General features: G+C 39.0%; 53 protein-coding genes and 1 tRNA gene (1 of these 54 running past the window's edge). 24 read left to right on the top strand and 30 right to left on the bottom strand.

Going from position 1 to position 57,671, the window contains the following annotated elements; all coding sequences use genetic code 11:
- Nucleotides 1-321 carry the beginning of an SDR family NAD(P)-dependent oxidoreductase gene (locus tag Q0791_RS06955; RefSeq protein WP_299004145.1) on the bottom strand. 513 nt of this gene lie to the left of the window's left edge, so only the first 321 of its 834 coding nucleotides appear in the window; the start codon lies at nucleotides 319-321; its stop codon lies beyond the left edge, outside the window.
- 155 nt (nucleotides 322-476) lie between these two features.
- Here Q0791_RS06955 and Q0791_RS06950 point away from each other — a divergent pair, with 155 nt between their 5' ends.
- From Q0791_RS06950 to Q0791_RS06940, 3 genes are all read left to right on the top strand, one after another.
- On the top strand, nucleotides 477-1,238 hold the full coding sequence (locus Q0791_RS06950) for an SDR family oxidoreductase (protein ID WP_299004143.1): 762 nt from the start codon (nucleotides 477-479) through the stop codon (nucleotides 1,236-1,238).
- Between the two features lie 146 nt (nucleotides 1,239-1,384).
- Nucleotides 1,385-1,606: a hypothetical protein gene (locus tag Q0791_RS06945; RefSeq protein WP_299004142.1), complete on the top strand. Its 222-nt coding sequence runs from the start codon at nucleotides 1,385-1,387 to the stop codon at nucleotides 1,604-1,606.
- A 293-nt stretch (nucleotides 1,607-1,899) separates the two neighbouring features.
- Complete coding sequence (locus Q0791_RS06940) at nucleotides 1,900-2,460, top strand: hypothetical protein (protein ID WP_299004140.1); 561 nt, start codon at nucleotides 1,900-1,902, stop codon at nucleotides 2,458-2,460.
- Nucleotides 2,461-2,572: 112 nt separating this feature from the next.
- On the opposite strand, the gene Q0791_RS06935 is transcribed toward Q0791_RS06940, so the two are convergent.
- The 3 genes from Q0791_RS06935 to Q0791_RS06925 all read right to left on the bottom strand — a co-directional run bounded on the left by Q0791_RS06935 (nucleotide 2,573) and on the right by Q0791_RS06925 (nucleotide 7,750).
- Nucleotides 2,573-4,816 carry a glycoside hydrolase family 18 protein gene (locus Q0791_RS06935; protein ID WP_299004138.1) on the bottom strand — a complete coding sequence of 748 codons (2,244 nt, stop codon included), beginning with the start codon at nucleotides 4,814-4,816 and terminating at the stop codon, nucleotides 2,573-2,575.
- Between the two features lie 1,005 nt (nucleotides 4,817-5,821).
- Nucleotides 5,822-6,712 (bottom strand): protein-glutamate O-methyltransferase CheR, encoded by an 891-nt coding sequence (locus Q0791_RS06930; protein WP_299004136.1) that lies wholly within the window; start codon nucleotides 6,710-6,712, stop codon nucleotides 5,822-5,824.
- Nucleotides 6,713-6,829: 117 nt separating this feature from the next.
- A complete protein-coding gene (locus Q0791_RS06925; protein WP_299004134.1) occupies nucleotides 6,830-7,750 on the bottom strand; it encodes a chemotaxis protein CheV in 921 nt (306 codons plus the stop codon).
- Nucleotides 7,751-7,974: 224 nt separating this feature from the next.
- Between Q0791_RS06925 and flgA the strand changes: the two genes are divergently transcribed.
- From flgA to flgN, 3 genes are all read left to right on the top strand, one after another.
- Nucleotides 7,975-8,682 (top strand): flagellar basal body P-ring formation chaperone FlgA, encoded by a 708-nt coding sequence (gene flgA, locus Q0791_RS06920; RefSeq protein ID WP_299004132.1) that lies wholly within the window; start codon nucleotides 7,975-7,977, stop codon nucleotides 8,680-8,682.
- A 75-nt stretch (nucleotides 8,683-8,757) separates the two neighbouring features.
- A complete protein-coding gene (gene flgM / locus Q0791_RS06915; protein WP_299004131.1) occupies nucleotides 8,758-9,060 on the top strand; it encodes a flagellar biosynthesis anti-sigma factor FlgM in 303 nt (100 codons plus the stop codon).
- 35 nt (nucleotides 9,061-9,095) lie between these two features.
- Nucleotides 9,096-9,521: a flagellar export chaperone FlgN gene (gene flgN, locus Q0791_RS06910; protein ID WP_299004129.1), complete on the top strand. Its 426-nt coding sequence runs from the start codon at nucleotides 9,096-9,098 to the stop codon at nucleotides 9,519-9,521.
- Between the two features lie 59 nt (nucleotides 9,522-9,580).
- On the opposite strand, the gene Q0791_RS06905 is transcribed toward flgN, so the two are convergent.
- A complete protein-coding gene (locus Q0791_RS06905) occupies nucleotides 9,581-10,381 on the bottom strand; it encodes a FlgO family outer membrane protein (RefSeq protein ID WP_299004127.1) in 801 nt (266 codons plus the stop codon).
- A gap of 199 nt (nucleotides 10,382-10,580) precedes the next feature.
- Here Q0791_RS06905 and Q0791_RS06900 point away from each other — a divergent pair, with 199 nt between their 5' ends.
- The 5 genes from Q0791_RS06900 to Q0791_RS06880 all read left to right on the top strand — a co-directional run bounded on the left by Q0791_RS06900 (nucleotide 10,581) and on the right by Q0791_RS06880 (nucleotide 15,521).
- Nucleotides 10,581-11,501: a flagella assembly protein FlgT middle domain-containing protein gene (locus Q0791_RS06900; protein WP_299004125.1), complete on the top strand. Its 921-nt coding sequence runs from the start codon at nucleotides 10,581-10,583 to the stop codon at nucleotides 11,499-11,501.
- A 92-nt stretch (nucleotides 11,502-11,593) separates the two neighbouring features.
- Nucleotides 11,594-11,669, top strand: a tRNA-Arg gene (locus tag Q0791_RS06895).
- A gap of 150 nt (nucleotides 11,670-11,819) precedes the next feature.
- Nucleotides 11,820-12,134, top strand: coding sequence for a hypothetical protein (locus tag Q0791_RS06890; RefSeq protein WP_299004123.1), 315 nt, complete (start codon nucleotides 11,820-11,822; stop codon nucleotides 12,132-12,134).
- A gap of 577 nt (nucleotides 12,135-12,711) precedes the next feature.
- Nucleotides 12,712-14,397 carry a carbohydrate porin gene (locus Q0791_RS06885; protein ID WP_299004121.1) on the top strand — a complete coding sequence of 562 codons (1,686 nt, stop codon included), beginning with the start codon at nucleotides 12,712-12,714 and terminating at the stop codon, nucleotides 14,395-14,397.
- A 68-nt stretch (nucleotides 14,398-14,465) separates the two neighbouring features.
- Nucleotides 14,466-15,521 (top strand): cellulase family glycosylhydrolase, encoded by a 1,056-nt coding sequence (locus Q0791_RS06880; protein ID WP_299004119.1) that lies wholly within the window; start codon nucleotides 14,466-14,468, stop codon nucleotides 15,519-15,521.
- On the opposite strand, the gene Q0791_RS06875 is transcribed toward Q0791_RS06880, so the two are convergent.
- From Q0791_RS06875 to Q0791_RS06865, 3 genes are read right to left on the bottom strand one after another with little or no spacing between them, the layout of a single operon-like run.
- Nucleotides 15,471-15,842, bottom strand: a complete 372-nt coding sequence (locus Q0791_RS06875) for a GNAT family protein (RefSeq protein WP_299004117.1) — start codon at nucleotides 15,840-15,842, stop codon at nucleotides 15,471-15,473. The genes Q0791_RS06880 and Q0791_RS06875 overlap by 51 nt on opposite strands.
- Nucleotides 15,843-15,854: 12 nt before the next feature.
- Nucleotides 15,855-16,079, bottom strand: a complete 225-nt coding sequence (locus tag Q0791_RS06870) for a hypothetical protein (protein ID WP_299004115.1) — start codon at nucleotides 16,077-16,079, stop codon at nucleotides 15,855-15,857.
- Nucleotides 16,080-16,083: 4 nt separating this feature from the next.
- On the bottom strand, nucleotides 16,084-16,596 hold the full coding sequence (locus Q0791_RS06865) for a GNAT family N-acetyltransferase (RefSeq protein WP_299004113.1): 513 nt from the start codon (nucleotides 16,594-16,596) through the stop codon (nucleotides 16,084-16,086).
- Nucleotides 16,597-16,746: 150 nt separating this feature from the next.
- Between Q0791_RS06865 and Q0791_RS06860 the strand changes: the two genes are divergently transcribed.
- Entirely contained in the window at nucleotides 16,747-18,171 is a 1,425-nt protein-coding gene (locus Q0791_RS06860; RefSeq protein ID WP_299004111.1) for a PLP-dependent aminotransferase family protein, read from the top strand.
- Between the two features lie 12 nt (nucleotides 18,172-18,183).
- Here the strand turns inward: Q0791_RS06860 and Q0791_RS06855 are convergent, their stop codons facing one another.
- The gene (locus tag Q0791_RS06855; RefSeq protein ID WP_299004109.1) at nucleotides 18,184-18,732 is read right to left on the bottom strand and encodes a TlpA disulfide reductase family protein; all 549 of its coding nucleotides are present in this window, start codon (nucleotides 18,730-18,732) and stop codon (nucleotides 18,184-18,186) included.
- A gap of 235 nt (nucleotides 18,733-18,967) precedes the next feature.
- Here Q0791_RS06855 and Q0791_RS06850 point away from each other — a divergent pair, with 235 nt between their 5' ends.
- Nucleotides 18,968-19,366, top strand: a complete 399-nt coding sequence (locus Q0791_RS06850) for a DUF4019 domain-containing protein (RefSeq protein ID WP_299004107.1) — start codon at nucleotides 18,968-18,970, stop codon at nucleotides 19,364-19,366.
- A 146-nt stretch (nucleotides 19,367-19,512) separates the two neighbouring features.
- Nucleotides 19,513-20,031, top strand: coding sequence for a DUF2726 domain-containing protein (locus tag Q0791_RS06845; protein WP_299004105.1), 519 nt, complete (start codon nucleotides 19,513-19,515; stop codon nucleotides 20,029-20,031).
- On the opposite strand, the gene Q0791_RS06840 is transcribed toward Q0791_RS06845, so the two are convergent.
- Both Q0791_RS06840 and Q0791_RS06835 read right to left on the bottom strand, forming a co-directional pair.
- Complete coding sequence (locus Q0791_RS06840; RefSeq protein ID WP_299004103.1) at nucleotides 20,028-20,537, bottom strand: hypothetical protein; 510 nt, start codon at nucleotides 20,535-20,537, stop codon at nucleotides 20,028-20,030. The genes Q0791_RS06845 and Q0791_RS06840 overlap by 4 nt on opposite strands.
- 260 nt (nucleotides 20,538-20,797) lie before the next feature.
- Nucleotides 20,798-21,145: a hypothetical protein gene (locus Q0791_RS06835; RefSeq protein WP_299004101.1), complete on the bottom strand. Its 348-nt coding sequence runs from the start codon at nucleotides 21,143-21,145 to the stop codon at nucleotides 20,798-20,800.
- 238 nt (nucleotides 21,146-21,383) lie between these two features.
- Between Q0791_RS06835 and Q0791_RS06830 the strand changes: the two genes are divergently transcribed.
- The 4 genes from Q0791_RS06830 to Q0791_RS06815 all read left to right on the top strand — a co-directional run bounded on the left by Q0791_RS06830 (nucleotide 21,384) and on the right by Q0791_RS06815 (nucleotide 25,345).
- Nucleotides 21,384-22,637, top strand: a complete 1,254-nt coding sequence (locus Q0791_RS06830) for an MFS transporter (protein ID WP_299004099.1) — start codon at nucleotides 21,384-21,386, stop codon at nucleotides 22,635-22,637.
- Between the two features lie 213 nt (nucleotides 22,638-22,850).
- Nucleotides 22,851-24,173 (top strand): GntP family permease, encoded by a 1,323-nt coding sequence (locus Q0791_RS06825; protein ID WP_299004098.1) that lies wholly within the window; start codon nucleotides 22,851-22,853, stop codon nucleotides 24,171-24,173.
- Nucleotides 24,174-24,278: 105 nt separating this feature from the next.
- Complete coding sequence (locus Q0791_RS06820) at nucleotides 24,279-24,758, top strand: DUF2947 domain-containing protein (protein ID WP_299004093.1); 480 nt, start codon at nucleotides 24,279-24,281, stop codon at nucleotides 24,756-24,758.
- A 29-nt stretch (nucleotides 24,759-24,787) separates the two neighbouring features.
- Entirely contained in the window at nucleotides 24,788-25,345 is a 558-nt protein-coding gene (locus Q0791_RS06815; protein ID WP_299004091.1) for a chalcone isomerase family protein, read from the top strand.
- Nucleotides 25,346-25,504: 159 nt separating this feature from the next.
- Here Q0791_RS06815 and Q0791_RS06810 read toward each other — a convergent pair whose 3' ends face one another.
- Together Q0791_RS06810 and Q0791_RS06805 are read right to left on the bottom strand one after the other, a co-directional pair.
- Nucleotides 25,505-26,389 carry a DUF6268 family outer membrane beta-barrel protein gene (locus Q0791_RS06810; protein ID WP_299004090.1) on the bottom strand — a complete coding sequence of 295 codons (885 nt, stop codon included), beginning with the start codon at nucleotides 26,387-26,389 and terminating at the stop codon, nucleotides 25,505-25,507.
- 138 nt (nucleotides 26,390-26,527) lie between these two features.
- Nucleotides 26,528-27,154 carry a TetR/AcrR family transcriptional regulator gene (locus Q0791_RS06805; RefSeq protein WP_299004089.1) on the bottom strand — a complete coding sequence of 209 codons (627 nt, stop codon included), beginning with the start codon at nucleotides 27,152-27,154 and terminating at the stop codon, nucleotides 26,528-26,530.
- A 160-nt stretch (nucleotides 27,155-27,314) separates the two neighbouring features.
- On the opposite strand from Q0791_RS06805, the gene Q0791_RS06800 reads away from it, so the two are divergent.
- Together Q0791_RS06800 and Q0791_RS06795 are read left to right on the top strand one after the other, a co-directional pair.
- Nucleotides 27,315-28,421: an efflux RND transporter periplasmic adaptor subunit gene (locus tag Q0791_RS06800; RefSeq protein ID WP_299004088.1), complete on the top strand. Its 1,107-nt coding sequence runs from the start codon at nucleotides 27,315-27,317 to the stop codon at nucleotides 28,419-28,421.
- On the top strand, nucleotides 28,421-31,492 hold the full coding sequence (locus Q0791_RS06795; RefSeq protein ID WP_299004086.1) for an efflux RND transporter permease subunit: 3,072 nt from the start codon (nucleotides 28,421-28,423) through the stop codon (nucleotides 31,490-31,492). The genes Q0791_RS06800 and Q0791_RS06795 overlap by 1 nt, the downstream gene beginning before the upstream one ends.
- Nucleotides 31,493-31,576: 84 nt before the next feature.
- Here the strand turns inward: Q0791_RS06795 and cydX are convergent, their stop codons facing one another.
- The 4 genes from cydX to purL form a co-directional block, all read right to left on the bottom strand.
- A complete protein-coding gene (gene cydX / locus Q0791_RS06790; protein ID WP_298768769.1) occupies nucleotides 31,577-31,699 on the bottom strand; it encodes a cytochrome bd-I oxidase subunit CydX in 123 nt (40 codons plus the stop codon).
- Between the two features lie 11 nt (nucleotides 31,700-31,710).
- Nucleotides 31,711-32,850 carry a cytochrome d ubiquinol oxidase subunit II gene (cydB, locus tag Q0791_RS06785; RefSeq protein ID WP_299004085.1) on the bottom strand — a complete coding sequence of 380 codons (1,140 nt, stop codon included), beginning with the start codon at nucleotides 32,848-32,850 and terminating at the stop codon, nucleotides 31,711-31,713.
- Nucleotides 32,851-32,863: 13 nt separating this feature from the next.
- Nucleotides 32,864-34,420, bottom strand: a complete 1,557-nt coding sequence (locus Q0791_RS06780) for a cytochrome ubiquinol oxidase subunit I (protein WP_299004083.1) — start codon at nucleotides 34,418-34,420, stop codon at nucleotides 32,864-32,866.
- 511 nt (nucleotides 34,421-34,931) lie between these two features.
- Nucleotides 34,932-38,813, bottom strand: coding sequence for a phosphoribosylformylglycinamidine synthase (gene purL / locus Q0791_RS06775; RefSeq protein WP_299004154.1), 3,882 nt, complete (start codon nucleotides 38,811-38,813; stop codon nucleotides 34,932-34,934).
- A 269-nt stretch (nucleotides 38,814-39,082) separates the two neighbouring features.
- Between purL and mltF the strand changes: the two genes are divergently transcribed.
- Together mltF and Q0791_RS06765 are read left to right on the top strand one after the other, a co-directional pair.
- Nucleotides 39,083-40,618 (top strand): membrane-bound lytic murein transglycosylase MltF, encoded by a 1,536-nt coding sequence (gene mltF / locus Q0791_RS06770; protein ID WP_299004081.1) that lies wholly within the window; start codon nucleotides 39,083-39,085, stop codon nucleotides 40,616-40,618.
- Nucleotides 40,619-40,717: 99 nt separating this feature from the next.
- A complete protein-coding gene (locus Q0791_RS06765) occupies nucleotides 40,718-40,867 on the top strand; it encodes a hypothetical protein (RefSeq protein ID WP_299004078.1) in 150 nt (49 codons plus the stop codon).
- 133 nt (nucleotides 40,868-41,000) lie between these two features.
- Here Q0791_RS06765 and tadA read toward each other — a convergent pair whose 3' ends face one another.
- The 10 genes from tadA to Q0791_RS06715 all read right to left on the bottom strand — a co-directional run bounded on the left by tadA (nucleotide 41,001) and on the right by Q0791_RS06715 (nucleotide 51,036).
- Nucleotides 41,001-41,516: a tRNA adenosine(34) deaminase TadA gene (tadA, locus tag Q0791_RS06760; RefSeq protein ID WP_299004076.1), complete on the bottom strand. Its 516-nt coding sequence runs from the start codon at nucleotides 41,514-41,516 to the stop codon at nucleotides 41,001-41,003.
- 22 nt (nucleotides 41,517-41,538) lie between these two features.
- Nucleotides 41,539-42,189: a trimeric intracellular cation channel family protein gene (locus Q0791_RS06755; protein WP_299004074.1), complete on the bottom strand. Its 651-nt coding sequence runs from the start codon at nucleotides 42,187-42,189 to the stop codon at nucleotides 41,539-41,541.
- A 264-nt stretch (nucleotides 42,190-42,453) separates the two neighbouring features.
- Nucleotides 42,454-43,104: an HAD-IA family hydrolase gene (locus Q0791_RS06750; RefSeq protein WP_299004072.1), complete on the bottom strand. Its 651-nt coding sequence runs from the start codon at nucleotides 43,102-43,104 to the stop codon at nucleotides 42,454-42,456.
- A gap of 54 nt (nucleotides 43,105-43,158) precedes the next feature.
- Nucleotides 43,159-43,293, bottom strand: a complete 135-nt coding sequence (locus tag Q0791_RS06745) for a hypothetical protein (RefSeq protein WP_299004071.1) — start codon at nucleotides 43,291-43,293, stop codon at nucleotides 43,159-43,161.
- A gap of 71 nt (nucleotides 43,294-43,364) precedes the next feature.
- Nucleotides 43,365-44,870, bottom strand: coding sequence for a hypothetical protein (locus Q0791_RS06740; RefSeq protein WP_299004069.1), 1,506 nt, complete (start codon nucleotides 44,868-44,870; stop codon nucleotides 43,365-43,367).
- A 263-nt stretch (nucleotides 44,871-45,133) separates the two neighbouring features.
- A complete protein-coding gene (locus Q0791_RS06735) occupies nucleotides 45,134-46,576 on the bottom strand; it encodes a hypothetical protein (protein WP_299004067.1) in 1,443 nt (480 codons plus the stop codon).
- A gap of 9 nt (nucleotides 46,577-46,585) precedes the next feature.
- Nucleotides 46,586-47,434 carry a hypothetical protein gene (locus Q0791_RS06730; RefSeq protein WP_299004065.1) on the bottom strand — a complete coding sequence of 283 codons (849 nt, stop codon included), beginning with the start codon at nucleotides 47,432-47,434 and terminating at the stop codon, nucleotides 46,586-46,588.
- 91 nt (nucleotides 47,435-47,525) lie between these two features.
- Nucleotides 47,526-48,410 (bottom strand): Hint domain-containing protein, encoded by an 885-nt coding sequence (locus Q0791_RS06725; protein WP_299004063.1) that lies wholly within the window; start codon nucleotides 48,408-48,410, stop codon nucleotides 47,526-47,528.
- 133 nt (nucleotides 48,411-48,543) lie between these two features.
- Complete coding sequence (locus Q0791_RS06720; protein WP_299004061.1) at nucleotides 48,544-49,323, bottom strand: hypothetical protein; 780 nt, start codon at nucleotides 49,321-49,323, stop codon at nucleotides 48,544-48,546.
- Between the two features lie 204 nt (nucleotides 49,324-49,527).
- The gene (locus tag Q0791_RS06715) at nucleotides 49,528-51,036 is read right to left on the bottom strand and encodes a S8 family serine peptidase (RefSeq protein WP_299004059.1); all 1,509 of its coding nucleotides are present in this window, start codon (nucleotides 51,034-51,036) and stop codon (nucleotides 49,528-49,530) included.
- A gap of 644 nt (nucleotides 51,037-51,680) precedes the next feature.
- Between Q0791_RS06715 and Q0791_RS06710 the strand changes: the two genes are divergently transcribed.
- The gene (locus Q0791_RS06710; RefSeq protein WP_299004058.1) at nucleotides 51,681-52,199 is read left to right on the top strand and encodes a GNAT family N-acetyltransferase; all 519 of its coding nucleotides are present in this window, start codon (nucleotides 51,681-51,683) and stop codon (nucleotides 52,197-52,199) included.
- A gap of 261 nt (nucleotides 52,200-52,460) precedes the next feature.
- The gene (locus tag Q0791_RS06705) at nucleotides 52,461-52,973 is read left to right on the top strand and encodes a GNAT family N-acetyltransferase (protein ID WP_299004056.1); all 513 of its coding nucleotides are present in this window, start codon (nucleotides 52,461-52,463) and stop codon (nucleotides 52,971-52,973) included.
- 102 nt (nucleotides 52,974-53,075) lie between these two features.
- Here Q0791_RS06705 and Q0791_RS06700 read toward each other — a convergent pair whose 3' ends face one another.
- From Q0791_RS06700 to Q0791_RS25280, 3 genes are all read right to left on the bottom strand, one after another.
- On the bottom strand, nucleotides 53,076-55,127 hold the full coding sequence (locus Q0791_RS06700; protein WP_299004054.1) for a hypothetical protein: 2,052 nt from the start codon (nucleotides 55,125-55,127) through the stop codon (nucleotides 53,076-53,078).
- A 1,072-nt stretch (nucleotides 55,128-56,199) separates the two neighbouring features.
- The gene (locus tag Q0791_RS06695; RefSeq protein WP_299004052.1) at nucleotides 56,200-56,838 is read right to left on the bottom strand and encodes a sterol desaturase family protein; all 639 of its coding nucleotides are present in this window, start codon (nucleotides 56,836-56,838) and stop codon (nucleotides 56,200-56,202) included.
- Between the two features lie 737 nt (nucleotides 56,839-57,575).
- Nucleotides 57,576-57,671, bottom strand: a 96-nt coding sequence (locus Q0791_RS25280) for an IS3 family transposase (protein ID WP_366942486.1), incomplete at its 5' end; no start/stop codon positions are given.

Raw genomic sequence — 57,671 nt, 5'->3', positions numbered from 1 at the left:
CTCCTTTGGCACTTCCCATACCGCGCCAAAAGGCCCTGACACTCCTGCACAATTTATCACCATATCGATACAAGGTACTTGCTGAGACAGTTTATTTGACAAGGCCTTAACAGCAGAATCATCGCGAATATCAAGAGGAATCAAATTGACGTTTTTCTCAGCGGCGTACATATCAATTAATTGATGATTTGTATGCCCATCGAAATCACAATCTAGCAAAAAAAGTTGTGCCGCCTTATTCTGTAAACAATACTGAGCAATACCTAAACCAACTCCACTAGCGGCACCAGTGATCACAATGTGACGATCAGTAATAAACATAAAATATACCAACCAGAATGAAATTTAACATAACTTTGGTTCATTCCAATGAATTTTTCAAATCACACCTATCAGCACCCGTTAAAATGATCGACACTTCACGCATTTCTAGCTAGTATAAAATTTCTACAGATAAGCATACCGACATATTGTATATGAGCACAGATTCGAATCTTCAATCACCTAAAAAAACCATTGTTCTAACAGGTGCAAGTCGAGGTATTGGCCATGCAACAGTTAAACAGTTTTCTTCTCAAGGCTATCGAGTGATCACTTGTTCACGGCACCCTTTTTCAAGCAAATGCCCTTGGCCATCAGGGAGCGATGATCATATTCAAGTAGACTTAAATTCGCCTGATAATATAGACAAAGCCATCCATGAGATAAAAAAACGACTGATTAAAGGAAACAGTCAGCTGGAAGCGCTGATTAATAATGCTGGGATCAGCCCTAAAAATACACAGGGTGAGCGTTTAAGTACACTCAATACCGACTTGTCTCTTTGGCAAGAAGTGTTTCAAGTTAATTTCTTTGCCCCTATTCTTTTAGCTCGAGGTCTATTTGACGAATTAAAAATGACACAAGGGGCCATTGTAAACGTCACCTCTATCGCAGGCAGTCGAGTACACCCTTTTGCTGGCGCGGCCTATGCCAGTTCAAAAGCGGCACTTGCCTCCCTCACTAGAGAAATGGCGGCAGATTTTGGCCCCCATGGCATTCGCGTCAATGCCATTGCACCTGGCGAAATAGATACCGCTATTCTCTCACCCGGCACAGACAAACTTCTAAACTCTATTCCACTACGACGACTCGGTACCACCGAAGAAGTGGCGAAAACCATTTACTTTCTCTGTACCAGTCCATCAAGTTACGTTAATGGAGCAGAGATCCATATCAATGGTGGACAACACGTTTAGTGCCTAACAACTCGGATTAACGCAATACAATAAACAATACAGTCGCTAACCCATTATTCCTTCACTCGTTTATTTGACATCAGCTTATAAAGCAAGCAAACTAACTCAGTCAATAAGAATAAAAAATGATACAAAAGGGATCTTTCATGCCCGCTTTTAACATTACTCGAATACATACCCCTAATGGCATTTTCAAACTCACAGGCAAAACTGTCACAGATACAGGCTCCACTAAGCTGCAAATTGACACCCTTGATATATTAGGCACAGATGGCTGGATAACACTTGATATCAAAGCTCGTCACACTCAACGCCTTATTCATCTTATTGAAGCTGATTGCATTGAGCATATAAAAGAAAAACAATAGACAAAAATTAACAATTGTATTAATATGCATCCATATTCAGGATGGTGGTATCAATAGATAGCATAATTGAATAAATGAAAACGAAAGGGAATTCGACACTCAACTCAAGTTTGCCATGACATTGACTTCCCAACTCTTTTTTATTTTTTCACACTCGCTATTTAATATTCCCTTAAATTTGTCGCTTATTATGGCGGCGCTATTACATCTACAAAATCTCATGGAACGAGTCGAAATAGGCATAATATTCACTTGCTCCATAGCTGACATAATATTAAATACGGAAATGCATTATGGGTTTTTTGAACAAAATGAAAGCACAAGTGACAAATTTAAGTGACGGCGTCAGTGCCACCACCTCTAAGCTTGCAGGCAACGTGCTAACCTCCTCTAAAGAAAACAGCAAATTGGTTGCCATTAAAGGCGAAATAGCTTCTATTGATGGTGATTTGGAGTTTGCTTACAAAGCCATCGGGAAAAAATACATTGAACATGTCGCCAAGACAGGGCAGAGTTTTGAGTTTGGCGTGCAAGAGACGCTCATTCAAATCGCGCCAAAATTGGATAAAAAAGCACAACTGGAAAGCGAGGCCATTGAAATAGAAAAAGCCTTAAAAGATCAACTCATCATGCAAGAAAAAGCTGTTTTTCAAAATGAATTTGATGAAGAGCAAGCGAAATTGGATAAAGCCTTAAAAATGGATGTGATTTCTAAAGAAGAGCATACAGAAAAACTCCTTAAAGCCAAAAAGCGACTGAATAACTTTATTGAAATTCGTAAAATTGAAAAGCAATATGAAATGGATCTCATTTCAAAAGAAGAAAAAGAAGAACGTATTGCGCTATTAAGCTAAACCATCAATAGCAACTGAGTCTTGTTAGTCAATGAAAAATCAGGAAGAGCGGTTATCGCTCCTCCTGCTTTAAATTGAACAAACCATTAACTATGCAAGGAGTTAATCACTATTAATTGGCCGAATTATAACCTTGTTCAAAGTTATAGATGAGCGAATTACTCTGATCCTCTTTATAAGACACATCACCATTGATAGTCCACATGATGACGCCACCTAAGCCCTTCTTCTTCGCATATGTACCATAAGATTTTGCAACATTAGCCGATGTATAAGCCACAAATGAATTGGTTACTGACGAAGGATAAGCACTACTTGGTGCAACAGCCGTCACATTATTCACCGTATCATAAACCGTTGAAGAAGTCGTCGGTGTAAATGCGCTCGCTTTAAACATCGTTGAACCAATGGCATAGGTTTCCTGAGTCACTGAATCGTAATAGGTCCAATCCTTAGCGGTAAAACCATTGGTTAACATGTCATTTAATAAGTAATTGTATGAGAACATGCCATTACATGCATCACTACTGCTAGGATCCGTTGAACATGTCGCACTGTCTTGATCACCAGGTAAAATAGCCGCATTTGAGATGGACTGATAAAGTCCTGTGCTGTCAGGATCCATATCTGTATCGATAGTCACACCGCTATAAGCACGCCCATAAGCCGCTAATCCTATATTGACTTTAAGTAAATCCGTCGAACTCAGACGATTCCAGCTGCTTAAGCTCTCAGCATCATTACCTGCGTTTAAATATTTAAGAGAACCGTCAATAGAGAAATCAGCATCTTCACCTGTTACAGGATCGGTATATAAAGCGAAAGGATCACTATAAGTCCCACTGTTATAGCTAAACAAGTTGCTGTTAAAGCCAGTGTAATTATCCGTTCCGTAATCAAAATTACCATGGAAGTCATAAGTCATCAGGTTAAAATGATCTAAGCCTTGATCAAACCATGATTGAATATAGTTGTAACTGCTATCGCTCCCATCGTTCCCCATCAAGCCTTGCAACATACCAGGCGTTGCTTGAATAGTGATAGACACTTCTAAGCCCAAATCTTTTATCTGCTCAACTAAGCTTTGGCCATTTGCATTATTTGTCGCATTATCAGCCAAGGCTTGGAACAAGAGACTGCTCGCATAATCTGTAGCGGGATCATTAAACTCTATGTCTAAATCAATGCCATCCACACCATTAGCTTTTAAATGCTTCGCAACCTTTAAAAAGTTCTCAATATTTGTTGAGCTGATACTCGTTCCATTTGATGACACTAAACGATCCATATAAGACAGGTACGTCCAACCACCAATAGCAATATAATGTTTTAATGTGCCCGCCTCATTTTGTAAATCAGTGAAAGCCGAAAATGCACCATAACAAACATATTCCCAGCAGTTTTCATAACCGTCAGTACGGGTTAATTCTGCTGCTGTACCACTCGTCCCTTGAGTTGAATCGTAGTAACACACTTCAGAACCTTCTTTCGAGGTATCACATAGACCACCAGTGTCATAGTCTGTCAGCTTTTGATCCGTCCAAGGATCATTAAATGTGAAGGTACCGTCACTTTCTGGTAAGAAGAAACCGTAGTTAACCGCTGTTAAGCCCTCTAACATATCTTCGAAATGCTGATTTTCAGTGGTACCATTGTTGGCTGATGAGTTACTGCCTTTATTACAGGCTGGGTAACCGACATAATTGCCTTCTTCTTCAATACCGGGAACATTATAAGACGCTTGAGCAATATAGTAACCCGCATCCTTACAAGGATCTTCAGAAGACACTTCACTTGAACTCGTATTATTATTATCATAACCCGCATAATTAGGATAATAAGCCATCACAAAGGGAGTACTCGTCTCTGAGTCATTCGAAGAACTACTGCTGTCTCCTTCAATACTAAAGCTCAATGATGAAATTGATGCATCACTGTTATCAGTACTAAATGTCACTGTACCTGATTTTGTCGTGTCATCGTCCACACTAGCTGCGGTAACAGAAATCGTACAACTGGTCGCACTCGTGCTAATAGTACAAGTCGAGTCACTAAAAGTCAGTAAGTTATCACTTTCAGTAGCGGAAACCACAGTATCACTTGACGGAACAGTATCGGCCGTGATGGTAATCACCCCCTGACCTTCGCTGGATAGAGGATTGGGGCTTAAAGCAGGCGTTAATGTGACACTGGTTGTCGCACTCTCATCACCACTATCACTTGAAGAATCACTACTGTCTGTTGAACTACTGTCGCTTGAAGTACTGCTATCGCTATCACTACCGCCACAAGCCACCAATTGCGAAGACAATGCAAATAATGACAAGTAAAGTAATGTTCTAATGGATGGTTTCATCAAAATAACCTCTTGTTGATACTCAAAAAGTAACTGATATACCCCCACTATGGATATCATTTAAATTTGATATACCCATAGAAGCAATCTTAAATACTTAATTAAATAACAACAGTATTAATTAAAAAATTTGAATTCTTGACATAAGAAGTACTTTACTTAATAAAAAGTAAAGTCATAATGCCATGACGTTTTACCTTTCAAACTCACTGACTACTTATTACTGACTATTTATTGTTATCCAATATTTTATGCTTACCATTCCTCTCGACTCAATAAAATAAAGACTAAAATAATAATATTTTTTATTATCCCAGCATTATTTTAAGTTTCAAATAAAAATGAACTTAATATAATCTTAACCTGAATTCATTCAGCTTAAGTTCAACTTAAGACTGAGCAATATTCAAAAATAGCATTCAATAATAAAAAATCATTTAAAAACATAACCTAAATAGAGGTAATCACAGTTAAGATAAAGTAAAAATAAGCCAAAAAATAATACTTAAAGCTAAATTAGACATTATTATTATTATAATTCAACACACATTACTTTTTCAGTGAACACATTTACAAACACTGACAAAACCAAATGAAAATAACGAAAACCACAGTGAAAAAATAAAAATATTTAAAATGAAATGATAAAATTTGTATTTGAATTATAGATAAAAGGTAACCAACTTCATATTTTAATTTATTACTCATTCGATTAAGAAGTAAAATCAAATCGATTAAGGTGGAAAAAATAAAACCCAATATACACATTGACTAAAATGAGCACACTTAAATAAAACCACCTAAATAAAATCACTTAAATAAAATAATAAAAGTTTAAGTTAACAACTAGATTTTAACAAAATAAATCATATACACACAATATCATTAAATACATTAATCCCTCTTCTTAACCACTAAAACCCTCTTAACCACTAAAATAGTCAAATGGATATTAAAAGCTTAAGTAATGATGAACTGATAAAATGACAATTAAAAAATATGACATCAATACCGTTTTTGATAATAGATACCGGGATGACAGCGTACCATGCTAAATTCTTCACTGAGCCCAGAAATAGACTCAGATGCGCCTAAAAATAAAATCCCTTTTGAATTTAATACTGTCGCAAATTGCCGTAATATTTTTTGTTTCGATTCAGGTGAAAAATAAATGAGCACATTACGACAGAAAATAATGTCAAACTTCCCTAATAAACTGTAATTATCAAGTAAATTATGAGCTCTAAAGTTTACCATACGTTTAACAGCTTCTTTTATAGCCATTTTTCCAGTATTTGAACTTGACTGAAAACGGCTCCCCCCTGCAGCTAGGGCTAATTCAGCCCTGTCAGTCACAGGATCAAAAAAGCGTTGTTTTCTGCTCTCCGATAACCCTCTACCAAGTGCTAAATTGTCATATACGCCCAACTTAGACTTCTCTAACATAGTGGGAGAGAGATCCGTTGCCAGAATATCACAGTTAAAGGGTAAACGGCTTAAGCTTTTTTGCTGATACTCAAGCACTGACATAGCCAAAGAATAAGGTTCTTGGCCCGAAGAGCATGCCGCAGACCAGATTTTTAATGGCCGCCCTAGGCGCATATATTGAGGCAGCAAGTGATTTTGCAACAATTCAAATGGGTAGTTATCTCTAAACCACAAAGTCTCATTCGTTGTCATTGCATCAATGACCTCAATGCGTAATTGTCTTGCCGCAGGCTTCATTGAATGCCTCACCACATCCGATAAAGAAGGCAGATTGTATTTCCCCATTAATGGCGCCAATCGACTGCGAACCAGATACTGTTTATTTTCCCCTAATACGATGCCACTATGTTGCTCTAAAAAAAGCCTAAACTGGTTATACTCAAGGTGTTCAAGTGATTTATTTGGCAAGTTTACATCCTAGATGAATAGCAAGGGAACATTAAAAATCATAACAATTGCGCTGGGTTATACCCCAGCGCTTTCCAAAATACAAGTCAAAACACTATGATATTACTCAATTCTAAATTAAACACTTAGATGCTTATTGACTGCGCCAGCTAATTCATCAGGATTAAACTTAGCAATGAAGTCATCCGCTCCCACTTTCTCAACCATGGCTTGATTGAAGACGCCACTGAGAGAAGTATGTAAAACCACCTTAATGTCCTTTAATTTTGGATCATCTCGAATTTCTGCCGTTAAGGTATAACCATCCATTTCTGGCATTTCAATATCAGAAATAATCAATGGAATTTCATTGGCGACGTTATCCATGCCAGCAGCAATATTTTTTAATTTATTTAACGCCTCTTTTCCATCTTTTGCCGTATCAATTTGCAAATCCAATGCCGATAGCGCCCTGATGATCTGTTTACGGGCCACAGAAGAATCATCAATCACCATAATATGATAATGCTTGTTCTTATCGATAGTGAGTTGTTCATCCAGCTCTTTACTGATATTGGTATTAGCAGGGGAAACTTCATCGAGAATTTTTTCCACATCTAAAATTTCAACCAGTTCACTGTCAATTTCCGTCACCGCAGTCAAATAAGAATAGCGCCCTGTACCTTGAGGCGGAGGCATGATACTTTCCCAATTCATATTAATGATACGTTCAACGGAGCGCACCAAAAAACCTTGTACACTTCGATTATATTCAGAAATAATAATGAAGCAGCCTGAGGTATCTTCAATGGGGCGTCCACCTGTTGCCGCACTCAAATCAATCACCGAAATCGTCACACCACGAATGTGTGCTACACCACGAATATTATTGTTGAGTTTCGGTAAACTCGTCAGTTTAGGGCATTGCAGTACTTCTTTAACTTTAAAAACATTAATGCCAAACCTTTGCCTACCATTTAGCTTAAATAACAAGAGCTCTAATCGATTTTGCCCCACCAATTGGGTACGTTTATTTACAGAGTCGAGAATGCGTGACATAAAGTAAACCTTATTCTTATGGATCTGTGCTCAACTTACTCATAGCGTTTAAGTTAAAGCCTCATCATGCATACCATGCATGGAAAACTAAACAGGACTCATAAACGGGCATATTAATTGCTTACAAAGGATATTGCCCCAAAACACAAAAGCGCCTAATTTCATTTAAGTCAAAATAATGACGCTTTGGACATTGACTTAAAGATAGAGCTAATATATTGATTATGAAAGTTAAATATTGTATCTTTCTTCTTTTTCTTTTACTACCTAAATTCGCTATTGGCAACAATATTGCGGCAACTCCTACTTTATCGGCCTTAACTACTATAGCTATAGCGGCAATAGAGAAAAAAATTGTTGTACCAAACGGAGCGAAAGTAAAAATCACACCACAAGCAATACACTCAGCACAATATATTCCTGCTTGTTCAGGTCCCCTCAAAGCAAGTCTTGCCAGCAATAGAGACATTAAACGTAATAATACGGTGAAAATCACTTGTGTCAGTCCTGAGCTCGATTACCCTTGGCAGCTTTTTCTAAACGTACGGGTTGATATCTTATTTCCCGTTGTAGTGAGTAAACGATTATTAGGTGCAGCTCAGATTATTGATGAAAAGGATGTCGATATTGCCTATATAGAAAAAAGCCATTTACGAGGACAACAACAAATTAAACTTAACCATGTCATTGGCGCTCGCCTCAAGCGGCGTGTGCCAGCTAATACCCCCTTATTTGACAATCATTTTTGCCTGATCTGTGAAGGTGACACTGTTACCATTATCGCCCGTACTGGCAGCCTTAACATTAAAACACAAGGAACAGCCCTTAATGACGGTAATCTGGGCGACGCCATAGCTATCAGCAACCGATACACTCAAAAAAAAGTCAATGCTTATGTCTCCGGCATTGCTCAAGTCACTATCAGACTTTAAAATAGCCCTAAAGCTATCACGGAACTGGCCGATAACCTCAGTATTCGGTAGTGCCTTTCTCATTTGGAATAAAAAATGGCCATTGATATTAAACACACACTAAGTCACAAGAGTACAATATCGCCATTATTCGGCCATAAAAATACTGACCCCAAAACAGCTCAGTCTCAACAAATCCGCACTGCACCTGCGGATTCAGTATCTATCACCTCTCAAGCGCAACAAGTGCAGGGCGCTCAATCCAATCTTTCTCAATTACCTGAAATAGATAAGGCAAAAATTGAGGCCATCAAACTGGCTATCAGTGAGGGGCATTATAAAGTCGATCCTGAAAAACTGGCTAAAAACATTGCGAGTTTTGAAAATGAACTTGGCTAAAATACAAAAACTAAACTGAACGAAGAGACATTATAATGGAAGCCTTAGACTCATTGCTGGAGTTACAACATGATAGGCTGCTTCAACTGCAAGCCATATTGGCAAAGGAAAAACAAGCTGTTCTTCATAAAGAGGCTGATATATTGCTGCGCCTTTGCGGTGAAAAAGCCACACTACTAGACCAAATCAAGACTCATGATCAAAACATGGCTCATCATCCTAAAAAAAACCTTTTGCAGAGCCAGCCTGATTTAATCCATAAGTTACAGCTATCCAAACAGCTCCTCGCACAGTGTCAGCAATTAAATACTGAAAATGCTCATCTAGTGGCATTCAATCAAGCGAGTCTCAACCGTCTTTCTCAGGCATTACAAGTCAGCCGAAATGCATCGAGTTTAACTTATAATGATAAAGGCAAGACCTCAACCTTGTCTTCTTTGGGCAATAACATCAAAGTCTAACTTGGTTTACCTTTTGTAATATCCTACTAGTTTTCTTTGTCTTTTATCCCTAATATCTGTCAGAAAAAAGCGATCCCATTATCCACTTCTTCCACACTCTCATTTTCTAACACTTGGCTTAAATTTGTTTTTTGATGGCCTTGCTGAATATCCTCCTGCGATGGGCGTATCGTCTTCAACTCCACTTTTGGCGCTGTTTGCTGCGCCAATGCTTGCTGTGATCTTGTTTGCTCTAGCGTCATCACCCCCGCCAGTTCATCATGGCTAAAAAAAGTTTGTGCTGAAGACATTACCCGTTGACTCGAAATATGCAATAATCGCGCATTCAATATCAAACCTTCAGGCGTTAAGATCATCGTCGAGACTAGCGCATGATCAACCATTAAAGACGAAGATAATTGCCTCCAATCTCGCGTCAACATAAAATCACCCGCTGACGTCACTTTCAATTTAGGACTCATATTGGCATCTATCACAGTAAATGCTCTTTGCTGTAACCCTGTCATTAAACTGTCTTGCAATGCCAACCCCACAGCATTGGTTTTGGTGAGTTCACTTAACAATACGGGAGTTGCCACCACAATAAGCTGTGCTTCGGGTAAACCTTGATTAAACACCACCAGCTCATCCAATAAATTCGCTATTTGTGACGCAAAAGCATGAAAACTCTGTTTATCAAAGGACCTGTTCTGAGTTAGCGGTATATGAGTGATATCCGTAGCGGTATGATCGGCAAAAGTATTCCCCTCATGACTACTGCAACCGATAAAAGTAAACAATACACCATAAAGAGACAAACCTAAAAAGCGCTTCAACTGACGCTGCCAAGCTCGACTATTCGCCTTATCAATTTTCAGCATGAAAATCAGTCCTTACATTCATAAAATCATTATAGCGATTCTAGAATATCGGCTAAGAGGCCCATAACTTGAGTGAATGTCATTCATTGTGTTTTACTTAACGACGGCATACATATTGCTTATTTAAATCAGGTAAGTGTGCAGACAGGCACGCAAGCAGGTACTAAATAAACAGACACTAGCAATAACGAGGCCGATATTGTTCACTCAGTTAACTCAATTCATCACTCCATGCCTACTAGTATTAAGCTTATTTTGTCATGCAAGCTCAGCTCAACCAGAGCTTGCGCAAACATCTGCCGTTCCTGCCTGCCATTCAAGCATCAAAGCCAGTATTTTGGTACCACAAGCACAAATTCACGACAGAAGTCAGTTGCGCTATGGACAAATAGGCCATTTTGAACAGCACCTTTCCCAGCGACTCACCCAAAAGCTCAACCTTAATTTGCAACACGGATTTGCCCTAACATATTCAAAGGAGCGCCTCGATTTCTCCCCTTCATTGTCCTCCACTCACAGCACTCGAATCCCAAACTGGCTTAACACAATAACCAATAGCCAATATCTGTTGATCCCCAGTATTAACAATATCGCCACCGATAATCCGCGCTATATTTTCGGCTTGTGGGAAACCTCACCGAATCGCCAATTTGTCATTACCCTCAGCCTATATCATGGGATCAGCGGAGAACGCATTTGGCAAAAGCGTTATGAAAGTGAAGCAGAATGGGAATTTAGCCTAACCGCTCAAGTTGACTCGGCAAGCCAAACCTTTTGGCAAAGTGATTATGGTCAAAATATTGACACTGTTTTATCTCAGGTGAGCCACGACCTTGATCATACACTGGCATGCCGTCCGGTTATTGGACAAGTGATTGCCCGTTATGGCAATAAAATTCTCATTAACCTCGGTAGACGAAATGGCGTTAAAGTCGGCGATAACTTTCGACTGGTACTGCAAAATCAAATGCAAGATCGCATAAATATAGAACGTATAACGGCAGTAGACAGTGACGTTCAAATCACTATAGATCAAGTAAGCGAAAATATTGCAAAGTCCCATTTATCCCCACAAGACGCCATGAGTAATATTCAGATAAACGATCTGATCCTCAAATAAAAAGAGCATAATAAGCCGCTAAGCGTTCAATATTCAAGCAATTAAATTTAAAGCCTTTTCATCAGCATAAAAATCAGTATAATCAATGGCGTCTCCCTATAGCTCAACAGGATAGAGCAGTCGCCTCCTAAGCGATCGATCGGGGTTCGAGTCCCTGTGGGGAGACCAGTTGTTAACTTACCGATAAATAAAATTTATCGGTGACGTTATTAATTACTCAAGGGTTTTGTTAACTTTTCTTCTCTGCCTACTCACTGACCCTATATTGTGATTACTCTTCGCCTATAATAAAAATTATTCTTTTAAAACGGAACCACTATGAAATATTTAACTGCGGCGACCTTATTATTACTGCCTATCAGCTCCTTTGCTGCCGATTACGTCATCGAAGTTTGTGAAATTCAGGCCATGAATGACTCTAATATCGCTTTTATCAAACCTTGTGAAAATTGGGTCTCTAAAAGCAATTGTGATAATGGCTATGTTGCTTGGGATATGAGTAAATTTCAGGGCCAAACCATGTATAGCACTGCCCTCGCGGCTTTAATGGCCAATAAAAAGGTGAGAATTCGTACCAATGGCAGTTGTAGCGGTGTCTACGACAATACCAATATGATCCGCTTACAAAATTAAATGCCATTTATGCAGGAGCAATGAATGACCTTGACTAAAAACGTTCCATTCCCACTGAACTCTGCATATTGAAGTATCTAAGGTATAACTCAATGATAACAGGCGAATACTTTCCGGTTTCAGATCCTACAGATTTAAAAAATAGAATGACGATATCGATATCATCAGAACACTATAAACACCAAACAAAGACTCTAATCGAAGCCCATCTAAATTGTACTAGCTCAGACCTAATATGATAGTCTCCAACCTCTTTGAAAAACCTTGAATTGTTTTATTCTTCTCTTTTATATTTCATACCATCAACTCATCACAAAGCGTAATCTATCCCTATCTTCCTATCACTATCACTATCACTATCACTATCACTATCACAAAACCAATAATCTTAATTTTTTACTCTAAAACCTAGACTAAAGCATAGTAATTTTTGCAAAAATTGCTGTTCTATTACTTATTCACTAGGATTATAAACAGTCAAGATTTTCAAACATAACTGAGTGTTAGCAAAATGGGCCGTTGAGTATTTACATCCCTAACCATACTTGCTAGCGCGCTTTTCAAGCAAGGATCCATAATGACAAACAAGGATTTAAAACCTGTAATACTATCCGTGCTACTATTTTCCCCCCTCACTTTCTTTTCATCGACTCTGTTAGCCAAAGAGACTCAAACTTTGACGTCAGAAGAACAGCTACAGCAGCTCAAAGCTGACATGAAATCGATTCAACAGCAATATCAACAACAGATGGCCAAAATAGCTGAACAACTCAAGGCACTAGAACAAAAAGCCGCACTTGAAACAAAACAAAACCAACAAAACTCCTCTTCCATTAAAACAGCCGACAGCCAACAAGAAAATAAACTTGTTACTGCTGACTCAGGCCAACAGTACAACAAAGAGACAAAGAAACAAGAAGATGATGAAAACATGACTCAAGAAGCGAGTCAGTCTTCTGCTTATCCGGATAAATTAACCTCTGTGGAGCATTTTATTTACGGTGGCTACTTTCGTTCAGGTTATGGCGTCAATAAGCTAGGGAATAGCATGACCGCCTTTCGAAATCCCGATGTTCCTAGCCCCACAAAATACCGTTTAGGTAATGAAGCAGATACCTACGGCGAGTTAATCTTGGGCTACAACAGTAGTATTTTAGACAAGCCCATTGATCCTTATTGGGAAGCTCAAGTACGATTAGCGTATTTTTACTCTCCTCCTTCTTCCGCTCCCTATAGTAGCAATGTTAATCATCTTTATATCGCCGAATCTTTTGTTTCTGGGGCAAACATGTTTACCTCAGATCCCGATGCTCAAGTATGGGGTGGACAGCGCTACTATCGCCTTGATGAATCTTTACTCAATGACTTTTATTTTCTCGATATGAGTGGCGTGGGTGCAGGCGCTGAAAATATCGCCTTAGGGGAGACGGTCAAACTCAATGTGGCCTTTATTGGCGGGCCGGATATTCCTGCTGATTCAACATCAGATTATCTAGGCAGCAACGATGGAATATTATCTAAAAGCAATCTAGATGTACAAATTCATAATATTCCATTGGGTAAAACCCACAGCATGATCTGGCTCAATGCCTCTTACGATCGTGGCGGCAACGCCGAGGCCTATGACTCTTCCAATGGCGATACCTATTCTTACCAAACAAAAGCGGCTTCAGGCTTTGGCATTGGTTTTTTTAATTTTAACGATCACTTTTTTGGTGGAGAAAATACCTTTGCCGCCATGTATGGCATAGGGACATCCTCTAATTTTAGAGCGGGTACAGACCAACTAACGCTTTCGGGCGAAAATGTCACCCCCAATATTTATGATTTAAATGAAGCTCGAAGCCTTCGCATATTAGATTTTTTTACCATTCCATTAACACCTAAATGGTCATTAATCACATTGGGGATCTATCAACACGATAGAAATGGCAACATAGATCCCACTTATGGCAGTATTCGTAACTGGTACTCCTTTGGCGTGCGGCCCACTTATATGTTTGACGATATCTTTGGCTTACAATTTGAGCTGGGCATGGATTATGTGAGTTCCGATCAGCTTAGAACGGCCACAAGAGACGGCATAGTCACCAAATTCACAATTGATCCTTTTATGCAACTTGGCCTTAATACTCAGCTTAGAAGCTTTATTACCTTCGCAGCTTGGTCAGAAGACTATAAAGCAGATGACATTGGTGGGGATGCCTATGAAGATGACACATTCGGTGTGAATGCCGGAGTGCAAATTACCACTTCTTGGTAAAATCAGTCATTATGTTCAAAAGGATAGCGCAAACGTATTATAACATACTCGCTCTTTCTATGAACTCAATGATGCTTACTCTCTTGTGCTTCATCAGCTTTCCTGTATCAAGCTTGCCATTTATGGTGATTAAAAACACTATCCTCGACCCTCAAGGCAATCCTTTTATCACAAAAGGGGTCAATATTTTCGCGGATCGTAATGAAGACTTTAACGCAATCGTCAATTGTTGGAAATTTAATGCCATTCGCGTGGCTCATTTTCCTGAGACTTTTTGGTATAACCCCACATGGGAATTTGACTTACTGGTAAAAGATTTCGCTAACAAACATATTGTAGTTATCTTTAATTTAGCCATGGACAGTCCGCAAAAAGGACACGGCATAGGCACTTACTGGCCAAATAAATGGGATGCGTTAACCCAAGAATACAGTTTCTTTGCCAAGCGTTATAAAGATAATCCTTACGTATGGTTCGAAACCACTAATGAACCCGGCACTAAAGAAAGTTTAACTTCCGATCCTAAAAAAGAAGCAATATCTTGGCTTAATTTAAATAAAACCCTCATTCAAGCTATTCGGCAAACAGGCAACATCAACCCAATCTTAGTTCAAGGTTGGTGTTGGGGACAAGATGCCTGTGACTGGTCCAGTGCAAAAGTGCCAATAGAAAAAAGTGCCATACTCTCTCAAGGGCCACGCCTGCTCGCCTCTGATGTGGACCCCTTAAACAACCTGATATTCAGTCAACATGTTTATGAGCAGTGGAATGATAATAAGCAAGATAAACTCTATCATTTTCAACAAAGTGTATTAAATAATGAGCAAGCATTAATCATCACAGAATACGGTGCAGAAAATCTATCCGTTTCCACCTCACAGGCCACCCAAGCCATGTTTCAATCCGCAAAAAAACTGGGCATAGGTCGATTTGTTTGGATCTGGAGCGCAGATGATAATAACAATCTCACATTCAGCGAAAAAGGTCACGGTGCTGACATTAATGATTGCCTACATCCGACAAACCTCACGCCACTGGGCCAACAAGTCTGGAATGATAACCATACTAAAGCATTACAGACTCCCGCGATGCCAATCATCCCTCAACAAAGCATACAAAGATAAGTCATGATAGCGCCCTTTCCAATAGCTATGCTGCCTCAATAAGGCTTCTTTGATAAAACCCAGTTTATTCAATACCCTTTCTGATCCCATATTACCCTGCATCACATAGGCCTCAATACGATTCACCGAATGTGTACAAGCTGCTGAAAATAAAAAATCGACCACTTTTTCTAACACCTCACTAGCAATTCCCTTCCCCCATGATCCATAATGTAACTCATAACCAATAACAGCCACGTGCCGCTCACTTTCAAAGTGATTTACACCACACCCACCTAAATATTCAAGAGTCAATTTGTCCCTAATTACCCACCTCAGCATCTTCTGTTCCTGCTACTTTCTCGCCTCTTCGCCAATAAAGTCGCGTACTTTTTCAATTGACTCAAACGCACCTAAATCATAAAACTGCGTGACTTTTGGGGTAGAGAAAAGTGCGAATATCTCTTCGCTATCATCAAGCCTAGTCTCATTTAATCTCAGCCTCGCTGTTTCTAAAATAGGTGTATTTACAATCAACTTATCAATACTCTGTGTTGAAATGATTTCAGCCTTTAACATTAAGCTATCTTAAATTCATTCCATAGCGATGTAATAACCAATCCTTCTCTTGATAGGTTTTAATAAAGTGCATGCCTAACTTACGTAAAATATTAATAGAGGCAGTATTCTCTGCAACGGCATCACCCACCACGAAATTCAGCGCCATATGTTGTTTGGCATATTCAATACAGGCTTTATTGGCTTCTGTTGCTAATCCTCTTCCCCAAAAATCCGGGTGCAAGCGGTAGCCAATATCAATTTCATTAATACGCGTCTCATTTTTGAAACCACAAAAACCGATAACCTTTCCCGTTTCTTTAAGCACAACCGCCCAGCGCCCAAAACCTATGGATTGATATTCTTTAAGCCAAATATCAGTAATAATCTTTTGAGCATCATTCACACTTTCACACATGCCCGCATCTCCTGTGTATAAATTCACCTCTTTGGGGGCATTAAAATCATACACGGCTTGGGCATCACTTAAATTAAACTCTCGAATGATTAATCTTGGCGTTTGAGTAATGATCTTCATTTTGACATCCTTATTCACTGCTATACACACTTTTCTGTATTGGGTTTTATCTTATATAGTATTCACAAAGCAAAACAGATACAGTGATATACAATAAAACCCAATACAGTTTTTGATATTGCTTATTTAATGCATTCTAAAGAAAAACCTATGCCAAACTTTAAATACCGTCTGATAGTGAATCATATTATTGATGAAATTGAGCGGGAACAGATAAAAGGTAAACTCATGTCGGTACGAGAACTCGCCAAAATTCGAGGCGTAGGAGTCTCAACCGTAGTGCAAGCCTATTATGAACTCGAAAAACAGGGTTGGATTGAAGCAAGACCAAAAGTCGGTTACTTTGTCATCAATAAAAAATCGATTACACCGCCTAATTACGGTAAAAAAATTAACTATATTCAAGCTGGGCTCAGTTTGAATAAAGCGGTGCAATTTTCATTTAATGACCCCAATATTCTCCCTTTATCTTGCACCGCCCCCAGCAGCGTCATTGACAATGAATTACTCCTTAACCGACTGCATAAAAAAGCCTTGAAACATCGCCCCTATCAATTAATCATGCAAGATCCCATTGAAGGATTGCCTTCCCTTAGACAGGCCATTACTCAGCATTTAGCCAAATCAAACCAAATCTTTAAACCGGAACAAATATTGATTAATAATGGTCGTAGAGATGGTTTAATGACAGCCCTCATCGCAACGCAAACGCTCACAGGCCCTATTGCAATAGAGTCGCCCATGTCCTTTTTCTTTCAATCCATATTGAAACAGATTAACGCCAATGTGATTGAAATTCCCATTCAAGAACGCTATCAAGACGAGCTGAATTTGCTCTCTACAGCGTATCAATTACAGCCCTTTAAAACCTATTTAATCAATCCTAACTTTGCCGATCCTACAGGCAGAGTCTTGTCCAATAAAGATAAGTTAGCGTTAATTCAATGGGCTGAAAAACATGAAGTGACCATTATTGAATACGACAGAGGCGAGCTTCATTTTGGGACTCACAGACCTTGTAGCATCGCCAGCCTTGTCACACCGAATTCTCATTGCCGCATCATCACACTCAGTGACTTTTATGATACTTTGTCACACACTATCAACTTAGGATACTTAATCTGTACCAATACCTTAGACCCGTGTTTATTCGCTAAGCAAATCATCAGCGAAGAGCCCAATCTTTGCCTGCAATATATGATGATTGAATTAATGCAATCCAAACAATTTGCTCAATTAATGCGGCAATTACATACTCGCCTCAAAGCCAATTACACTTCAGCATTAAGCCTACTTTTACCGTCTTTTAATCAAATAAACCGTGCAGACTTTTATTATAGCCAAGTGGCAGGTGGGCCTTGTCTATGGATAAAACTGCCTGATCATTTGAGCAGCGAAACATTATGGGAACAAGCCATTGCAGCCAAACTCTCTATTGCTCCTGGCGCCATGTTTTCATTTAACCAAGATTATCAGTCATTCTTTAGGATCACTTTTGCCCTGCCTTGGGATCGGCAAATGGAGGCAGGGGTTAAGCGTCTTGGTGAATTGATTTTAGCTTATACCCGTGCCTGATCCCTTAACTCATCACCATTGAACAGGGGCTAAAAGTTCCCCCTCTTTCGTTTCGTACTCTAATAATAAGGTTTTAACAATGTGGTTATCCTCATCCAATAAAATAAAACGAGGAATACCCGCATTGGCAAATTGCTTGTATATATTCCTATCCGTATCTGCCACTAACGCAAAGGATAAATGATGGGTCTTAGCAAACTGACGCAAATCCTCAGGGGTTTCCTCACGACCAATACCGATAATGTGAATAGTCTCATCATCAATCAAAGCCGATTCAACTAAGGCTTTCATCGCTCGTTGTGAATCAGTGCACCAAGTGGCGAATAATATCAATAACTTTTTACGGTTAGACTCTGCTAAGTTGATGTGCAGGCCTTCAATGTCGGTAAATTGCATCACAGGAACAATCTGCCCAGCATTCACATAAGTTTGGTACTTAGGCGTTTCAGTATTGTTTAACACTTTCTCCTGCTCCCCTTGGCCATCATGATGACTGCAAGCCGTCACTAACAGTGATACCAGCAAGCCCCCCGCTAATAAAGTGAATTTTATGCTCTGCATGACAAGATCCTTTTCTCATTATTTTTAATCAGTGACTCTCATACCCTATCCCTGTCCATCTACAAAATTAGATTGACATGGAAATGACATGATGCACTAAAAACATAGAATGTCACACTCACTTGCTAAGATTTTTTTAACTTGGTAGTTTAAAGGAGTAAAAAGGAATTTATGTGAATAGCAACATCCGATACGCAATAAATTAAGGTTAAGTTTATTCAAAAAGGAGTTTACTATGACAAAAAAATTAATGGCTGCTCTACTCGTATTATTCTCATCTTTAGCTTGGTCTCAACAATCTACCGAACTGGAACTGGCCAAGCAATGGCTCGCGATTATTGACACTGGTGCCTATGCGCAAAGTTGGCAACAAGCCGATCCTCTGTTTCAAACTCAACTGACACAACAACGTTGGGTAGAGACACTACAAGGCATTCGTGCACCACTGGGCCAAGTCATCTCACGCTCAGAATTCAGCTCAGGAAATTATTCTTCTCTACCAGGGGCTCCTGATGGAGAATATGTCGTTTTACAATATCAAACTCAATTTCAAAACAAAGCCAGCTCAACTGAAATACTCACTTTAAGTAAAAAAAGTGGCAAATGGCTAACCGTTGGATACTTTATTAAATAACAGATCCATTAAATATCAATAAGTGGATAGAAGATGATCCTCATTAAGATTATCTTCTTCTGTTCCCCCCTATGACAGGATTCATTTCATTTAGCCATTCACCTAACATATCAACATCGCTTTCCTCTTCACATAAAGGATAGTTTATGCCAGTGTTAATTAATCACTCCACCTTTCTTTTTCTCAGCGCTATCTTATTCATCTGCCTTATTACGTTAATCATTAAATTATCGTCTTCACCTTCCCTTCAATATAAGCAACATCAAGCACTTTTCTCACCTGCAGAAAATACTTTTTTCAAAATCCTGCTCAGCGCGATTCAAGCTCCTGCTTTCAATGAAAAGTATCTATTATTTGGCAAAGTGCGTATTGCTGATGTACTCACTCCAAGAAACAATTTGAATCGACAACAATGGCAAATTGCTTTTAACAAAATCTCATCGAAACACTTTGACTTTGTATTATGTGATAAACAGACATTAAAAGTGATTGCAGTCATTGAACTGGATGATAAAAGCCACCAGCGAAAAAAAGTACAAGCGCGAGACAAATTGGTTAACAAGGCATGCGCCTCAGCCGATTTGCCTCTTATCCGCTTTACAGCGAAAAAAGGCTACAATATTAATGAGGTAACTAATATCCTCCATTCAACCCTTAGCAGTTAATTATAATCACTGCCAGCTAAGACTCGGTTATCATATTTCCCTTGACTATTAATATCACTTTCATCAAAGGTGGCACACTCAATGCCATATCCCGGCCAAAGCACAAAAGCATCGATAAAGCCTGCTGAAATACTGTATTGTGCATACTCATCAAAATCAGGATCATGATAAGACTTAAAATAATGACTATTGATATAATCTGCCGTGGTATCTAATTTACCTAAGCCAGTAAAACCTTGTACATTTTGCGCATAATTCATCAATGAAACTGGCGTAAATAATAACGAGGGTGTCCATTGAGGCAATGTTGGGTGCCCCCCATTTTCAAAACTGGGTTGCGAGACAACCACACAATAAAAGTAGCTGGGATCGTTAAGCGTCGTATCAGCACTTAACATTAAACGGAACGAAGTCTCAGGCACCGAAGCACTGCTGTTTAAACACCCCACAATAGGAAATGCGGCCATTAATAAGGTTAAAAGTAAAATAGATAAGCTACTTTTCATTATGCTCTCCAAGCTCAATAAATATCATTCAAGCATAGACGAATATAAGCAATGAAACTTTTAGAAGCCTAGGAATTAAAATGATTAACTATGTAGAACAAATTTTCTAAAGGAGAGATCCGCCACTTAAAATGGAAATGGCTTTTCATCGATATAAAGTGAGTAAAACAACATAAAGTAGGATAATTTAACATTACATAAGATGAAATGTCATCTCATCAAAAAAGCGGCAAAAAGATTGCCGCATGCTTTAAAAATAACTACAGCTCACTACAATCATTAGCTGTAATACTGGCTTTAATATCAAAAACACTTTGAGTATTTTGATTCGCTGTATTTCGATCCTTACATGCAAAAAAAGCAGAAAAATCTGTTGTTGAACACGTTTCAAGAGGGTAAGCAAGAGTAAAATCAATTTTAGCCTGAGCTGGATTAGAATTAACTATTGTATTGCAAGCCTGCTGCCAAGATTCGGTTGAACCATTTATTAGAAAATAATCGGCTCTTTCTTGTGATATGACATTCAACTGCTCACTCGTTAATGCAAAAGCAGATGACGACACAATGGACGCAGCAGCTAAGATATTCGCCATTATTAATTTCTTCATATCTCTACACCTAATTAGTCAAAAACAGGCAATAATCTACTTCTTATACTTTGATATAGGCATAGGGTGTTCACCTTAGATAAAAACAGCAACATGGAATTTACAATGGTAGATCCCTACCTAATGATTTTATAAGTAACAAAATGCATCCCTTTGTTGTCAAATATTATGCTAGGTTTTTAATATCGATTATCCATTAAACAACCTAGCAAAAGTCATATTACTTTTAAGGTACCTAATGAAAAACAGAAACTATTTTCGTTATGCGGCATTGGGTACAGTCATTGAATGGTACGATTTTGCACTGTATGGTTTTTTTATTCCTATTTTTGCCGCACTCTTTTTTAAACAACTCGATGACTCAATCGCCATAATGATAGGTTATGGTTTATTTGCTGTTAGTTACTTAGCCAGACCTCTTGGGGCTTATATTTTTGGATTCATTGGCGACAAAAAAGGTAGAAGATATGCTTTATTATTCAGTATCTTACTCATGAGCCTAACCATGTTGACAATAGCCAGTTTACCGACTCAGCAATCATGGGGAAACAGCGCGGCTATTTTGTTGATACTGCTAAGGATTATTCAAGGCATTGCAGCAGGAGGAGAAGGCGGAGGCTCTTTCGTTTATATACTCGAATCCTGTCCTAATAAGAAAAAAGGATTCTATGGCGCACTTATCTGGAGTTTTGTCCTTATTGGTTTACTGTTAGGTTCATGTGTTATCATATTTTTCCAGTGGAGTTTCCCCACCATATACTTTGAACACTCAGGTTGGCGATGGTGCTATTTACTTGGGGGAATACTGGGTATGATTTTCTTTTTAATGCGGTTCAATATGCCTGAGTCCGTCGAGTTTTCTTGTTTACAGAAAAAACCTAATCATCAATGTGCCATTACTTATACAAAAATAAGCCATATTAAAGATATTATTATGCTCATCGGCCTCACCGCTGCGCCTGCAGCTCTGGCCTACTTTACCTTCTTCTATTTTCCACATTATTTAGAAGCCTACTTTCATCAAATTCAATGGCATAAAGCAAGTATCGACGCTTACATGCAAGGCTTTAGTATTCTCACCATGATTATATTTGGCGCACTTTCCGACAAGTTTTCTGCTTATCAATTTTTGCTCGGTTCCAGCTTATTTTTACTTTGCCTCATATTGCCGCTACTGCTTGGGTTATCCCATAACATCAGCTTTGCTAACATCATCTTTGTTTATATTACTCTCTGCTTATTAATCACCAGTTACCAAGGGCCACTGCCCGCTTTAATGGTCAACCTAATTCCTATAGAAAGACGCTACTTAACCATTTCATTAGGGTTTAACATTGGCTTTGCTCTATTTGGAGGGTTAGCGCCATTTTTCAGTGAATATTTAATTCAACACACAAAGTGGCTTTACAGCCCAGCTTGGTATCTGATGTTTGCAGCAATTATCTCACTATTTACTCTCATCCTCTTTAAAGCAAAACTTCAACGTATTTAAAATCATACCCCTATTTTTGGATTGAAAGAAAAATCAGCCAAAAATGCCCATATTATTCTGCCTGCCCTCAGAGGTTATGCCTTACAGTGCCTCACTCAAGCCATATATCAGCATTAGTCTTTAATTGATACTTTGATAATGCAAAAAACTTGCACATCGAGTCTATACCCGTGTAACTTCTGTTAACGACTCAATGCATTAATAAGGACAATAATGACACTCAGTATGATGGGCTTAATTTTAGGGTTAGTATTATTGATAGTATTGACTCTAAAAGGCATGAATATTCTTATTGCAGCACCTTTATGCGCCTTAGTGCTTGCCATTACCAGTCACATTCCCATCATTCCTCCGTTAGCAGACAATAACACGAGTTTAACCGTCAGCTATATGACAGGATTTGCTTCTTTTTTACAAAATTGGTTTATTGTTTTTTTATTAGGTGCAATGTTTGGTAAAGTCATGGAGATCAGTGGTGCAGCTGATAGTCTAGCCCATTGGATTATGCGCACTTTCGGTTCAAAGCATGCACCTTTTGCCATAGTGCTCACCTGCGCCATTTTAACCTATGGCGGTGTCAGTGTTTTTGTGGTGGCTTTTTCCGTTTTTCCAATGGCACTCAGTTTGTTTAAAGATGCCAATTTACCCAGACGATTTATTCCTGCAGCCCTCGCTTTTGGCTCTATTACTTTTACGATGACATCGGCAGGCTCAGTGGAAATTCAAAATTTCCAACCTATGCAGTATTTAGGCACGGATCAATTTGCCGGTTGGCCTGTTAGTCTTGTTGTCGCTTTATTTATGGCATCAACAGGAATGTGGTTATTTCATATCATGATAAAACGTGCCGTAGCCAACGGAGAACGCTTTGATGATAGAGAAAACGACCCAACACCTAAAACATCAAATATGCTACCTCATCCTTTTTTATGCTTTATCCCTTTGATATTAGTGCTTAGTAGTTCATTTTATTGCAGTGTTATCTTAGATTTTGGTCATTCATCATTAATCATCGCTCTATTAACGGGATTGATCAGCGCAGTCATTTTATATTGGAAACGATTCGTCCAATTAGGCAGTGCGCTTTCTCTGGCCACTTATAGTGCTTTAATTGCCATCGCCAATACCTGTGCCGTCGTTGGCTTTGGCAGTGTAGCAAAACTAACCCCCGCTTTTAATGATACGCTTATTCACATGACCTCCTTGCCGGGAAATGGCCTCATTAGTGCCGCTATCGCTATCAGCGTCATCGTCGCATTAACGGGATCGGCATCAGGTGGACAAGCCATTGCTTTACCCTTAATTGCCCCTCATTACCTTGAAGCTGGCGTGGATCCTAATGCATTACATCGTGTTATCGCCATCACATCGGGTGGGCTCGACTCCCTGCCCCATAATGGCTATGTGATCACCACAATTAGAGTCATTTGTGGAGAAACCCATAAAACCGCTTACCTTCCTCTTGGTGCATTAACGGTACTGATCCCATTTATTGGCGCAATATTAGCCATTATCTTATTTATCTTGAGCATGTAAAACATACATCTTGAAATATCACGGGTATAACTTAAGAGAAAGCTTTATAATGAATCACGTCATTATTACCATTGTTGCTCTGCAGAGCGTCATAGAGAGGCCAGCTTGTCCCACACTTATATTCCCTTAACGCAATACACTCGTAAATGGATTTTTAACCACAAAGATCTTCCCGTTAGTAACGAAGATAAAGCACATATCAGGCCACTGGATCAAAAAAGTGCCATGTTAATATGGAATAAATGGATCAGCAATAAAAGCAGTCGCAGTGAGCTGTTCACTAAGGGAGATTGGGCGGCTAAACAAGATACCTGGAAAGAAACCGGCCATTGGCAAAGTGCTTGGGACAGTGACGCGCCCCAATTACCAGAAACACTCGCCCACTTTATCGATTGGTCTGGCGATGCTATAGTTTATTTTTGTTATGATAAATACCAAGCCATTGAAACGACTTGGGAAGTATTTGAACGCAATTGGAAATGCTTTTTATTTTTTGATGACGGCCCTTTGTTGGTATCTCCAAAAAAGAAACAAGCCGTTTTGTTTCATCAAAATGGTCAATATCAAGTTGGACACAGAGGCTAAGGAACAACCTAATTTTTATGAGGCGTTATATGAAAAAACTGTCCACCCTGCTTTTACTGAGTACTTTTTTAATCCCCCATGCTCAAGCAATAGAGGTTGCTGGAGTGACTGTACCTGATAGCTTGACCATAGATAATCAAACCTTAGTGCTCAATGGCGCAGGTGAGCGAAGTAAAATGTTTTTTGATCTTTATGTCGCGAGTCTGTATTTACCCAGCAAATCTCATCAAGCTGCTGACGTCATCAATGCACCTCGCGCTGTCTTAAAACTGAACATTATTTCCAACATGATCACTGCAGAAAAAATGCAAAAAGCCGTTAAAGAAGGCTTTGATACTGCAACAGAGGGTAATACCGCCCCCATTCAGGCTGAAATAGCGCAATTTACCGATGTTTTTTCAGATAAAATAGCCGAGGGAGACCAATTCACTTTTGATACTAGCCCTCATTCTGGTGTCATTGCCTCAAAAAACGGCACTGAAAAAGTTACCATTAAAGATGATGCTTTCAGAAAAGCCTTATTAAATATTTGGCTCGGTGACGATCCCGTTCAATCAAGTTTAAAAAGTGATTTACTGGGTAAATAATCTAATATTTTTAACACTCATTATCCAGAGTTCAGGTTAAATGATGTAGGCTCAAGGAAGAGGCATGCCCGCCATGCCTCATTACTTACTCTATTTCTCATACCAACCTAAGTTCTAATTCTCATTCAATGCACTGACTCTAGGTTATTGTTTCAGCCATTAAAAACTGAACCTTGCTTCTATCGCTGCTCCACCTTGATTATCCATGGTTTCATTCGTGCCTTCAGGATTAAGTTCAAGCTCACCGCTGAAAAAATACCCAGCAAATGCAGAGAGGGTGATTTTTGGCGTCAACTTCCAGCTCGCCCGTAAATGACTCACCCACTCATCGATTTCAGCTGTATTTTCATTATCCCCAATTAAAAAACGATTGGTACGCTTAGATATTCCCAAACCAAACTCCCAATTAGGCATGGCTAAATAACTCAATTCAGCGCCTCCGGGTCCACTAAAACCAACAGAGAAAGGATTTGATAAATACCAAGCATCATTGATTTGCCAACGAAAAGCCAAATAAGGTACTGTTCTTACCTCATCAATATCATTAAGATAAGCCACACCTAAACCAAATAAATGCCCAGATGAAAAACGGTGCATCGCCGACATAACGACACCATAACTTTGCGCATCACTGGCAGAAGCGGTTTCTGCATAAGCATATTGAAGACGCGGAGATAACATAAACACCCAATGTTTATCAGGGCGATAAACGACAGAGACACCCGCCTTAAACCGATTAATATGATCCCAAGCATAATCTGTTGCTTCACCAGAAGGACTCTTCCAGTCATAATCTAAATAATCATAACCAAAATCCGCTCCTATAATCCATTTTTTAGATAAAGGCAATTTAGCCTTAAAATTAGTGATCCATTGATCCCTCTGTAACTCATTGCCGTTATTACCCACATCAGCATTACCGACAACCACTCTAGCGAAACTGAAAGTAAAAGGGGAAAAATCCGCAGAAGGCTTAGCTTGAACGTTGGCTAAAAAAAAGACAGGTATCAACAAAGGTAATTTGGGTACAGAAATAGCGTTCATGTTTCTCCCTAAACACATAATTAATTAATTTATCAGTTCATCCTCACTACTCTATGATGGTAGAATAATAAAGAGTATAAAAATGAACCAATCCTATTTTAAGATAGCAGGATACATACCCATTGAATAGAGTGAAGTTTATATTCGATAAGCTCGAAGAAACATATCCACACTTGATTGAAGGTAGTGTGTTCTTTGTTCGACCAAATCATCAACATTAATACCTAAATCTAGCTTTAAGCGCATTTCACCGAACAGCATTAAACACAAACGAACGGCACAATGCCTAGGTTCATCAAATTGATATATGCCGATACTAGACACTTTTTCAAGATACTCACTGAGTAATGACAAGATACACTCGGGCCCATTTTCAAAAAAAACCTGTGCAATTTCAGGATGCCCATCAGCATGGATCACACAAGTTTGATAAATGGCCAATGCATCATCACTCACCATTAATTGCCCAAATTGCTCGGCAAAATAACTGAGCGTTTTTTCGGGCTGCTTGGGATCAATAAAAATATCACTGTTCAGTTGATAACTATTCGCCTTTGCCGTTATTGAGGACGCAAATAAAGTGTTCTTACAACCAAAATGAGAATAAAGTGTTTGTTTTGACACACCGGCTTTCTTTGCAATTTCATCCATACTGGTATGCACAAAACCTTGATCACAAAATAGCGCATTCGCAGCAGCCAAAATATCGGCGTGTTTTTGCTCACGCTTGGTCAAGTTTTGACTGTTTGATAACGTCAATGCCATCAGTAAATTACTCTCACATGAAAATTTATATTAAATCATAAAGTCAACCTCAGCGTCTACAAGGGCAAAAGTAGACTAGACAGTCTAGTCTAGACTGGTTAAACTACAATCAGAACAAAAAGGATACATAAAAATAACAATCTGATATTGGAATGAATAAATGGATATAAAATCGTTCACCCAATCTGTGGCTATCATGTTAGGATTAAGTAGCTTAGGCTCCTTAAGTGCTTGTCAAAAATCCAACGAGCAACCCAAGATACAGTATCAAACCGTGAGTACGCAAGCACTGATCCCTTCTCCCTCTTATGAACAACCCCAAACATTTTCAGGAATAGTAAAAGCCAGTAATACCACAGCCATCGGCTTTGAACTCGCAGGAAAAATCAAACAGTTAAATGTTGATATTGGTGATAATATTGAAAAAGGACAATTACTGGCTAAACTTGATATTCAATTATTACAAACGGAACAAAACCAACTCAAAGCCAACCTGACACAAAATCAAGCCGATTTAGACTTAGCACTCAGCACGTTAAAACGCAGTTTATCTTTAACACAACAAAATTATATTTCCGAACAACAAATTGATGAACTCAAAGGACAAGTCAATCGACTCAAAGCCGCCAGAACCCAGCTAAATGCCGCTTATGCCGCCAATCAATTAAAAATACAAAAATCCAATATCATTGCCCCCTTTAAGGGCATTATTAGCCAGAAATATCATCATGTTGGAGAAGTCATCTCCACAGGCACTCCCATTTACACCTTAGTGGAATCAAACACACCTCAGGCTTATATCGGCGTGCCTTTAGAGATAGCAAAAACCTTATCTTCACAAAAGTCGATTGATATTCGAGTGGGCAATAAACACTATCAGGCTGTCATTGAAGGGATCTCGGGAGAAATCAACCCTATCACCCGTACCGTTGAATTGAGGTTCTCTCTACCTCCATCTAGCCAAGTTATCAATGGTGAACTCGCCTATTTTACTCATATTCAACCTATCGAAAAACCCGGTTACTGGGTACCCATTAGCGCCTTAAGCGATGGGATTCGAGGGCTGTGGAATATTTACATTCTCACCCCCAATGATAAAAACACCTTTAATGTTGAACGTCGCGATATTGACATTTTATATAGCAATCAAGAGCAAGCTTATATTCAAGGCCCCATTAACGCCAATCAACTTTATATCGATCAAGGCGCACATAAACTCATTCCTGGGCAAAAAGTCTCCATTACTCAACCTGAGGTTAATGAATAATGATCAAAGTGATTATTGAAAATGGCCGCTTTCTCAGCTTGATGATCGCCCTTATCATAGTCGCAGGACTTGGTGCCATCAATAGCCTGCCCAGAATGGAAGATCCGGCCATTACCAATCGATTTTCATCCGTTATCACTTACTATCCAGGCGCTTCTTCTGAACGAGTAGAAGCATTGGTCACTCAAGTGTTAGAAAATCAGCTCAGACGAATAAAAGAACTCAAGCTTATTTACTCAACATCAAAACCTGGCATTTCTGTTATTCAGCTCGAATTAAAAGATGATGTCGTCAATACCGCACCTGTTTGGTCTAGAGCCAGAGATTATATTGCCGACGCCATTCATTTGCTTCCCAAAGAAGCACAAAATACCACCCTTGATGATCAATTAGGTTATGCCAATACCGCGATTTTAGGTTTTTCGTGGCAAAGTAACACGCCCATTCGCATTGATGTATTAAATCGCTATGCAAAAGAATTGGAAAGTCGATTGAGAACATTATCAGGCACTGATTTTGTTAAACTCTATGGTGAGCCCACCGAAGAAATCTTAGTGACGCTACATGCCAGCAAAATCAAGCAGCTACAACTCACTCCAGCTGCCATTGCGTTAATTTTACACAATGCCGATCCCAAAATATCAGCAGGTGAAATTAACAACTCACATTTCAACGCACTAGTAGAAGTTTCAGGGGAACTCGATTCGCTCACAAGAATTAGAAACGTTCCCGTAAAAATGGGCAACAATGGTCACTTAATACGCCTTGAGGATATTGCAGATATTCAACGCCAAGTGAAAACACCTGAAGAAAATATCGCCATAATAGAGCAAGAGCAAGGCATTATGGTCGCCGCAAGAATGCTTGATGATGCCAGTGTGGATACTTGGCTTAAAAATGTTCGCCAAGTCGTCAACGAACTTCAACAAAACATGCCCAGCAATGTCAAAATTGAATGGTTATTCGATCAAGAAAGTTACACCACAGAACGTTTAGGCGGGCTCATAAAAAGTTTACTGTTAGGCTTTATCATTATCCTTGCCGTTTTAATGTTAACCTTAGGCTTGAGAAATGCGCTAATTGTCGCTTTATCCCTTCCTTTAACCGCACTGTTTACCTTAGCTTGCATGAAGTTTATGGGGTTACCTATTCATCAGATGTCAGTCACAGGACTCGTCGTGGCCCTTGGGATCATGGTGGATAATGCCATTGTGATTGTCGATGCGATTGCACAAAGACGCCAAAATGGAATGAGCCGTTATCATGCAGTGAGTGAAACCTTACACCACTTTTGGCGACCTTTAGCCGGCTCGACTATTACAACCATGCTGGCCTTTGCCCCTATTGTCATGATGCCAGGGCCTGCAGGTGAATTTGTGGGTGGAATCGCCATTTCGGTCATGTTTGCTTTACTTGGCTCTTTTGTTATTTCTCATACGATTATTGCCGGACTCGCTGGTCAATTTGGCAGTCAGTCTGACGGATATCGGTGGTATCACCATGGCATAGAGCTTCCTAAAATCAGTCACGTTTTTACGAAAAGTTTACGCTTTGCCCTGTCTCATCCAAAAAGAGCGGCTCTGCTCATCGGCTGTTTGCCTATCTTAGGTTTTATGGCCATGGGAAAAATGACAGAACAATTTTTCCCCCCTTCCGACAGAGATATGTTTCATATTGAAGTGTATTTGGCTTCTCACGCCAGCTTAGCCCATACTCGCCAGTTAATAGAAGAAATGGATTCAAATCTAAGACAGTATGCAGGCATTGATAGAATTGATTGGATGGTTGGCAGTAATACGCCCTCTTTTTACTATAATATGATGCAAAATCAGCACAGTACTAATCATTATGCGCAAGCTATGGTAAAAGTGAAAGATTTCCAAACGGCCAACACCTTGATCCCACAGCTACAACAAACACTGGATAGCGCCTATCCTCAAGCACAAATTCTGGTCAGAAAACTCGAACAAGGCCCACCTTTTAACGCCCCTGTTGAAGTCAGGTTATTTGGCCCTAATTTAGATCAACTAAAAAGTTTAGGGGAACAAGTCAGGCTCATTTTTACTGAAACACAAAATGTCACTCACACCCGTGCCACTCTCAGCGCAGGTTCACCGAAATTGTGGTTACAAATAGATGAAGAAGCGAGTTTAATGACAGGGCTTCATTTAAGTAGCATCGCTAACCAAATTCAAATGGCCACCACAGGCCTCAACGGTGGCAGTATTTTAGAGCAAACAGAATCCTTACCTGTTCGTGTTCGATTAGATGACAATCAACGACAAGAACCAATGAGAATATTCGAACTCAATTTGGTTTCCAGTACCGCATCGGGGATCCCACTCTCAGCCATTTCTGATAGTGAAATAAGAGTCAGCAGAGGCACGATCCCACGCAGAGACGGACAAAGAGTGAATACCATTGAAGCCTATATTGAAAATGGTGTGTTACCGCAAACGGTTTTAAATGCAACTAAAGCAAGACTCGATGCCCTTCCCTTACCTGCTGGCTATCAAATGCAGATAGGGGGAGAAAGCGCTAAACGCGACGAGGCAGTGGGTAATTTACTATCCAATGTCTTGCTCATATTCACCTTATTGTTAACAACCATTGTCTTATCCTTCAATTCATTTAGATTAACTGGAATAATTTTATTAAGTGCAATGCAATCGGCTGGATTAGGGCTGCTTTGCGTGTACCTTTTTAATTACCCTTTTGGATTTACTGTGATCATCGCTTTGCTTGGACTCATGGGGTTGGCGATCAATGCTGCCATTGTCATTATTGCAGAGCTGGAAGTCGATCCGCTTTCGCGTCAAGGAAATAATCACACTATTATTGCACTGGTTAGCAGCTGTGGACGCCACATTGGCTCCACCACCATTACCACAATTGGGGGGTTTTTACCTTTAATCATCGCTGGAGGGGGGTTTTGGCCTCCTTTTGCCATAGCCATCGCTGGCGGCACCTTATTAACCACCTTATTGTCACTGATTTGGGTGCCCGTTATGTACAAGTTGATGATGAAACCGCGACGCCACAATCAAGAGAGCAATCCCGTTAGCGTTTAACACCTCCCGAATAAGAAGTGTCTAGTTGTCTAGTCCTAAAATAAAAAAGCCTCGAATGAACGAGGCTTTTATTTTTAGTTGAACTTATTTATCGATAGGCTCATCGTGCTCTCTATCCATATTCTCACTGCTTTCAAGCCATAACGCATTGATAATACCGAAAGAGCAAGCCAGAAAGAGTCCTAATATCCAAGTAAAATACCACATAACTTGCTCCCTTAATAAAGTGAGGTTGAATTGTTTTCAATATGTTGACGATTTAAACGACCAAACATCTTGTAATAAGTCCAAATGGTATAACACAAAATGATAGGGACAAAAATGGCTGCTGCAATCGTCATAACACCCAAAGTTCTTTCACTGGCTGTTGCATCCCACATGGTTAAACTCACATTAGGATCAAGAGATGAAGGCATCACAAAAGGAAACATTGCAGAACCACAAGTTAAAATCACCATAGCCACAGTTAAGGAGCTAAAGAAAAAGGCAAACCCAGAACGATTTAAGCGACTGGCAATAAACACGAATAAAGGTAATACTAAGCCCGCGATGGGAAACAGTAAAGTCACAGGATAGGTTTGATAATTGTTCAGCCATGCACCCGCTTCAACGGCAACGGTTTTTAACACAGGATTCGAAGGAGCATTGTGATCCATGACAGAAGTGATGACATAACCATCCACTCCATTAACTAAGAGTAAACCCGATAACACAAAGAAAACCAAAACAAAAACAGAAGCAACTTGTGACGCACCTGCCGCACGAACACGTAATTCCCCCTCGGTTTTCATTTGTAACCAACTGGCCCCTTGCATCATAAACATACTCACAGCCACCACACCAGTCAAGAGCGCAAAAGGATTCAGTAACCCAAAAAAGCCGCCATGATATGTGGCACGTAAATACTCGTCAAAATTAAAGGGCACACCTTGAAGTAAATTACCAAAGGCAATACCGATCACAAGTGGAGGAACAAAACCACCTAAAAACAGCAGATAATCCCATGTCTTACGCCACCTTGGGTCTTCTATTTTTGAGCGATAATCAAATCCAACGGGGCGTAGATAGAGGGTAAACAAGACCAACATCATCGCCAAGTAAAAACCTGAAAAAGACACAGCATAAACAGTTGGCCAAGCAGCAAATAACGCCCCAGCACCGGTGATCAACCACACTTGATTACCATCCCAATGCGGTGCAATGGTATTAATCATGATACGACGTTCAGTATCATCTTTACCAATAATAGGCAGTAATGCACCCACGCCCATGTCAAATCCATCTGTCACAGCAAAACCAATGAATAACACACCAATTAATGCCCACCAAATGAATCTTAACGCTTCATAATCAAACATATTCTGCTCCCCGTTAGCCTGCTAGTTTTTCAAAATGATAGCGGCCCGTCTTTAAACTACTGGGACCACGGCGAATAAACTTCGTCATTAAGAACAGCTCGACGACTAACAGCACTGTATAAAACACGGTAATGTAAATAATACTGGTCCAAACATCACTGAGCGTAAGGTTAGACGCTGACATAAAGGTCGGTAAAACTTCAGAAATCGTCCAAGGTTGGCGCCCATACTCAGAGACAAACCAACCACATTGAATCGCAATCCAAGGCAGAGGTAAGCTAAATAAAGCCGCCCGCAATACCCATTTATTTTCTTCAATCTTATGTCGAGTACTTTGCCAAAACGCAGCCGCAAAGACGAATAACATGACAATGCCTAAACCGACCATCACCCTAAACGACCAAAATATTGGCCAAACATGAGGAATAGAATCTTTCGTTGCCGCTTGAATTTGCGCTTCTGTTGCATCAACCACTTTATCGGTATAAGGCTTGAGGAGTAAGCCATAGCCTAAATCCACTTTCGCTTTTTCAAAGTCTGCTTTTAATTGCGGTGAGTCATCACCCGCACGTAGCTTCTCTAGCATGGCATAGGCTTTCATACCATTACGAATACGAGCTTCATGGGCCACTAACAAATCTTTCAATCCTGTCACTTGCTGATCTAATGAACGCGTCGCAATAATCCCCATCACATAAGGAATTTTAACGGCATAATCCGTTTTCATGGTTTCTTGGTTCGGCAATCCCACCACAGTAAAAGAAGCGGGCGCAGGCTCAGTATTCCACTCCGCTTCAATAGAGGCTAATTTCACTTTTTGCACTTCACCGACTTCATAACCTGAGTCATCCCCTAAGACCAGCACGGATAAAATGGCCGCCATACCAAAACTGGCCGCAATGGCAAAAGAGCGGCGTGCAAAAGGCAGATCACGTTTTTTCAAAATATAATAAGAGCTGATGGCCAAAACAAACATCGCCCCTGTCACATAACCTGATGCCACGGTATGCACAAATTTCACTTGCGCAACAGGATTAAATACCACATCCGCAAAGCTGGTCATTTCCATTCGCATGGTTTCATAGTTAAAAATTGAACCAACAGGGTTTTGCATCCAACCATTGGCCACTAAAATCCATAAAGCAGACATATTTGATGCTATGGCTACCAGCCAAGTAATCGCAAGATGCTGCCTTTTACTGAATCTGTCCCAACCAAAGAAAAACATGCCCACTAAAGTCGATTCTAAAAAGAAGGCCATCAAACCTTCAATCGCTAAGGGGGCACCAAAAATATCACCAACATAATGAGAATAGTAAGACCAATTCGTACCAAATTGGAATTCCATCGCTAAGCCCGTCGTGACACCAATAGCAAAGTTAATACCAAATAACTTGCCCCAAAACTTAGTCATGTCTTTATAAATTTGCTTGTTGGTCATCACATACAATGATTCCATAATCGCCAGCAAAAAGGCCAATCCTAGCGTTAATGGGACAAACAGGAAATGGTACATGGCTGTTAACGCAAATTGTAAACGCGAGAGTTCAACCACCTCTTGTACAATCATTAGAGACTCCTTAATTGGTACGACACACCACCATAATTAATCCTTATTAACTATAGCAAAATGTACTTGTTGAGGATCATTAGTTAACCTCATAATTAGGGGTTAACTAACCACCGAATTAGACTTGCGCAGATATTGCGAAAGCCAATACGGCACTAAATACATAAAAGTAAAATTATTAATACTTTTATTACACTAAAAGTCCTTATTGCACACTGTTAAAACTATTATTTAACAGGTGATAACCATCTGTTACACATAGTCATTTCATTCCAATCTATAGTGTTTTTATACTCTCCAGTTACAGAGTAATCAATCAAAGTGGCAGGTTTCAGTGGGTTTTGCGGGGCAGTACACATTTCAAAAGGATAGTATTGACAAAAGTCTTATTTCGTGGAACAGGCTTTACTAATATTCAAAAAAACAAACTAAGGTAAAAACAAGTCCCCAACAAAAAAGCCGCAATACAATGCGGCTTTTTAAAGGATAAATCAGAAAAAATATACCTGTATTACCCTATGGCTTTTCTCACATTACGGAACATACGCATCCAAGGGCTGTCTTCTCCCCATTCATCAGGATGCCAAGAATTTGCAACCGTTCTAAAAACACGTTCGGGATGAGGCATCATAATGGTTACTCGACCATCGACACTGGTTAACCCCGTTATTCCCTCGGGGGAGCCATTTGGGTTTTGCGGATATTGCGTCGCGAATTGACCATGACCATCAACATAATTCAGCGCTATGGTACCAGAGGCTTTTGTTGCAGCCAAAGCATCAAGGCTGGCAAATTCAGCTCGCCCTTCACCATGGGACACTGCAATAGGCATACGTGATCCTGCCATTCCTTCAAAAAATAAAGAGGGGCTAGATTGCACCTCAACCAAACTAAAACGGGCTTCAAATTGCTCTGAACGATTTCGAACAAAATGCGGCCAATATTCGGTTCCCGGTATAATGGCTTTCAAATTAGATAACATTTGACAACCATTACACACTCCAAGTGAGATACTCTGATCACGCTCAAAGAAACGACTAAACTGTTCACGTGCCCTAGGATTGAATAAAATCGACTTGGCCCAACCTTCACCTGCGCCCAATACATCACCGTAAGAGAATCCACCACAAGCGGCAAGACCTTGGAATTGTTCAAGGCTGACCGTACCACTGAGAATATCACTCATGTGTACATCACGGCTGTCAAAACCTGCTCGATTAAAAGCCGCCGCCATCTCAAGATGTGAATTAACACCTTGTTCACGTAAGATGGCCATTTTAGGCGCAGTGCCTTTTAAAATATAAGGCGCAGCAACATCATCGTTAATATCAAAGCTTAATTCGGCCGTTAATCCTGGCTCAAAAGCTTGCTGTTTTAATTTAAGCTCTTCCAAAGCACATTGTGAATTGTCACGTCTTGCTTGCATTTGATAAGTGGTTTCAGCCCAAACCCCTCTAAGTCGACTTCGTTTTTCCTTGAACACTTGTTGCTGGTTGTCAAAAACAGTGATCGCATCAGCAGTGTTAAGCTTAGCAATGCGGTAGCATCTCAATCCAACTTGCTCAAATTGCGAAATAATACTAATGGACTGTTTTTCACTGACTTGTAAAACGGCGCCTAATTCTTCATTAAATAAGCGTTCAATATGAGTTCCTTGTAACACACTGATATCAATATCAAGCCCAGTATTACCGGCAAACGCCATCTCAACTAAAGTCGTAAACAAACCTCCATCACTGCGATCGTGATAAGCCATAACAGCTTGCTCAGCAACAAGAGACTGCATCACCTCGAAAAAGCCTCTTAACGTGGCTGCATTATTCAAATCAGGTGCCACATCACCCAATTCGCTAAAGACTTGCGCTAAACAAGAGCCTCCAAGTCGCGGTTGCTCTGCCCCTAAGTCTACCAATAATATGGCTGAATCCCCTTTATCGGTTCTCAACTCAGGCGTTACCGTATGACGAATGTCCTGAACACGACCAAATGCTGTGATCACCAAAGACATGGGGGATGTCACCGCTTTTTGTTCACTGCCATCTTGCCAAGCTGTGCGCATTGACATGGAGTCTTTCCCCACAGGAATTGTCAATGACAATTCAGGACAAAGTTCCTCACCTATGGCTTTTACCGCCTCATAAAGACCCGCCCCCTCTCCTGGATGATCGGCAGCCGACATCCAGTTGGCCGAGAGCTTGATGTGCTTCAAACTTCCAATATCCGTCCCTGCGATGTTCATTATCGATTCCGCAACGGCCATCCTCGCTGAAGCGCCAAAATCTAATAAAGCCAAAGGTGTGCGTTCACCTAAAGACATCGCCTCACCGACATAAGTATCATAACTGGCCGCGGTAACAGCGCAGTCTGCAACTGGCACCTGCCAAGGACCGACCATTTGATCTCGATTAACCAGCCCTGTCACGCTTCTATCACCAATGGTAATAAGAAACGTTTTCTCTGCCACCGCAGGTAAACGTAAAATACGCAATGCCGCTTCTTTGACACTCATATTTTCTTGAGCGACAGCAGGTGATTGTGCTTGCAGTTTTTGCGTCTCTCGACTCATTTTCGGCGCTTTACCCAATAAGACTTCTAAAGGTAAATCAATGGGGTTATCACCAAAATGCTTATCCGATAATACCAAGTCTTTCTCTGCCGTTGCCTCACCCACAATGGCAAAAGGGGCTCTTTCACGTTCACAGATCGCTTTAAACTTGGCCATATTTTCTGGAGCAACCGACATCACATAGCGTTCTTGAGATTCGTTACACCAGATTTCAAGTGGACTCATTCCCGGTTCATCGGAAGGCACATTGCGTAATTCAAATCGCCCACCTCGGCCGCCATCATCCACCAATTCTGGAAAGGCATTGGATAACCCGCCCGCGCCAACATCGTGAATGAATTGAATGGGGTTGTCCTCTCCTAGCTGCCAACATCTATCAATCACTTCTTGACAACGACGCTCCATTTCGGGATTTTCACGTTGAACAGAGGCAAAATCTAATGCTTCACTGGACTGGCCTGATGCCATTGAAGAAGCCGCACCGCCGCCTAAACCAATGTTCATTGCAGGTCCACCCAGCACAACCAACTTCGCGCCGACGGTGATCTCCCCCTTTTGAACATGCTCTTCACGAATGTTGCCTAACCCGCCGGCTAACATAATGGGTTTATGATAACCACGTACTTCAAAGCCATTATGACTATTAACCGCCTGTTCATAGGTACGGAAATAGCCTAATAAAGCAGGGCGACCAAATTCATTGTTAAACGCCGCACCGCCCAAAGGACCTTCAGTCATAATATCAAGGGCACTGACAATACGATCAGGTTTACCATATTGTTTTTCCCAAGGTTGCTCAAAACCGGGAATATTAAGATTTGATACACTGTAGCCTGTTAATCCCGCTTTCGGTTTAGAACCCCTTCCCGTTGCACCTTCATCACGAATTTCGCCGCCAGAGCCAGTCGCTGCACCAGGATAAGGACTGATCGCAGTGGGATGATTATGGGTTTCTACCTTCATTAAAATATGCATTGGCTCAGTGTGATAAGCATATTCTCCATCACTGTTAGGAAAAAAGCGCCCTGCCGTTGACCCTGTCATGACAGCGGCATTATCTTTATAAGCTGATAACACATTATCGGGCGTTTTTTCATGAGTATTTTTGATCATTTTAAACAGCGACTTTGGCTGTTTCTCACCATCAATAGTCCAATCAGCATTAAAAATTTTATGTCGGCAATGTTCAGAGTTCGCTTGAGCAAACATCATCAATTCAACGTCATTGGGATTACGATTTAATTGAGTGAAGTTTTCAACTAAATAATCAATTTCATCATCGGCTAACGCTAAGCCCAACTCATTGTTGGCATCGATGAGTGCCGCTTTACCTTGGCCCAGTATGTCAACACTCTTAACAGGCTTAGGCGTGGTGTGTGCAAATAAGATTTCACTGTCGTTTAGGGCGTTGAATACCACTTCCATCATACGATCATAAAGCAAAGGTAACAGCAGCTGCTCTTGCTGCTCATTGAGTGACTTCGCATCAATGTAATAAGCAATACCACGCTCTAAACGTTTCACTTTATTTAAACCACAATTATGAGCAATATCGGTTGCTTTAGATGACCATGGGGATAAAGTGCCGGGACGTGGAGTCACAAAGTAGAGCATACCTTTAGGCACACTCGTCTCTGCGGCAGGCCCGTAAGTCAATAAAGTATGCAGTTGCTCTTGCTCAGCAGCCGTTAATTGTGAATCAATATCAGCAAGATGGATAAATTCGGAATAAATGGCTTGTATAGGCAAAGCTGCGGCTTCACAAGCTTGCATTAATTTTTGTACTCTAAACGCTGAAAGTGCTGGGGCTCCGCGGATGATCTCCATCACGTCATTTCACCTTTTTGATTAATTATTGCAGGGTCAAAATCTGGCGTCATTATAGGGAAATGTCCCAGACAAATCACTCGAACTCTAAACGCAAAACAATGTTTCCTTGTGAGTGCAAAATCAAAAAATATTACCGTTTAAAACAGCAATACAAACCAAAAACAATACCAGACCAATGGCTAAAAGGATACTTTTTGTTCAAAACTGGCTTTTATGCTATTATCGGCGGCTGTTTTTGAAAAAAGTGCCTAAAATAAGTTAAATTTATGAAAAAACTGCTATTCCTATTTTGTCTTCTTCTTACGCTTGCCGGATGCCAAAAAGCATCGGTTGAGCCTTTTAATACGGAGACTGTGCTTCCTAGCTCAAAAGAGGCAGATAAAGACAGCAGTGAAGCCGACTCGCCCACCACAGTGACAAATTCGCTCGATAACAGTAAAAAGGCCCCTCAAATCTTCAGCGAAGAGACCCAAGAACCTTCTCTAAAGGTGGGAACCTTATTTGGCCCCAGTATTTATTTTACAACGGATCAAGGTAGCTCCGGTTTTGATTATGAAATGGCTCAATCTTTTGCCAACTACTTAAAACAAACCTTGATAATCAAACCCTATGCCAATATTGATGAACTTTACCAAGCCATGGCACAAGGTGATATTGATATTATCGCTGCTGGATTAACGGAAACAGCCGAGCGCCGTAAAAAGTATCGCATTGGTCCTGTTCTCTATCGTGTCGATCAACTTTTAGTCTATAAGCAAGGTACCGATAAGCCTAAAAATATTACCGAGCTTTCTGATAAAATCACCGTGACGGCTAACTCCTCTTTTGCCGATATCTTATCGACACTGAATCAAGATAATCCTAAATTGAATTGGCAACAAGTGAGCGATAAAGATAATGCAGAGTTGCTGGGCATGATTGACAGCGGCGAAATTCCCTATACCTTAGCCAATTCCACCACCTTTAATATTAATCGACGTTACATGCCTGAATTACGAGCAGGCCCCATTCTTAAAAAGCAACAAGCCGTTGTTTGGTTATTGCCCAAAGAAAACAGTGATAAACTCATGAGTGAACTCCTCAGTTTTTGGGATCAAGAGCAAAAAGCAGGTGTGCTGGCCCATTTAAATGAAAAATATTTTGCCCATGTGCAACGCTTTGATTACGTCGATACTCGCGCCTTTATTCAAGCCATAGATACTCGACTTCCCGAATACCAAGACACTTTTCAAAAAAATGCGGGTGATTTAGATTGGCGAAAACTTGCCGCCACCGCCTATCAAGAGTCCCATTGGAAACCTAATGCTCGCTCTCCTACTGGCGTTCGTGGCTTAATGATGCTGACCTTAGCGACAGCCAAACAATTAGGCATAAAAAATAGGCTAGATCCAACACAAAGCATTGAAGGCGGCGCGCGATATTTAAAAGAAATTTTGAATAGGTTGCCAGACTCCATTCCTGAAAATCAACGAATGTGGTTTGCTTTAGCCTCTTATAATATCGGTATCGGTCACCTAGAAGATGCACGTAAGCTCGCTCAAAGCATGGGGCTTGACCCCAGCGCTTGGCGTGATGTGAAGCAGGTCTTACCCTTATTACAACAACGAAAATATTATAAAAAGACCCGTTACGGTTATGCCAGTGGCAAACAAGCCGTTCACTATGTGGATAGTATTCGACGTTATTACGATACGCTTGTTTGGGTCGACAATCAAAATATACAACTTGATGATAATTCATCCGATACACAAATGGCTGATATTACAAACAGTAATGATACATCGTCACAGCAAGATTTATAATAGACCCTCTCTCCATTCATTTTCTATGCACTCCGTTCGCTCGATCTCATGACCAGTCATGCTATATTAAATAGGAATAATAAAAATAGGGAGCCCAATATGAAACGAACCAGATTCAATCATTTTGCCGCAAGACGTCGTAGCCTGAGAAAAAACCGCTTAAATAAACCTCTTAATAGACGAAAACAGTTTTTTGCCCTGTCAAAATATGAACAAGCTTCCCAGTTATTTTCCTTAAAAAGCGCCTAATATAACTGTGATACTTCAAACTGCAGGATTCAGCTGGAATGAAAAGCCTGTTAGACAAGGCATTGAACATCGAGCCTAGTCATTCTAAGCCAATGTTTAATGATAATAAGCTAGGATGCTGTAGCGCGATGATTTAAGACAGCTTCGACAACTTTTTCTCTTTTTGCGCTGCCTTAATGGTCTTTTTTTCTTCTCGTCTTCGACGAAAAAATTGACTCAACTGCTTACTGCACTCATCAGCAAGTACACCAGAGGAAACTTGAATTTGATGGTTAAATTGTGGATGCCTCACCAAATCAAGGACACTTCCTGCAGCCCCTGTTTTGGCATCACTGGCACCAAATACTAAACGCGTCACTCGAGAGTGAACCATAGCGCCAGCACACATAGCACAAGGCTCTAAAGTCACATATAAGGTTGTTCCTAACAGTCGGTAATTTTCCAATCGTTTACCGGCTTGACGTAAACATTCCATTTCAGCATGAGCACTGGGATCATGCAAACTGATACTCAAATTATATCCAGTGCTTATCACCTGCCCGTCTTTCACTAAGACAGCCCCTACTGGCACCTCACCTTTTTCTTCCGCTTTAGCGGCCATATCCATGGCCATCTTCATAAAATACTGATCTTCAATTAACTGTGACAAATTGGCTCCACGTATGCTTTTTTTAATGGGCTTTATCCGATGAGTTCTCAGTGGCATACTGATAATCAAACTTAGGCATTCCCCAATGATACCGTATTGCCAGTAATCTGAAACCAAAACCTAAAGTCAAAGAAACAAATAAATTGACCCATTCAACAACACCTAATAGCTTCATTGTGATGTAAAGCGAAGCGGTCAAAATCGCCACTAAGGCATATAACTCTTTTTTGAAAATAAGCGGCATTTGATGGCATAAAATATCCCGAATAACACCTCCAAATACCCCTGTGACTAATCCCATCACCACAGCAACAATAGGACTAAAACCTAATAACAGTGTTTTTTGAGCCCCAATAATCGAAAATACCGCTAAACCTAATGCATCAATAATTAAAAATACTTTTGATAAATAACGCATAATCGGTGCAATAATCACTGTAAATAAAGATGCAAACGCAATAGCAACTAAATAATGAACATTTTCGACCCAAATGAGAGGGTAATTTCCCAGTAGCATATCTCGAAGCGTGCCTCCACCAATCGCAGTGACGCAACCAATAATCACCACACCAAAAAGATCCATTTGTTTCTTTCCAGCGGCTAATGCTCCGGTCATGGCCTCTGCCAAGATCCCGATTAGCCATAACACACCCATTAATTTCACTTCAAGCATGTTCATTACATTCACTTATTGACAATATTGCGCAATTTTGCCTTAATTCTTGACAAAATCAAATCAAACATGACAAAAAAAGCATGAATTAATCTAATGCAAAATCCAACTAAATTCGATTAAATATAATACGTAACAGGATTATCTCATAGCTCACTTGCAAGTAAGCTATTAAAATGAAGGCTATAACTGGAATAAGCTACCAAAAACCACTTTTGTCAGGCACTAAAAGTGTCAAAAGTTATTCTTTTATCATTAGATAAACTAATTAAAAATTTGTGAGGAATATTCCCTAAAAGAAGCACACACATAAGTGGGTTCATGTGCAATACATATGTCATCTCGACCAAATCCATGACAAACATAAACACTGCTCGCTCCAATCGCCTTGGCATAATCGATATCAATTAAGGTATCACCGAAATGTAGCATCTCATGGGGGATGAGTTTAGGAAAAGCGGGCTGAATAATCGAATGGTAACTGTCTGCTGAAGGTTTTTTCCTTAACCCTTTGCGTTCCCCAATGATTAAATCAAACATGCAACTTAACTCGTTCACATCTAAAAAGTCAACGATAGCCTTTTCATCTTTATTACTCACAATAGCAAGCTTAGCCCCTTGAGAACGACAATCGGTTAATAAAGCTGATGTATACGGATAAAGTGTCTGTAAAGCCGTGCATTGAGCATTATAGACTTGGCAAAAATTATCATATAAACCTAATATTTCACTATGAGACAACACAGAGTCAGTTAAAGCATGCAATACCGCAATAAAGCTCTCTCCTGACGTTAATTTATCGGATAAACAATCTAAATTAACATTAGGGATCACAATAGATAAAGCCGCCTTAATAGCATCAAAGGTATTACATAAGGTGCCATCAAAATCAAAACTAATCAGCTTATATTGCATTATTTTGCCGTAACTCTTTTAAAACAGATAATAAAAATTATAGAAATATCCTCGTTAGTTTTCTTCATTAGATTCTGATGAGGCTTGTAAAAGCATCATACTCACGCCTAACATGCACTCATCAAAATAAATAAAATAAATAAAATAAGGCTTTGCCTCCAGTGCGCTGGCAACAGCGGCAAACTGCACAAATTCACCACCATAACCAACTATACCCGTGATGCTCCAAGCGGCCTATTTTCAACAGTGCATAAACGTACCTAGTCCAAATAATCTAAGCGATAGACTTCATGTTGACGCCAAAACAAAGGATCTTGCATCTTGCATTTTCCCTCATAATCGGAAAATGCCCAATCACTATAATTGCATGTTTGTGGTGTCATTTTTTCTTTGATTTGTTCAATAACCAAATTATCCAGCAAGCGCTCTGGAAATTCGGTGTTTTTAATATGTATCGCTCTTGATAACGCTACAGGACTTGCCCAAGAAGGTTGCATTGATGTTATAGGATAAGAGTCTAAACCTAGCATATCCGTTTCCATTAATGGAGTGTTATTATAAGGAAATGGGCGAATAGGAGTAATGCCAAAATTAACAAATATATCTATCCATTGTTTAGAATTATCCCGATTGGGTTCCAATGCTGGAGCGGCGATATCATTAATCATACCTGTGTTGGGTAGCTTAGAGTCTAATGAAGCAAAATCACCCACTAAGATCCTATTAATGTAAGCCTTATCAATATCAAGTGCATTATTATCCAGCGTCATATTGACATCGCTTGCCTGAAAACCAAAGATACTTTGAGAATTAAACAGTACTTCATAAAATGGCCTCACAGCATTAAGTAATGCCTTTTTTTCTTCCATTGACGGCTGAGGTGTACTGCAATAGGACGCCCATAAACTTTCAATGCTGGCTAATGTATAGCCCCCAGAATAATTAATATACTCCACACTTTGTTTATCCAGCACATTTTCTTTAAAATCAGCAGAAACATCAGTGATATACTCATTTAGCCTTTGTAAATTGGTACTCGTTTGTCCATCTTCAATCTGACTTGGGTAACAAAATAAATCGGTTTTATGTTTAAAAAACTGGGGCTGTGGCGCAATCACAAATTCTGCTAAGGGGTTATGTTCCAGCAAATAAGTAAAAGGTTTGACACCGTGACCGCTAAACTCTTGGTAATTTGAATAAGGATAAATTTCATCAAATACCGTATATAAAGGCGTTAGCCAAGCGGCAGGAATAAATCGCGCTTGCTTGTCTTCATCGGTAAAATTGTCGATTGCTTTTAAAGTATCAACAACAAAAGCAGGTAATTCAAAAGCTGGATTATAATCGCCCCAATCATTTTGTTGGTAATAACCTGTATCAGCTTGTTTAAAAATGGCTTTTACTCTACTGCGATAACGCACAGTGGCAGAAAATTCAAGTCCATAATCCAAAATAAGTATCGTTTGATTTGGATCGGACTTTTCTTGTAAAAATTCACCATCGGAAAACGTTAAGCTCACCTGTTCACACGCTTCATCATTATTATCAATTTCACAGTTCAATGCATTTAACTGCGTTATTTTGTCAGTGAGCCAGTCATCAACTTGGGGCTTAAAATGCTGCTGTGGGATCTCGGGAACAGGTTCTACAATCTCCGGAGGTTCTTTAGAGGGCTCTTCAGCGGGCGGGGGACTGTCATCACTGCCACCACAAGCACTGAGTATTAAGCTTAAAAAAGTCAAGAAGATTATGCGTCTTTGTTTCATATGAATTCAATACCATTTATTCGACCTTTAATTAACATAACGTTAACAACCATCTGTGTAAATGAAAAGTTGATTTTTATATCGAAGACATATTTAAGTAAGTTGAAAATATTGCTTCAAAAGGGCTTTAGCTTAATTCACCAACCCATCTCTACTGCTTTCAACTCATGTTTAATCGAAAAACACAATGTCGAGATGGGCGGTTAGTGCAATCCTTATCCAGCTATCAGACTATTTAAGCTTGCATTTTATTCAATCAAAGTTTAATCAAGAAAGCCTAAGCGATAAACTTCATGCTGTCGATGTTTCAAAGGATCTTGCATTTTACATTTTTTTCGATATTCCCTGTATCTCCAACCCCAATACTCACAGTCTGCAGGCGTCATGTCTGACTTTATACTATTGATCACGTCATTAGGATCATCGCCGCTATAAAAATTAGTATTGCTAAGGTGTATAGCACGCGATAACGCAACAGGTGTCGCCCATGATGGCGTCATAGAAGTAATGGGAAATGAATCTAATCCCAAAATATCTGTTTGCATAACAGGCGTAGCATTATAAGGAAAGGGCCTAGCAGTCTCGACGCCAAAATTAATAAATACGTCTATCCATTTTTTCGAGTTATTACGATTCTCAACAAGTGCAGGAGGATAGCCTTTAAGGTAACCATCCTCAGGCAAATTAGAATCTTGATCACCTGTGGTATAATCGCCTACCAACATTCTATTTTTAAAGCTGGTATCTATATCCAGTGCATTGTTAGTCTTTGTCATATCAACACCCGTGGCCTGAAAACCCATAACACCAAGGTTATTGAACAACACATCATAAAATGGACGCATACTGTTTAACAAATCTGTGATCACAGTGTCGCTAGGTAAATAGGTTCCACAGGTTTGTGTCCATTGTTCTTTAACAGTATCAATCGTAAAGCCGCCTGAATAATTGACATAATTGATCCCCTGCCCTGTTACGACACTCATTACTTTTTCGTTGAAATCCTGAGACGCTTCGATAATAAAATCTTCAAGTTTCGTCAAATTACTAACTCCTGAATCATCAATATCCTGTGGATTGCAGAACCATTCAGATTGTTTACTAAAAAAAGCCGGTGGCGATGCAATAACAAGCTCAGCCTGAGGATTATGCTCTAGCAGGTAAGTCAATGGTGTCACCCCATGACCAATATATTGAATATAATTATAATAAGGGTACTTATCATCAAAGGTTGAATATAATTCTCCAAACCATGACGCAGGAACAAAAGTCGGGTTATCATCATAGTCAGTGAAATTATCAATTTGTTGAAGCGTTGTCCTTACAAAAGAGGGAACCTCAAATAATGAGTCAGAACCCATAACATACATTCCCTCATCATCTTGTATATAAGCGGCTTTTATTCGGCTTCTATAACGAAGCACAGATGGAAACTCTAAATTTGTGTCGATAATTAATATCGTTTGATCTGAGCGTGTTTTTTCATCAATAAATTGACCATCTGAAAACCTTACGGTGACTGTTTTACACTTATCCTCATCATAATTAGAGTCTGAATGACAGTCAAAATTAGACAACTCAACTTTTTTAGCTTCAATCCAATTATCCACTTTCTCTTTCAATGCACTAATGTCAGTAGCATAACTGGTATGACACATTAAAATTCCACCCAGAAAAACAGCGGTGTTGAATGTTATTTTTCTCATTAATTTTCCCTAATTAACTGTGTTAGTTGCGTTTTGCCCTACATCAATCACTTGAGCAACAATTATTTTTGCTTTTTCTCGGCCATATTTTTTGAGTAAAGGAAAAAATACGGCATTGTCGTAATAACTAATAATCTGCTTTGACATATCATCTCTGAATCCAGATTGATTTAATAAGGCAGCGACATTATTCGGATCTGAAAGTTCTTCAATATTAACTTGCTTGACCGCGATGTTTAATAAACTCTCTAAATCGTATTCTCTACCTTTTTCCAATTCTATACCGCTTTCAATTTGATGATTGAGTTGCTCAGCTAATTGAGTCGATACGTCATATAGCGGTTTTATATCACCCAATCTTGCTTGCTCTTCCAACATTTTTATGGCGTAAACACGAGCCAATGCTTGATCTTCACCGAAATCACTTAAGGTTGTGTTGATATCAAGTAAAATATTTTGCGCTTTTTCAAGATTGGCAGGTTTTTCTAACAGTGCTTGTATTTCTTCTCTTTGCAATGATTTTGCATTGAAAAAATTCCCCATGGCATGCATACGTTTAAAAGATTTAGTTAATAAAACCTGAGTATCGGTTTCATTAAGGATGTCTTTTTTCGGATGTTCCTCATTGAGTTTAGCTAAAAAACGCTGCTCCTGAGCCTTTAAAGAATCCTGTTTCTTTTTGCTATTTATGTGTTCTGTACTGTGGGAAGAATAATCTTGCTCTGTATTTTCAATGATGACTTGTTTAGTCTGAGAATTTAAATCAGGGGTAAAATTAAAGCTATAATAATACCCCCCTAAAATAACCGTTAATGCTACTGGTAATAGTATTTTTAAGTAAAAAAATTTTTTCACCATGTGCCCTATCCCTACTTATTATTACGACTAACAGTGTTATAAAAATAACAACGCTTAATTTTATTCATCGCTTTTTAATGCGCTTTCCATTTCATTGGCGTAAATTAATTTGACCAAGTTCCGAGGCTAATTGGTTCTGCCATGCTAAATCACCCACATAAACACCTTCTGCAACAATGATATGGTTTACATCATCTATACCGTTAGTTTCAAAGTTATAGACTTCGTTGAAGGTTTCCTCTCGCCCAATGTTCACGATTTCAACTGGCTCCTGTGTCATTGCGCTAATGAAACTATCAGTTTCAGTCACATCTTTAGCTGCAACCATTTCACCAGTACTTAATAACATACCGTGATGCTGAGTGACTTTCAGCTGAGTCCCATCTGCCAGTTCAAAGACATATAAAGGAAGTTGCTCTTTTCCTTTAGCAATCGCTTTAATTGGAAAATCTTCAACGAGTAATGACGATAGGCTAGACGTTGAGCTCAACGCGACGAGTTGATGTGATTTATTCACTTCACTTGCAGCCATTTCAATATGAGCACCAGCAGCTGCTGAAAATACTGAAATGTTAGTCGTGGATTCAAAACAGCCACATTTACAAATTACGCCAATATTATTATTACGATCGATGACTGGGTAGTAACCATTAGCAAGCCCCCAACTGTAGGCAGAAGCAGTAATCAAACGGTTATCTAAAGCATAATCTAGCTCAACTTTACACTCTGTAGCCGATATCGGCCCTGTACAGCGCCCAGTAATATCGCTATTTTGTGCAAGCCTAGAGAATGTCGCTAAACTCATGCCATTATAAGAAGGAGGTTCGGGCTCACAGCTATTAATCGATAACCTCATATTCATGTCTTCAACCTGAGACCGCTCGCCTTGGTCCATCACAATAATGGGGCATTGATAAACCGCCCATGCAGAAGCAGACATGAAATAAATAAAACTTAGTATTATAACTTTTAACATATTCATTAAAATTCCTTTTTAATATTATTATTTCCAGTTTGATAACTCATTCACCCGCTTTAATTAATAAAAGAGCTGAACTTAACCTATTTCAGCTCTTTAAAGCATATTCATATAATTTACTTAGTTAATATTATTGACGTAATTTAATTTGACCAAGTTCTGACGCTAATTGGTTCTGCCATACTAGATCACCAACATAAACACCTTCAGCAATAATGATATGATTGACATCATCTGTACCGTTAGTTTCAAAGTTATAGACATCATTAAAGGTTTTCTCTCTTGTGATCTTCACAATCTCAACTGGCTCTTGCGTTATTGCACTAATGAAGCTATCAGTTTCAGTGACATCTTTAGCTGCAACCATTTCACCAGTACTTAATAACATACCGTGATGTTGAGTGACTTTCAGCATAGTGCCATCTGCAAGACCAAAGACATATAAAAGCTGCTCTTCTTCCCCTTGAGCAATCGCATTAATTGCAAAATCTTCAACGATTAATGACGATAAACTCGCGTTCGAGCTTAACGCTACCAGTTGATGTGATTTATTCACTTCACTTGCAGCAATGTCTATATGACCGCCATCTGTCGCTGAAAATACAGAAATGTTAGTACTAGACTCAAAACAACCACATTTACAGATAGCGCCAATTCTGTCATTACGATCAATAACCGGGTAATAGCCGTTAGCGACCCCCCAATCATATGATCTTTGGGTAATTAAGTTGTTCTCTAATGCATAATCCAATTCGACTCTGCATTCAGCTGTCGATATACCACCGATACAACGTACATTTTTATCTGAATTAGTTGCTGTTGCCTGAAACTGTTCAAGATCCATGGCAGCGAATGCAGTAGAAGATACCACACATACCAGACTCAATAGCAATATTTTAATGATTTTCATAACAATTCCTTTTATTAATAAATAAACCTAAAACAAAACTAGGTTTGATATGATTTAAAATTTTAGGTAGTAAACACAGCACCTGTTGTATTTCTTTCATTGAATAAAAGGCATTCAATGAATAGAAATTTTGTTTGACAGATCAATATTCTGCTAAGAAAAATAATACTCAGCTAAATAGCAGGTAAATAATAGACGGATTACTTAGTTACTGTTAGCCTTTAACGTTACACCATTAAAAGCGGAATATCCGTGAACTAGAATATGCCAAGTACCCGATTTAGGATTGTTGATCACACAAGACTCGTTATTGCCTTCCACGGCTCCTGCACAATCAAAATCTAAAGGTATAGGCGTTATACCATGTTTGATATATAAATCAGCATCACCTGAACCACCAGATATAGTGACAGTTAATTGACTTCTACCAGCGGGAACATCATGAGTGTACCTAGATTCAGAATTAGCATCACCACTAAGAACAACTTCTAAACCATCGCCTGGTTCATCGACACTTTCGGTATACACTAAATTATTAGGCGAGCCATTTTTTGCATCTATCACTTTATTTTTAGTGGCGTTACTCGTTAATGCATCTGCTAACTGAGTCGGTGAAAGGCCTGCATTTTTATCTAGATATAAGGCAGCAACACCTGCAACATGCGGAGAAGCCATTGAAGTACCGCTGATAGTTTTCGTTGCTGAATTAGAACCAATCCAAGCAGACTTAATGCTAGAACCTGGTCCAAAAATATCTAAACAATTACCATAGTTAGAAAAACTTGAACGAGAGTCATTGCTTGTCGTTGAACCGACCGTAATCGCTTTTGGCTCACTGGCTGGTGATTTAGTACAAGCGTCACTATTATTATTGCCGGCAGCAACAACAAAAGCGATGCCACTATCAACAGCACTGGCCACTGCACTATTTAAAGCGGTTGATTGTCCTCCGCCAAGACTCATATTTGCAACAGAAGACCCACTTGCATGATCTGCTACCCAATCAACACCTCCAATCACTCCTGAAGTGCTACCTGAACCATTACAGCCCAATACTCTTACGCCAACAATATTCGCATTTTTAGCCACACCATAAGTGCTACCGGCAATCGTACCAGCGACGTGAGTACCATGCCCATTACAATCATTGGCATCATTATCATTATCGATAAAATCGCGACCACTTGTTGCACGCCCACCAAATTCATTATGGGAAAAATTAACACCTGTATCAATAACATAGGCTGTAACATTATTACCCAGCTGTGAAGGGTTGAAATGTCCATCTAACGGAAGGTTTCGTTGATCTATCCTATCTAATCCCCATGTTGCATTGGCTTGTCCTATATCGATTATAGGATCAATACTCATTACACTATCCTGCTCAATATAATCAACATTCGGGTGAGTTAATAAGGCTTTCAGTTGCTTAGGGTCAGCTTCAATAAGTGCACCATTAATTGTATTGCTGTACTTCAGTTTAGCTTCAACGCCTATTTGATTTTCAATTTGGTTGGTGATGCTAGCAGTAAATGCTTTTCGTGATGCTTTACTGTTAAGCAACTGAATATCATTCGTTTTATAAACAACAATATAATTACCTTTAATTGCTTTACCTGTTGGAGCAGCATGATAATTAGCCATATCATTTGCTGATGCGGTTCCTACACAACTACATATTGCTAACGCAAGTGTTGTCCGTAAAAACATCATTTATCTATATCCTTTTAGTTTTAAGTTAAATTTAACAACTTATTTTTTATATATTCCATTAGTAATAGCTAACAAGTACTTATGAATGCTGATATGTTTTGACTACATCATGCAAACTAGCCCCATTTAAAACAAGATAAATCAATAACATTAGCCACTTAACATCTATATAGCCATATGCATTTACTTAATACCAAGCTCGCATTTTGGCGATAACTAAGCGATATTATGTATCCTGATAACATCTAACATAGATTGTTGAGGAACTTTAAACACTCAGCCAAATGTTAACTAACAGTTAATATTATGGATACCAAATGTAAAGTCAATAGTAATATTAGTAAAATTTGATGTTTGAATATTGAATAGAAACATGCCTGAGTACTACAAAGCTATAGTCATTTCTAGGGAATGGAAAAATATTGCAAGGTAAGCCTATACAAAAGCGAAAAAGCGTACTTTGTTCCATATAAATTCAATACCGTTTAGCCGATAAGTAATTAGCATGTCGTTAACAACCATCTATATAAATAAAAAGTTGATTTTCCTATTTGCATTAAGGTGAGACATTAAAAGAGGATTGTCAAAGCATTCCAATCACGTCTACCATGCACGAATAAAAATACCCACAAAAAGGAATTTGAATGCCGTACCTTGATGTTAAGCCATACCATGCACTACCTTTAATCGAAAAGAATCGACAACAAACACATATTAAAGATAATTTTGGGCATATTGCCTTTGTAAGACAAAGGCAATGGGCTAAACCTGATATAAGTTTTTCTCTTAAAAAAGACAATGAACTATTGGCTTTTTTTCATATAGTGCTTCGTGAGGTTGAATTTGATGAGATCATAGTGCCAATTGCTGGACTTAGTAATCTTATCACTGTCCAAGAGCATCAAGGTAAAGGTTACGCCAGTACACTTCTCACACAAGGTTTTTCAATTCTTTTTAACCAACTGAATGTTCAACATAGCTTACTGCTATGTAAAGATGAACTTATCCCTTTTTATCAAAAAAATCATTGGTACACTGTTAACGCCAAGGTGCTTTTCAAGCAAGATCAAGGAATTGAAATTTACCGCTCCAATACTTTACTCTGCAGTGCTAACACTCAACTCAACCCCAACTACATCAATTTAAATGGCCTGCCTTGGTAATGACTCTTTAAGGCCTATTCTTTAATAGCACTATATATTTATACCCGTGTCTGGTGATTTATCAGTCACGGATATAAATGGGTTTAACTGTGTGTTGCCACAGAGGCACAGAAGATCTTTCACTGTATGTCATGCCAAATACTTGCCAATCACGCATTGCAATGCCTTAATTAAATGATAGATCCAGTAAGCCACTCAGTGTCAATAACCCCTGAAACGAGATTGATTTATATAAGTAATTGATAAGGTTAATATAATACTATGCTAAAAATTGATAATTACCATAGTTTATCTATAGAAGAAAGACAGAAGCAACAAGAATATATTGATGACGTTTTTGGTGACATTGATTTCATTAAAAAAAGGCAGTGGGCTCATCCCGATTTTGTCTTTGCTTTTAAGCAAGAAGACGATCTATTTTCCTTTTTTAACTTGATCATTCGAGAAGCCACTTTCGATGATAAAAAAACCAAAATTGCAGGAGTCGCAAATGCTGTCACTCCAAAACACTACCGTGGTAAAGGTTACGCCTCACAATTATTAACTCAAGCTCAACCTGTTATTTTTAAACAACTAAAAGTAGAACATGCATTGTTACTTTGTACAGACGATTTAACAGATTTCTATCAGCACTTAGGTTGGTATAAAGTCAATAGTAAAGTTCAGTTCCAACAAGGTAATGACATTGAACATTATCAAGCGAATACGCTTTTATTAAGTCCTAATGAGCCTATCTATCCTAAAAATATTAATTTAAATGGTCTGCCTTGGTAAAAAATCAAAATGCGATGGTCAGAAACACACCGCATATCAATTAAACTGTTTCTATCTCATTAAAGATAGGTACCTATAATAAGACAGAAATAAAGTCATAAACTATTCAAAGTATATTGGGTCAGTAAAATAATTAATAACTTTATCTGCTAACCAGCCTCCATCATCACCAACACTAACGATTGGCACATCAGCAACTCCAGTCGTGTTACCCCCACCAAACAGAATCGAAAAGACATTCGCATCACTCACCGCAGACTCTAAATATCCTTCATCCCAAGTATAATCGGTTCCTGTGCCATCAGCGGTGACTTGTAAATAAGGAATAATCTCTTGAGAATAACTACTGTAAGCTGTTAGATCTATGTCTGAAATATAGCTGTTAACGCTATCAAAATCTACAGCACTGGTGCCCCCATGCTCGCTACTAAACATGAAATTCGGGAACGTACCACCATACGCACCTCTATCATCACCATCACCGTCTTCTTGAATATGCCCACCCGGCATTTGCCACAACATAACTGGCTTATTATCAAGTTGACGGCTGATCTCACCAACATAAGAGAAGAAAGTCGTCCAATCCTGAGCATTAAACAAGTAACCAATGCTGTAGGCACTTGAGTTAAAATCATCAAATTCATAACGATCAAATGCAATAAAATCAGGCTGATCATCGCCATCAAAGACAGCTAACTCATCAAGAAATTCCGCTACACTAGTGGCTTTACTCGACTCAGAGCCGTCCCTTAACCATTCTGTTCCACCGGAAGCCCATAGGTTCTCTTGCCAACCAAAAGACACATCAGGCGCAAAGGTTTTCATTACCCAATTGGTCATGGCGATCCAACCTTTAAGATCATTTGAGATAGTGGGCAGTGTATAATTTTCTACTGGCGTCGTATCTGTCACTGTGCCATTAGCATCCACAAGACTGGTCCAATCTTCTTTCGCGTTCCAATATCCCCAGGAACACACAGAATATAGATCGTCATATAAATCATTAATATTACCTGTGAAAGAACCTTCACAGGTACTTCTGTGATCGCTATCAGCTAAATTAGTATAACTGTATGTGGTTTCTTGCTCAGCAAAGTTAATGGCTGACGTCAGAATAGAAGTTAAATCCATTGCCCCCAAGGTGCTATCTAGACTCTCTTTCAAATTATTTTGCTGTATATATCCCAATAAATCTGGATTCAATACCACGCTGCCGACAGAATCACCATTACTGTCTTGATTCGCTTCCAGCATTTTAGCTATCATAATAAGCTTAATAAACTTGTTCTTAATACCTGTTTCAGAAAAATCAGCTGAGTAGTCTTCGTAGCTCATGTTAGCCATATAAACCACCATCACAGGTAATACTGCATGATCATTAGGAATCGAACCTGACGCTGCATAACTGGTAGTAAGATTATTGGCTTCCACTATCGTTTTCTTAGTGTAATAAGGATAATCGAGATCAATATCCCCCTCTAATCCAGTGCCAGCATATTTGAAAATGGCATTGACAGGGCGACTTTGAAACGACTCTTCAGAAGATACAGTGTCATCGCTATAATCTTCAATCAAGGTATCATCAGTAATTGATCCCATAGCTAAATAGCTCGGCCAGCCTTTTACTGTCCCTGCTGAATCAGATGAACCTGAATCACTAGAGCTGCCACTGGCCTCTCCATTAACCGTGAATGATACTGATGTCGTTGAAAAACTCCCATCACTGTAATCACTGCTGAAACTAATGCTGCCAGTTTGGGAAGTATCATCATCAATTGTACTTGCCACCACAGAAATGGTACAACTTGTTGAACCACTGGCAATCTTACAAGTATTTGTGTCACTAAAAGTCAGTAAACCTGATGATTCTGTCGCTGTCACTGTCGTATCAGCGCTAGGAGAAGCGTCTGAACTAATAGTAATCACCGCCGAATCACCCGACGTCAATGAGCTAGGATCCATACTTGGTGTTAATATAATTGCCTGTGTATCTGCGCCGCTATCCTCACCGGATGAGGATCCATCATCGGTTGATGAAGAATCATTTTCACTTGTTGAGCTTGAATCACTATCGCCTCCACCACAGGCAACAAGTTGTGATGACAGCGCAAATAAGGCTAAATATAACAATGCTCTTATTGAAGGTTTATTCATTCATTACCTCTAATTTTTTCTTTATTTAATAAGCTCACAAGTAACCTTAATTAATTAACTTTTGTTGTTATCTTCCAATATCACTGATACTCATTAAACATGACTATTTGACTTTGACTTATCGACAAAATAAGCATTAATAAAATGAAAAATATAAAATGCGTATAACATAGCCGACAAAAAAGTTTGCAAGATAAATATTCACTTTAATTTTAACCGCGTAAACTATATTAAATTCAAATTAATCTCAAAGGAAAAACGAACTTAATTTTAATATTTACACTTTTTTACCAGAAATAAAATCAATATTATCCAATCCAAATAGTTATACGGCAGGCACTTACAAAAACTTAATCAATTAAATAAAAGGGAAATAATGAATTGGCGCTTGAAAGTTATTATTCAGAATTCATAAAGGTATGTAACCATTTGCAAAACACTAAAGTAAACAAAATAAAAAATATTTCATAAAAACATTCACACAAGATCAAGAAAAGTGAAAATTAAAATGTAAATGAAAAAGTAATACCGACTCACTCTACAATCATAAACTTTGACCATCTCATCGCTATTTTACTTGCTTTAATCGCGGCTAATGTAAATACTTTCTTTGTTACTGGAAAAAAGCGTTATAACTTTAAAACCCTTTTACTTTTATTAGTATCAGTGCCAATTTTTGTTTGCTCCTTACTTTGCTTGCCGCCCCTCTATTTGGTGCCCCCAAGTACTCATAAGTGCTTAAGCTCAATGGCATATGGGTCCTTGTCAGTGACTTTGTTTTATTCTTAATTTACCTCGGATTTAACTTATTATACTCTTATTTTGGCGCTTCCAGTTATATCATCTATGCCATGCTTTCTATTCTAACCACACTTATTGTCAGTGGATTCGTCTTTAAAGAAACCTTAAATGCTTATCATTGACTCGCATTACTTTCGGCCATCATCACGATTATTCTATTCAGTTTAGGAAACAGTAAAGTAATACCTTCTTGACTTTCAATCGCCATAATAGCCGACACTAGAAAAGGGATTTTTCTACAAAGCACCTTTTTATATTGTGTATTAGAATGTTAACCGACTTCTCTCTCAAGAGCAGTATTTAGCTTTTTATTCTTACTCTCCTTTTGTTTATTCCATAAATGTGGACGATAAGGAGCGAGCTCTTGAAAAATAAAATCATGTTTTATATAATCTTTCACTTCTGAAAACAAGCCCATCTTCGTTTTTTTATTATATTTATCACCGTTAATAAATGTACCATGCAAAATATCGAAAAATATTACCATCAATCCGAAATTTGAATTAGCTTGTTTAGGTATCTTTGAATGATGAAATCTATGATTCGTTGCTGAACTGAAAATATAATTAAAAAAGCCCATTTTAAAATCAGCATTAATATGTTGATAAGGAGCCAGCAAGATAAATATACTAAAACGAAAGATCAAAAACTCTTTACTGATCCCCAATAAATACATTGGAGTATAAACGAGTGCGAAGGCGACTAAATAACTCAATAGATTATTACGAAAATTATTCAACCAATACATTGAACTCGGGCTATGATGTGTAGCATGCCCTCGCCATAATAGAGGTTGAGTATGAACTAACCTATGAGCCCAATAACTTAAATACTCCATCAATAAAAAACCAATGGCGACCTCCCAAAAAATCGGTAAGTTGGATAAGGAGAATATGCTCTGATAACCCATTGCTTCTATCACCCAAAAGCAAAGTTTAACATAAAATACAGCAATCACAGGAATTAACAGAAAATTATTAGTTATATAAAATAAAAAATCTGTTTTTAATTCGTTTTTTCAAATGGCTGATTTTTATCAAATGGAATTAAAAATTCAAAAGATAAGCAAAAAAAAGCCGCTATCAACCTAAGTATTAAGAAATACAGGGAAACACTCAGTCCCGGTTCTAAAGTAAATATCTCCCATGAAATAAACATAAATAATATAAGTGAAACGGGAAAACCTAAAATTGAAATCAACTTATAAAGTAAAGTTCCTTTATTTAACATCATTATTTCCTTTTTATGTATTATCTTTCACCTATTATTATATTTTTTAAGCACTTAGATATTCCAAATATGAAACTCATGAAATTTAACTCAACAAATACCAGCAGCGCTTTCCCTTGAGTATAATCAGGGTTCATTTGATTAAAAAACTGCGAATATGGATTCGAGGCCAGTTTTTCAGAATAAAATAATTTATTCATATACCTAGGTACAGCCTGAGATAAAACTAAGTAATTATCATGGCGTTGTTGCTTAAATCTAAGGAACCATTTGGTCATTCTGTGATCTGATCTTGTCAGTACGAAAACGAGACAGATGACATGGGCAAATCCAAACGTAAAATAACGAACTGGAAACAGTATAACCAAGCATTGGTCTGACCTGGTCAACTGAATTCGGTCACCCTAGTTAAGTTCGTTAAGCAACTTCTTTTAATAGCTTATCCATACGTTCAAATTCATTGGGACTTTGATAATTAAGGTATGAATGCATCCGCTGGCTGTTGTACCACAT

Source organism: uncultured Shewanella sp. (genome assembly GCF_947495455.1).
GTDB lineage: Bacteria > Pseudomonadota > Gammaproteobacteria > Enterobacterales > Shewanellaceae > Shewanella.
This window is presented reverse-complemented; position numbering and strand designations above follow the sequence as displayed.

Coding starts and splice junctions, on each gene's coding strand:
- purL (WP_299004154.1), bottom strand. CDS start 38,813: ATGGAGATCATCCGCGGAGCCCCAGCACTTTCAGCGTTTAGAGTACAA.
- Q0791_RS06715 (WP_299004059.1), bottom strand. CDS start 51,036: ATGATGTTTTTACGGACAACACTTGCGTTAGCAATATGTAGTTGTGTA.
- Q0791_RS06840 (WP_299004103.1), bottom strand. CDS start 20,537: ATGAAAAGTAGCTTATCTATTTTACTTTTAACCTTATTAATGGCCGCA.
- Q0791_RS06780 (WP_299004083.1), bottom strand. CDS start 34,420: ATGATTGTACAAGAGGTGGTTGAACTCTCGCGTTTACAATTTGCGTTA.
- Q0791_RS06830 (WP_299004099.1), top strand. CDS start 21,384: ATGAAAAACAGAAACTATTTTCGTTATGCGGCATTGGGTACAGTCATT.
- Q0791_RS06880 (WP_299004119.1), top strand. CDS start 14,466: ATGATGCTTACTCTCTTGTGCTTCATCAGCTTTCCTGTATCAAGCTTG.
- Q0791_RS06835 (WP_299004101.1), bottom strand. CDS start 21,145: ATGAAGAAATTAATAATGGCGAATATCTTAGCTGCTGCGTCCATTGTG.
- Q0791_RS06890 (WP_299004123.1), top strand. CDS start 11,820: ATGAAATATTTAACTGCGGCGACCTTATTATTACTGCCTATCAGCTCC.
- Q0791_RS06815 (WP_299004091.1), top strand. CDS start 24,788: ATGAAAAAACTGTCCACCCTGCTTTTACTGAGTACTTTTTTAATCCCC.
- Q0791_RS06865 (WP_299004113.1), bottom strand. CDS start 16,596: ATGAAGATCATTACTCAAACGCCAAGATTAATCATTCGAGAGTTTAAT.
- flgA (WP_299004132.1), top strand. CDS start 7,975: ATGAAAGTTAAATATTGTATCTTTCTTCTTTTTCTTTTACTACCTAAA.
- Q0791_RS06720 (WP_299004061.1), bottom strand. CDS start 49,323: ATGAAAATCATTAAAATATTGCTATTGAGTCTGGTATGTGTGGTATCT.
- Q0791_RS06885 (WP_299004121.1), top strand. CDS start 12,712: ATGACAAACAAGGATTTAAAACCTGTAATACTATCCGTGCTACTATTT.
- Q0791_RS06740 (WP_299004069.1), bottom strand. CDS start 44,870: ATGAAACAAAGACGCATAATCTTCTTGACTTTTTTAAGCTTAATACTC.
- Q0791_RS06755 (WP_299004074.1), bottom strand. CDS start 42,189: ATGCTTGAAGTGAAATTAATGGGTGTGTTATGGCTAATCGGGATCTTG.
- Q0791_RS06850 (WP_299004107.1), top strand. CDS start 18,968: ATGACAAAAAAATTAATGGCTGCTCTACTCGTATTATTCTCATCTTTA.
- Q0791_RS06725 (WP_299004063.1), bottom strand. CDS start 48,410: ATGTTAAAAGTTATAATACTAAGTTTTATTTATTTCATGTCTGCTTCT.
- Q0791_RS06945 (WP_299004142.1), top strand. CDS start 1,385: ATGCCCGCTTTTAACATTACTCGAATACATACCCCTAATGGCATTTTC.
- Q0791_RS06925 (WP_299004134.1), bottom strand. CDS start 7,750: ATGTCACGCATTCTCGACTCTGTAAATAAACGTACCCAATTGGTGGGG.
- Q0791_RS06905 (WP_299004127.1), bottom strand. CDS start 10,381: ATGCTGAAAATTGATAAGGCGAATAGTCGAGCTTGGCAGCGTCAGTTG.
- Q0791_RS06705 (WP_299004056.1), top strand. CDS start 52,461: ATGCTAAAAATTGATAATTACCATAGTTTATCTATAGAAGAAAGACAG.
- flgN (WP_299004129.1), top strand. CDS start 9,096: ATGGAAGCCTTAGACTCATTGCTGGAGTTACAACATGATAGGCTGCTT.
- Q0791_RS06795 (WP_299004086.1), top strand. CDS start 28,421: ATGATCAAAGTGATTATTGAAAATGGCCGCTTTCTCAGCTTGATGATC.
- Q0791_RS06845 (WP_299004105.1), top strand. CDS start 19,513: ATGCCAGTGTTAATTAATCACTCCACCTTTCTTTTTCTCAGCGCTATC.
- Q0791_RS06805 (WP_299004089.1), bottom strand. CDS start 27,154: ATGGCATTGACGTTATCAAACAGTCAAAACTTGACCAAGCGTGAGCAA.
- Q0791_RS06825 (WP_299004098.1), top strand. CDS start 22,851: ATGACACTCAGTATGATGGGCTTAATTTTAGGGTTAGTATTATTGATA.
- Q0791_RS06700 (WP_299004054.1), bottom strand. CDS start 55,127: ATGAATAAACCTTCAATAAGAGCATTGTTATATTTAGCCTTATTTGCG.
- Q0791_RS06765 (WP_299004078.1), top strand. CDS start 40,718: ATGAAACGAACCAGATTCAATCATTTTGCCGCAAGACGTCGTAGCCTG.
- Q0791_RS06710 (WP_299004058.1), top strand. CDS start 51,681: ATGCCGTACCTTGATGTTAAGCCATACCATGCACTACCTTTAATCGAA.
- Q0791_RS06735 (WP_299004067.1), bottom strand. CDS start 46,576: ATGAGAAAAATAACATTCAACACCGCTGTTTTTCTGGGTGGAATTTTA.
- Q0791_RS06855 (WP_299004109.1), bottom strand. CDS start 18,732: ATGCAGAGCATAAAATTCACTTTATTAGCGGGGGGCTTGCTGGTATCA.
- cydX (WP_298768769.1), bottom strand. CDS start 31,699: ATGTGGTATTTTACTTGGATATTAGGACTCTTTCTGGCTTGCTCTTTC.
- Q0791_RS06870 (WP_299004115.1), bottom strand. CDS start 16,079: ATGTTAAAGGCTGAAATCATTTCAACACAGAGTATTGATAAGTTGATT.
- Q0791_RS06940 (WP_299004140.1), top strand. CDS start 1,900: ATGGGTTTTTTGAACAAAATGAAAGCACAAGTGACAAATTTAAGTGAC.
- Q0791_RS06935 (WP_299004138.1), bottom strand. CDS start 4,816: ATGAAACCATCCATTAGAACATTACTTTACTTGTCATTATTTGCATTG.
- Q0791_RS06730 (WP_299004065.1), bottom strand. CDS start 47,434: ATGGTGAAAAAATTTTTTTACTTAAAAATACTATTACCAGTAGCATTA.
- Q0791_RS06875 (WP_299004117.1), bottom strand. CDS start 15,842: ATGCTGAGGTGGGTAATTAGGGACAAATTGACTCTTGAATATTTAGGT.
- Q0791_RS06860 (WP_299004111.1), top strand. CDS start 16,747: ATGCCAAACTTTAAATACCGTCTGATAGTGAATCATATTATTGATGAA.
- Q0791_RS06950 (WP_299004143.1), top strand. CDS start 477: ATGAGCACAGATTCGAATCTTCAATCACCTAAAAAAACCATTGTTCTA.
- Q0791_RS06750 (WP_299004072.1), bottom strand. CDS start 43,104: ATGCAATATAAGCTGATTAGTTTTGATTTTGATGGCACCTTATGTAAT.
- mltF (WP_299004081.1), top strand. CDS start 39,083: ATGAAAAAACTGCTATTCCTATTTTGTCTTCTTCTTACGCTTGCCGGA.
- cydB (WP_299004085.1), bottom strand. CDS start 32,850: ATGTTTGATTATGAAGCGTTAAGATTCATTTGGTGGGCATTAATTGGT.
- Q0791_RS06695 (WP_299004052.1), bottom strand. CDS start 56,838: ATGGGTTATCAGAGCATATTCTCCTTATCCAACTTACCGATTTTTTGG.
- Q0791_RS06800 (WP_299004088.1), top strand. CDS start 27,315: ATGGATATAAAATCGTTCACCCAATCTGTGGCTATCATGTTAGGATTA.
- flgM (WP_299004131.1), top strand. CDS start 8,758: ATGGCCATTGATATTAAACACACACTAAGTCACAAGAGTACAATATCG.
- Q0791_RS06810 (WP_299004090.1), bottom strand. CDS start 26,389: ATGAACGCTATTTCTGTACCCAAATTACCTTTGTTGATACCTGTCTTT.